Annotated in this window: 52 protein-coding genes and 5 pseudogenes (2 of these 57 only partly in view); 36 read left to right on the top strand and 21 right to left on the bottom strand. The window is 70.5% G+C overall.

Annotated features, from left to right (window positions below; genetic code table 11):
• Positions 1-1,345: the 5' portion of an aminopeptidase N gene (pepN, locus tag ACQEV8_RS15025; protein ID WP_432960357.1), read on the bottom strand. The gene continues 1,232 nt to the left of window position 1, outside the view; only the first 1,345 of its 2,577 coding nucleotides appear in the window; it begins with the start codon at positions 1,343-1,345; the stop codon falls past the left edge of the window.
• Positions 1,346-1,482: 137 nt separating this feature from the next.
• Here pepN and ACQEV8_RS15020 point away from each other — a divergent pair, with 137 nt between their 5' ends.
• A complete protein-coding gene (locus tag ACQEV8_RS15020; protein ID WP_432960354.1) occupies positions 1,483-2,121 on the top strand; it encodes a mycothiol-dependent nitroreductase Rv2466c family protein in 639 nt (212 codons plus the stop codon).
• Positions 2,122-2,124: 3 nt separating this feature from the next.
• On the opposite strand, the gene ACQEV8_RS15015 is transcribed toward ACQEV8_RS15020, so the two are convergent.
• The 12 genes and pseudogenes from ACQEV8_RS15015 to ACQEV8_RS14960 all read right to left on the bottom strand — a co-directional run bounded on the left by ACQEV8_RS15015 (position 2,125) and on the right by ACQEV8_RS14960 (position 11,997).
• On the bottom strand, positions 2,125-2,352 hold the full coding sequence (locus tag ACQEV8_RS15015; protein ID WP_432960352.1) for a hypothetical protein: 228 nt from the start codon (positions 2,350-2,352) through the stop codon (positions 2,125-2,127).
• Positions 2,352-3,383 carry a glycerophosphodiester phosphodiesterase family protein gene (locus tag ACQEV8_RS15010; protein WP_432960349.1) on the bottom strand — a complete coding sequence of 344 codons (1,032 nt, stop codon included), beginning with the start codon at positions 3,381-3,383 and terminating at the stop codon, positions 2,352-2,354. The genes ACQEV8_RS15015 and ACQEV8_RS15010 overlap by 1 nt, the downstream gene beginning before the upstream one ends.
• Positions 3,384-3,412: 29 nt before the next feature.
• Positions 3,413-4,836, bottom strand: a pseudogene (locus tag ACQEV8_RS15005) (FGGY family carbohydrate kinase).
• A gap of 19 nt (positions 4,837-4,855) precedes the next feature.
• Positions 4,856-5,887 (bottom strand): 2-hydroxyacid dehydrogenase, encoded by a 1,032-nt coding sequence (locus tag ACQEV8_RS15000; protein ID WP_432960347.1) that lies wholly within the window; start codon positions 5,885-5,887, stop codon positions 4,856-4,858.
• Positions 5,884-6,987 carry an ABC transporter ATP-binding protein gene (locus ACQEV8_RS14995; RefSeq protein WP_432960345.1) on the bottom strand — a complete coding sequence of 368 codons (1,104 nt, stop codon included), beginning with the start codon at positions 6,985-6,987 and terminating at the stop codon, positions 5,884-5,886. Before ACQEV8_RS14995 ends, ACQEV8_RS15000 begins: the two co-directional genes overlap by 4 nt.
• Positions 6,956-7,789, bottom strand: coding sequence for a DeoR/GlpR family DNA-binding transcription regulator (locus tag ACQEV8_RS14990; protein ID WP_432960343.1), 834 nt, complete (start codon positions 7,787-7,789; stop codon positions 6,956-6,958). Before ACQEV8_RS14990 ends, ACQEV8_RS14995 begins: the two co-directional genes overlap by 32 nt.
• A 10-nt stretch (positions 7,790-7,799) precedes the next feature.
• Positions 7,800-8,642 (bottom strand): ABC transporter ATP-binding protein, encoded by an 843-nt coding sequence (locus ACQEV8_RS14985; protein WP_432960341.1) that lies wholly within the window; start codon positions 8,640-8,642, stop codon positions 7,800-7,802.
• A pseudogene (locus tag ACQEV8_RS14980) lies at positions 8,642-8,872 on the bottom strand (ATP-binding cassette domain-containing protein); the annotation flags it as partial. The gene ACQEV8_RS14985 and the pseudogene ACQEV8_RS14980, both read right to left, overlap by 1 nt.
• On the bottom strand, positions 8,869-9,693 hold the full coding sequence (locus tag ACQEV8_RS14975) for a carbohydrate ABC transporter permease (RefSeq protein ID WP_382826790.1): 825 nt from the start codon (positions 9,691-9,693) through the stop codon (positions 8,869-8,871). The gene ACQEV8_RS14975 and the pseudogene ACQEV8_RS14980, both read right to left, overlap by 4 nt.
• On the bottom strand, positions 9,690-10,568 hold the full coding sequence (locus tag ACQEV8_RS14970; protein WP_432960338.1) for a carbohydrate ABC transporter permease: 879 nt from the start codon (positions 10,566-10,568) through the stop codon (positions 9,690-9,692). The genes ACQEV8_RS14975 and ACQEV8_RS14970 overlap by 4 nt, the downstream gene beginning before the upstream one ends.
• Positions 10,569-10,576: 8 nt before the next feature.
• On the bottom strand, positions 10,577-10,921 hold the full coding sequence (locus tag ACQEV8_RS14965) for a hypothetical protein (protein ID WP_432960336.1): 345 nt from the start codon (positions 10,919-10,921) through the stop codon (positions 10,577-10,579).
• Entirely contained in the window at positions 10,918-11,997 is a 1,080-nt protein-coding gene (locus ACQEV8_RS14960; RefSeq protein ID WP_432960334.1) for an ABC transporter substrate-binding protein, read from the bottom strand. Before ACQEV8_RS14960 ends, ACQEV8_RS14965 begins: the two co-directional genes overlap by 4 nt.
• Positions 11,998-12,145: 148 nt before the next feature.
• Between ACQEV8_RS14960 and ACQEV8_RS14955 the strand changes: the two are divergent.
• The 3 genes and pseudogenes from ACQEV8_RS14955 (at position 12,146) to ACQEV8_RS14945 (ending at position 15,026) form a co-directional block, all read left to right on the top strand.
• Positions 12,146-13,614: pseudogene (locus tag ACQEV8_RS14955) on the top strand (FGGY-family carbohydrate kinase).
• Positions 13,611-14,237, top strand: coding sequence for a histidine phosphatase family protein (locus ACQEV8_RS14950; protein ID WP_432960332.1), 627 nt, complete (start codon positions 13,611-13,613; stop codon positions 14,235-14,237). The pseudogene ACQEV8_RS14955 and the gene ACQEV8_RS14950 overlap by 4 nt, the downstream one beginning before the upstream one ends.
• 12 nt (positions 14,238-14,249) lie before the next feature.
• Positions 14,250-15,026: an SAM-dependent methyltransferase gene (locus tag ACQEV8_RS14945; protein ID WP_432960330.1), complete on the top strand. Its 777-nt coding sequence runs from the start codon at positions 14,250-14,252 to the stop codon at positions 15,024-15,026.
• A gap of 341 nt (positions 15,027-15,367) precedes the next feature.
• On the opposite strand, the gene ACQEV8_RS14940 is transcribed toward ACQEV8_RS14945, so the two are convergent.
• On the bottom strand, positions 15,368-16,747 hold the full coding sequence (locus ACQEV8_RS14940; protein WP_432960328.1) for an amino acid permease: 1,380 nt from the start codon (positions 16,745-16,747) through the stop codon (positions 15,368-15,370).
• Positions 16,748-17,150: 403 nt separating this feature from the next.
• Here ACQEV8_RS14940 and ACQEV8_RS14935 point away from each other — a divergent pair, with 403 nt between their 5' ends.
• Positions 17,151-17,729: a biotin transporter BioY gene (locus ACQEV8_RS14935; RefSeq protein WP_432960326.1), complete on the top strand. Its 579-nt coding sequence runs from the start codon at positions 17,151-17,153 to the stop codon at positions 17,727-17,729.
• 83 nt (positions 17,730-17,812) lie between these two features.
• Here ACQEV8_RS14935 and ACQEV8_RS14930 read toward each other — a convergent pair.
• Positions 17,813-18,573 (bottom strand): annotated as a pseudogene (locus tag ACQEV8_RS14930) (hypothetical protein).
• Between the two features lie 241 nt (positions 18,574-18,814).
• Here ACQEV8_RS14930 and ACQEV8_RS14925 point away from each other — a divergent pair.
• Positions 18,815-20,617, top strand: coding sequence for a protein kinase domain-containing protein (locus tag ACQEV8_RS14925; protein ID WP_432960324.1), 1,803 nt, complete (start codon positions 18,815-18,817; stop codon positions 20,615-20,617).
• Between the two features lie 152 nt (positions 20,618-20,769).
• Here the strand turns inward: ACQEV8_RS14925 and ACQEV8_RS14920 are convergent, their stop codons facing one another.
• On the bottom strand, positions 20,770-22,257 hold the full coding sequence (locus ACQEV8_RS14920; RefSeq protein WP_432960322.1) for an amino acid permease: 1,488 nt from the start codon (positions 22,255-22,257) through the stop codon (positions 20,770-20,772).
• Positions 22,258-22,536: 279 nt separating this feature from the next.
• On the opposite strand from ACQEV8_RS14920, the gene ACQEV8_RS14915 reads away from it, so the two are divergent.
• Complete coding sequence (locus ACQEV8_RS14915) at positions 22,537-23,034, top strand: ribose-5-phosphate isomerase (RefSeq protein ID WP_432960320.1); 498 nt, start codon at positions 22,537-22,539, stop codon at positions 23,032-23,034.
• A gap of 715 nt (positions 23,035-23,749) precedes the next feature.
• Positions 23,750-24,562, top strand: coding sequence for an Fpg/Nei family DNA glycosylase (locus tag ACQEV8_RS14910; protein WP_432960318.1), 813 nt, complete (start codon positions 23,750-23,752; stop codon positions 24,560-24,562).
• Between the two features lie 19 nt (positions 24,563-24,581).
• Here the strand turns inward: ACQEV8_RS14910 and ACQEV8_RS14905 are convergent, their stop codons facing one another.
• Positions 24,582-25,844 carry a GNAT family N-acetyltransferase gene (locus ACQEV8_RS14905; RefSeq protein ID WP_432960316.1) on the bottom strand — a complete coding sequence of 421 codons (1,263 nt, stop codon included), beginning with the start codon at positions 25,842-25,844 and terminating at the stop codon, positions 24,582-24,584.
• Positions 25,845-25,994: 150 nt separating this feature from the next.
• Between ACQEV8_RS14905 and ACQEV8_RS14900 the strand changes: the two genes are divergently transcribed.
• The 14 genes from ACQEV8_RS14900 to ACQEV8_RS14835 all read left to right on the top strand — a co-directional run bounded on the left by ACQEV8_RS14900 (position 25,995) and on the right by ACQEV8_RS14835 (position 43,383).
• Positions 25,995-27,173, top strand: a complete 1,179-nt coding sequence (locus tag ACQEV8_RS14900) for a PP2C family protein-serine/threonine phosphatase (protein ID WP_432960314.1) — start codon at positions 25,995-25,997, stop codon at positions 27,171-27,173.
• 168 nt (positions 27,174-27,341) lie between these two features.
• Entirely contained in the window at positions 27,342-27,668 is a 327-nt protein-coding gene (locus ACQEV8_RS14895; RefSeq protein ID WP_432960312.1) for a hypothetical protein, read from the top strand.
• A 59-nt stretch (positions 27,669-27,727) separates the two neighbouring features.
• Complete coding sequence (locus ACQEV8_RS14890) at positions 27,728-28,042, top strand: pore-forming ESAT-6 family protein (RefSeq protein ID WP_432960310.1); 315 nt, start codon at positions 27,728-27,730, stop codon at positions 28,040-28,042.
• 66 nt (positions 28,043-28,108) lie between these two features.
• A complete protein-coding gene (locus tag ACQEV8_RS14885; protein ID WP_432960308.1) occupies positions 28,109-28,498 on the top strand; it encodes a DUF6507 family protein in 390 nt (129 codons plus the stop codon).
• Entirely contained in the window at positions 28,495-31,095 is a 2,601-nt protein-coding gene (locus ACQEV8_RS14880) for an ADP-ribosyltransferase (protein ID WP_432960306.1), read from the top strand. Before ACQEV8_RS14885 ends, ACQEV8_RS14880 begins: the two co-directional genes overlap by 4 nt.
• Before the next feature lie 131 nt (positions 31,096-31,226).
• A complete protein-coding gene (locus ACQEV8_RS14875; protein ID WP_432960304.1) occupies positions 31,227-31,634 on the top strand; it encodes a hypothetical protein in 408 nt (135 codons plus the stop codon).
• 174 nt (positions 31,635-31,808) lie between these two features.
• Positions 31,809-31,934 (top strand): hypothetical protein, encoded by a 126-nt coding sequence (locus ACQEV8_RS14870; protein WP_432960302.1) that lies wholly within the window; start codon positions 31,809-31,811, stop codon positions 31,932-31,934.
• Between the two features lie 53 nt (positions 31,935-31,987).
• Positions 31,988-34,018: a DUF6508 domain-containing protein gene (locus tag ACQEV8_RS14865; RefSeq protein WP_432960300.1), complete on the top strand. Its 2,031-nt coding sequence runs from the start codon at positions 31,988-31,990 to the stop codon at positions 34,016-34,018.
• Positions 34,019-34,102: 84 nt separating this feature from the next.
• Positions 34,103-34,558 (top strand): HD domain-containing protein, encoded by a 456-nt coding sequence (locus tag ACQEV8_RS14860; protein ID WP_432960298.1) that lies wholly within the window; start codon positions 34,103-34,105, stop codon positions 34,556-34,558.
• 29 nt (positions 34,559-34,587) lie between these two features.
• Entirely contained in the window at positions 34,588-34,899 is a 312-nt protein-coding gene (locus ACQEV8_RS14855) for a hypothetical protein (protein WP_432960296.1), read from the top strand.
• A 94-nt stretch (positions 34,900-34,993) separates the two neighbouring features.
• Complete coding sequence (gene eccD, locus ACQEV8_RS14850) at positions 34,994-36,331, top strand: type VII secretion integral membrane protein EccD (RefSeq protein WP_432972700.1); 1,338 nt, start codon at positions 34,994-34,996, stop codon at positions 36,329-36,331.
• Positions 36,332-36,409: 78 nt separating this feature from the next.
• Positions 36,410-37,930, top strand: coding sequence for an AAA family ATPase (locus ACQEV8_RS14845; RefSeq protein WP_432960294.1), 1,521 nt, complete (start codon positions 36,410-36,412; stop codon positions 37,928-37,930).
• Positions 37,931-37,982: 52 nt separating this feature from the next.
• Positions 37,983-41,957 carry a type VII secretion protein EccCa gene (gene eccCa / locus ACQEV8_RS14840; protein ID WP_432960292.1) on the top strand — a complete coding sequence of 1,325 codons (3,975 nt, stop codon included), beginning with the start codon at positions 37,983-37,985 and terminating at the stop codon, positions 41,955-41,957.
• Between the two features lie 4 nt (positions 41,958-41,961).
• The gene (locus ACQEV8_RS14835) at positions 41,962-43,383 is read left to right on the top strand and encodes a DUF6177 family protein (RefSeq protein WP_432960290.1); all 1,422 of its coding nucleotides are present in this window, start codon (positions 41,962-41,964) and stop codon (positions 43,381-43,383) included.
• Between the two features lie 94 nt (positions 43,384-43,477).
• Here ACQEV8_RS14835 and ACQEV8_RS14830 read toward each other — a convergent pair whose 3' ends face one another.
• Positions 43,478-44,587, bottom strand: coding sequence for an acyltransferase family protein (locus tag ACQEV8_RS14830; protein ID WP_432960288.1), 1,110 nt, complete (start codon positions 44,585-44,587; stop codon positions 43,478-43,480).
• Positions 44,588-45,281: 694 nt separating this feature from the next.
• On the opposite strand from ACQEV8_RS14830, the gene ACQEV8_RS14825 reads away from it, so the two are divergent.
• From ACQEV8_RS14825 to ACQEV8_RS14815, 3 genes and pseudogenes are all read left to right on the top strand, one after another.
• On the top strand, positions 45,282-45,476 hold the full coding sequence (locus tag ACQEV8_RS14825) for a hypothetical protein (RefSeq protein ID WP_142163958.1): 195 nt from the start codon (positions 45,282-45,284) through the stop codon (positions 45,474-45,476).
• A gap of 101 nt (positions 45,477-45,577) precedes the next feature.
• Positions 45,578-46,309: pseudogene (locus ACQEV8_RS14820) on the top strand (serine/threonine-protein kinase); the annotation flags it as partial.
• A gap of 248 nt (positions 46,310-46,557) precedes the next feature.
• A complete protein-coding gene (locus tag ACQEV8_RS14815) occupies positions 46,558-47,826 on the top strand; it encodes a PQQ-binding-like beta-propeller repeat protein (RefSeq protein ID WP_432960285.1) in 1,269 nt (422 codons plus the stop codon).
• Between the two features lie 540 nt (positions 47,827-48,366).
• Here the strand turns inward: ACQEV8_RS14815 and ACQEV8_RS14810 are convergent.
• The gene (locus ACQEV8_RS14810) at positions 48,367-48,897 is read right to left on the bottom strand and encodes a hypothetical protein (protein ID WP_432960283.1); all 531 of its coding nucleotides are present in this window, start codon (positions 48,895-48,897) and stop codon (positions 48,367-48,369) included.
• A gap of 601 nt (positions 48,898-49,498) precedes the next feature.
• Between ACQEV8_RS14810 and ACQEV8_RS14805 the strand changes: the two genes are divergently transcribed.
• Complete coding sequence (locus ACQEV8_RS14805) at positions 49,499-50,059, top strand: HD domain-containing protein (protein ID WP_432960281.1); 561 nt, start codon at positions 49,499-49,501, stop codon at positions 50,057-50,059.
• On the opposite strand, the gene ACQEV8_RS14800 is transcribed toward ACQEV8_RS14805, so the two are convergent.
• Positions 50,047-50,517 (bottom strand): NUDIX hydrolase, encoded by a 471-nt coding sequence (locus tag ACQEV8_RS14800; protein ID WP_432960279.1) that lies wholly within the window; start codon positions 50,515-50,517, stop codon positions 50,047-50,049. The genes ACQEV8_RS14805 and ACQEV8_RS14800 overlap by 13 nt on opposite strands.
• Before the next feature lie 92 nt (positions 50,518-50,609).
• Positions 50,610-51,341, bottom strand: a complete 732-nt coding sequence (locus tag ACQEV8_RS14795; RefSeq protein WP_432960277.1) for an XRE family transcriptional regulator — start codon at positions 51,339-51,341, stop codon at positions 50,610-50,612.
• Between the two features lie 160 nt (positions 51,342-51,501).
• Between ACQEV8_RS14795 and ACQEV8_RS14790 the strand changes: the two genes are divergently transcribed.
• The 10 genes from ACQEV8_RS14790 to ACQEV8_RS14745 all read left to right on the top strand — a co-directional run.
• The gene (locus ACQEV8_RS14790; protein ID WP_261681690.1) at positions 51,502-51,855 is read left to right on the top strand and encodes a hypothetical protein; all 354 of its coding nucleotides are present in this window, start codon (positions 51,502-51,504) and stop codon (positions 51,853-51,855) included.
• Between the two features lie 2 nt (positions 51,856-51,857).
• On the top strand, positions 51,858-53,213 hold the full coding sequence (locus tag ACQEV8_RS14785; RefSeq protein WP_432960275.1) for an FtsK/SpoIIIE domain-containing protein: 1,356 nt from the start codon (positions 51,858-51,860) through the stop codon (positions 53,211-53,213).
• Positions 53,214-53,295: 82 nt separating this feature from the next.
• Positions 53,296-53,961 carry a DUF2637 domain-containing protein gene (locus ACQEV8_RS14780; protein WP_432960273.1) on the top strand — a complete coding sequence of 222 codons (666 nt, stop codon included), beginning with the start codon at positions 53,296-53,298 and terminating at the stop codon, positions 53,959-53,961.
• Between the two features lie 19 nt (positions 53,962-53,980).
• Positions 53,981-54,175, top strand: coding sequence for a hypothetical protein (locus tag ACQEV8_RS14775; protein ID WP_432960271.1), 195 nt, complete (start codon positions 53,981-53,983; stop codon positions 54,173-54,175).
• Position 54,176: 1 nt separating this feature from the next.
• Entirely contained in the window at positions 54,177-54,368 is a 192-nt protein-coding gene (locus ACQEV8_RS14770) for a mobile element transfer protein (RefSeq protein ID WP_031108984.1), read from the top strand.
• Between the two features lie 13 nt (positions 54,369-54,381).
• Complete coding sequence (locus ACQEV8_RS14765; protein WP_432960268.1) at positions 54,382-54,537, top strand: hypothetical protein; 156 nt, start codon at positions 54,382-54,384, stop codon at positions 54,535-54,537.
• 24 nt (positions 54,538-54,561) lie between these two features.
• The gene (locus ACQEV8_RS14760) at positions 54,562-54,879 is read left to right on the top strand and encodes a SpdD-like protein (RefSeq protein WP_432960266.1); all 318 of its coding nucleotides are present in this window, start codon (positions 54,562-54,564) and stop codon (positions 54,877-54,879) included.
• An 88-nt stretch (positions 54,880-54,967) separates the two neighbouring features.
• Entirely contained in the window at positions 54,968-55,153 is a 186-nt protein-coding gene (locus ACQEV8_RS14755) for a hypothetical protein (RefSeq protein ID WP_432960264.1), read from the top strand.
• Positions 55,146-56,528, top strand: coding sequence for a replication initiator protein RepSA (repSA, locus tag ACQEV8_RS14750; RefSeq protein ID WP_432960262.1), 1,383 nt, complete (start codon positions 55,146-55,148; stop codon positions 56,526-56,528). Before ACQEV8_RS14755 ends, repSA begins: the two co-directional genes overlap by 8 nt.
• Positions 56,521-56,684, top strand: partial view of an excisionase family DNA-binding protein gene (locus tag ACQEV8_RS14745; RefSeq protein WP_432960260.1) — the 5' portion only. Its footprint extends 49 nt past the window's final position; only the first 164 of its 213 coding nucleotides appear in the window; the start codon lies at positions 56,521-56,523; its stop codon lies beyond the right edge, outside the window. Before repSA ends, ACQEV8_RS14745 begins: the two co-directional genes overlap by 8 nt.

Here is a 56,684-nt window from a genome sequence, read left to right as displayed (position 1 = left end):
CCCACGCGCTCATGTCCCGGCCGCTGGTCTCCTCCAGCACCGACAGCAGATCGCCCAGGCGCGTGTTGCCGTACGCGTTCCGCTTGAAGTAGCGCCGGGCGCCCTCCAGGAACGCCTCCTGCCCGACGTACGCCACGAGCTGCTTCAGCACCGAGGCGCCCTTGGCGTACGTGATGCCGTCGAAGTTCAGCTTGGCGTCCTGCAGATCGCGGATGTCCGCCGTGACCGGGTGTGTGGAGGGCAGCTGGTCGGCGCGGTAGGCCCACGCCTTGCGGCGGTTGGCGAAGGTGACCCAGCCGTTGACGAAACGGGTCGCGCCGACGAGCGAGAACGCGCCCATGAAGTCGGCGAAGGACTCCTTCAGCCACAGGTCGTCCCACCACTCCATGGTGACCAGGTCGCCGAACCACATGTGCGCCATCTCGTGCAGGACGACATTGGCCCGGCCCTCGTAGGACGCCTGCGTCACCTTCCCGCGGAAGATGAACTCCTCCCGGAACGTCACCAGACCCGGGTTCTCCATCGCGCCCAGGTTGTACTCGGGCACGAACGCCTGGTCGTACTTCCCGAACGGGTACGGGTAGTCGAAGTGGTCGTGGAAGAAGTCCAGGCCCTGCTTGGTGACCAGGAAGACGTCGTCGGAGTCGAAGTGGGGCGCGAGGCCCTTGCGGCACAGCGCGCCGAGGGGGATCTCCAGCGTCGTACCGTCCGCGAACGTACGGGAGTAGCTGTCCGTCACATAGTGGTACGGGCCCGCCACCACACACGTGATGTACGTCGAGATCGGCTTGGTCTCGGCGAACCGCCAGACCTCGTCGCCGAGTTCGCCGACGCCGTTGCTCCACACCGTCCAGCCCTCCGGCGCCCGCACCTCGAAGCGGAACGGGGCCTTGAGGTCGGGCTGCTCGAAGTTCGCGAAGACCCGGCGGGAGTCGGCCGGCTCGTACTGCGTGTACAGGTACACCTCGCCGTCCTGGGGGTCGACGAAGCGGTGCAGGCCCTCGCCGGTGCGGGAATAGGCGCACTGGGCGTCCACGACCAGCTCGTTGTCGGCGGCCAGGTCCTCCAGGGTGATCCGGGAGCCGTCGAAGACCTCACCGGGGTCCAGATCACGGCCGTTGAGTGAGACGGCCGTCACACTCGGCGCGATCAGGTCGGCGAAGCTGCTCGCCCCGGGCTCGTTGCAGCGGAAGCGCAGGGTGGTCACCGAGCGGAAGGTGCGGGGCCCGGCGCCGTCGTCCTCACCGACGGCGGACCGCAGGTCGAGGGACACCTCGTACCCGTCGACGCTCAGCAGGGCGGCCCGCTCCCGGGCCTCGTCGCGGGACAGATTCTCACCGGGCACGGTCGGCACTCCTCGTATGTCGTGGGGTACGGCTGAACAGCACCGATCCTGCCACGTGCCCCTGACGCCGGGGGCCGGGAATGACCGGAGCGAGCACGGGCGTTCCCGGAGGAAACGGTTTCCTCCTGAGGAGAGACATGTCGGACAAGACCCCCGTCGACTTCTGGTTCGACCCGCTGTGCCCCTGGGCATGGATGACCTCCCGCTGGGTGCTGGAGGTGGAGAAGGTCAGGGACATCGAGGTGCGCTGGCACGTCATGAGCCTCGCCGTCCTCAACGAGGACAAGCTCGACGACCTGCCCGCGGAGTACCGCGAGCTGCTGGAGACCAAGGCGTGGGGTCCCGTCCGGGTCGTCATAGCCGCCCAGCAGGAGCACGGCGCCGGGGTGCTCGGCGACTTCTACACCGCGCTCGGCACCCGCATCCACAACCAGGGCGGGGGCCCCGGCAAGGAGATCGTCGCCGCCGCCCTGGAGGACGCCGGCCTGCCCGCGTCCCTCATCGAGCACTGGGACTCCACGCCCTACGAGGCCGAGCTGCGCGCCTCCCACAAGGAGGGCATCGAGAAGGTCGGCCAGGAGGTCGGCACCCCGGTCATCGCCGTGCCCGGCTCCGACGGCGAGCAGATCGCCTTCTTCGGCCCGGTCGTCACCCCCACGCCGCTGGGTGACGAGGCCGGCCGCCTCTGGGACGGCACCCTCGCGGTGGCCTCGGTCCCCGGCTTCTACGAGATCAAGCGCACGCGCACCAAGGGTCCGGACTTCTCCAACCTGTAGGGCTCACTCGGCGGGGACGGCCTGGATCTTGAGTTCCTCCGGGAGCAGGCCGTCCTCGCCGCGATTGAGGTAGCGCTGGTACCACCGGCAGCCGACAGCGGTGCAGCGCCAGTAGTCGTCCACGAAGTGACCGTCCCCCTTCTTCGCCCGGACGGCCGCCCGCTCGGCAGGGTTGAACATCCGGAACTCCTGCATCGTGCCGCAGGTCCGGCACGCCCGGCTCACCGTCATCAGCCCCTCCTCGCCATCACCGCCAGGTCCGGGAAGTCGGTCACGACCGCGTCGACCCCCATGCGGTAGTACAGCGCGTATTCGGCGAACGCGTCCCCGAAATCGTTCGCTCCGCTCCCGCGCCGGAACTCCGCCGGCAGGAACTGGTTCTCCGCGCGGAAGGTGTACGGGCCCACGCGCAGCCCCGCCGCATGGGCGTCCGCCAGGAGAGACGTGCCGACGAGCGACGACTTGTCCGGCCCGATCCAGTCCGCGTACTCCGCGATCTCCGCCAGGCCCGCCGGCGTCATCATCTCCTTGTAGGTTCTCCCGGGCAGGTCGTACGGACCGCCCGTCGTCCCCAGCGCCTGCCACAGCGGCACACCCAGGCCCGTCATGCGCTTGAGGCTCGTCGGTTCGAAGGACTGCACGACGCACTCGCGCCGCCCGAGCCGGTGGCGGCGGATCGCGGCCGCCAGCTTCGGCTCCAACGGCAGCCCGATGGACCGGAAGTACGTCGGGTGCTTGGTCTCCGGGAAGACGGCGATGGTCCGGCCGTGGGTCCGCGACAGCCGCCGCGCCAGCTCCACGACCTCCTGGAAGGTCATCACCTCCTCACGGCCGTCGAAGACCGTGTTGCGGTTGCGGACCTGCGGCAGCCGTTCCACCGCCCGCAGCGTCTTCAGCTCGGCGAGGGTGAGGTCCTCCGTGAACCATCCCGTCACGGCACGGCCGTCGACCGTCTTCGTCGTACGGCGGTCCGCGAACTCGGGGCGGCCCGCCACGTCGGTCGTCTGGGAGATCTCGTTCTCGTGCCGGACGACGAGCACATGGTCCTTCGTCGGCACCAGGTCCGGTTCGATCCAGTCCGCGCCCGCCCGCACGGCGTACGTGTACGAGGCGGCCGTGTGCTCGGGGCGCCAGCCGGCCGCTCCCCGGTGACCGATGACCACCGGGCGCCGCCCCTCGGCAGGGGCCGCTTGCGCGGGTACGGCCGCGACCGCCGGCGTGGCGGCGGCCGCGAGCAGGAGAGATCGGCGTCTCAGATGCATTCAAGTCCCTCTCGTCCTAAGGGTGTTGTTCAGTTCCTTGCGCGGGTCCGTGCCTCGGCGAGCCGGTCCAGATGCTCCTCGTAACCCCGCGTGTAGAACGTGGCCCGCCCCGGATCCGGCTCGACGACCTCCGTCGGCCGCGTCCACACCTCCGCCTCCAGCGGCACCCCGTACCGCTCGGCGGCCGCCAGGACCGCGCCCCGCGCGCCCACCTCGCCCTCGACGACCCGCAGCGGACGCCCGAGCACATCGGCGAGCAGCCGCATCCAGGCGGGGCTGCGGGTGCCGCCGCCGCAGACGGCCAGGCTCCCGTCGAGGCCCGCCGCCTGAAGGCAGTGCCGGGCCGCGTATCCGATGCCCTCGCAGGTCGCGCGGACCAGATCCCCCGGGTCGACTCCAGGGAGACACCGAGGAGTTCGGCGCGCAGCCGCGGCTCCACGAAGGGGGCGCGTTCACCGGAGGGCGCGAAGTACGGCAGCACCCGGACGCCGTTCGCGCCCGGCGGGGTCTCGGCCAGCAGGCCGTCCACCTCGTCGTGCCGCACCCCCGTCGTCGACAGCACCCAGTCCAGCGCCGCCGTGCCGACCATCGCGGGCATGGCGCGCAGCCAGTGACCGGGCCGGTCCGTGGAGATGTACAGGCCCGCCGGCTCGCCGCTCAGGTCCAGTTCGGTCGTGGCGACCAGACTGGCCAGACAGGTCCCGACGATCAGCAGACCGTCGCCCGGGGACGTCACCCCGGCGCCCAGCGCGCAGGCCGGCAGATCGTAGGGGCCGTTCGCGATCCGGGTCCCGGACGGCAGGCCCTCGCCGAGCGCCTCGGCCGTCGCCACCGGGTCGCTCACCGGGGCGAGCAGACCCCGGCGGTGGGTCAGCCCCAGCAGCTCGACCACCCGGTTGTCGTACGTGCGGGTCCGAGGGTCCAGGAAGGGCATCGAGGCGTCCGAGACATCCGTCGTCGGACCGGCCCCCGTCAGCCGCTGGAACACCATGTCCTTGCAGTACAGGGCGGCCTTCGCGGCATCCAGCGCCTTCGGTTCGTTGCCGTCCAGCCAGGCCAGCAGCGGCCCCGGGCACCCGGGGAACATCGCGCTCCCGGTCCGCCGGAACACCGACTCGAACGTGCCGTCCGCCAGCCACCTGTCGACCAGTTCGTGCGCCCGGCCGTCCATCCAGGAGGCCGCAGGGCGCACCGGCCGCCCCTCGCCGTCGACCAGCCACACCCCGTCGCCCTGCCCGGTGAGCCCGGCCAGCTCGACCGGTTCCGCCACGGCGGAGGTCAGCGCGCCGAGCACCTCGACGACCGCCCCGTACACCTCCTCCATGTCCTGCTCGACGACCCCGCCCCGCAGCGTCAGCCCCACCGGCCGTGACTCCACGGCCAGTTGACGCCCTGCCGAGTCGAAGGCCGCCGCCTTGACCATGGACGTGCCCACATCGATACCGACGTACATGCGGCTCTCCTCCCGGTCCTCAGGTCAGGCAGTGCGCGAGCGGCTCCCCGCGCACCCAGCGGCCCACCTCTTCGGCGGCGATCCGCGCGGCCTTCTCCGCCACCGCGCGCGACGCCCCGCCCAGATGCGGGGTCAGCACGACCCGGTCGCCCAGCCCCAGCAACCGGGACTGAGCCGGCAGGGGCTCCCGTTCGTAGGTGTCGAGCGCCGCCGCAGACAGCCGCCCGCTCTCCAGCGCGTCGCACAGCGCGCCCTCGTCCAGCAGCGGGCCCCGGGCCACGTTCACCACCACCGCGCCGGGCGGCAGCAGCCCCAGCTCCCGGGCGCCGATCAGCCCCCGGGTCTCCGGGGTGAGCCGGGCGTGCAGGGTGATCACCTGGGAGTCGCGCAGCAGGCCGTCGAGGGAGTTCACGCGCAGTCCGTGGATCTCCCCGTGCACATACGGGTCGTACACCATCACCCGCGCCCCGAACGCGCACAGCACCCGCGCGACCCGGCTCCCGACGGCCCCGTATCCGACCAGCCCGACGGGCAGGTCCTCCAGCTCCAGACCGCTCCGCTCGTAGGTGTAGTACGTCGCGCCCTCCCAGCTGCCCTGCCGGGCCAGCGGGTCATGGGCCTGCGGGATGCGGCGCAGGGCGGCCAGCATCATCCCCACGGTGAACTCGGCGGTGGCGGCGGCGTTGCGGCCCGGCGCGAAGCACACCCGCACGTCCCGGTTCTTGGCCGCGTCCAGATTGACGTTGACCGGCCCACCCCGGCACACCACGACCAGCCTCAGATCCGGGCAGGCGGCGAGCACCCGCTCGGTGACCGGACCCATCTGCGTGACCAGGACCTGAGCCCCGGCCAGCGCCTCGATCAGTTCGTCCTCGGCGTCACTGGCCTCGTGCACCTCGGCGACCGGCCCGAACGGCTCCAGCGGCCAGCCGAGTCTCACTTCCTTGACGTCCGCTCGCTCCACCTCGTGCTCCACCGCCCGCGTGATCAGCGACGGCAGAACGAAGTGGTCACCGGCGGCCACGACCCGCACGTTCTCTTCGGAGGTCATCGCAGTGCGTCTCCCGTCTCGGCGTCGAAGACATGGGTGTGCTGGGGATCGGCGGCGACCCGGACCCGCTCGTCGTGGGCGAGCCGTACCTCGGGGTCGGTGAGGACGACCAGATGCCGTTCGACGCCCTCGAGGGCGAGGGTCGCGAGGCCCGACTCCAGGAGCGGTTCGTGCGCGACGACTCGGGCGGGCAGGCCGCCTTCGGCGGTGAGCGAGACGTCCTCGGGGCGGATCCCGACGACCACCTCCCGGCCTTCCGCCACGGAAACGGGCTCGGGCAGCGCGATGCGCACCGAGCCGGAGAGACGGGCGTGCCCGTCCCCGGTGGCGATGCCGGGCAGCAGGGTGATCGCGGGCTCGCCGACGAAGTCCGCGACGAACACGTTGGCCGGGCTGTCGTAGATCTCGTAGGGCGTGCCGAGCTGCTGGATCACGCCGTCCTTCATCACGGCGATCCGGTCGGCGAGCGAGAGGGCCTCCTCCTGGTCGTGGGTGACCAGGATCGTGGTGTGGCCCAGGTCCTTCTGGATGCGCTTGAGTTCACGGCGGGTGGTGTCGCGCTGGGCCGCGTCCAGATGGGACAGCGGCTCGTCGAGGAGCAGCACGTCCGGTTCGCGGATCAGGGCCCGGGCCAGGGAGACCCGCTGCTTCTGGCCGCTGGACAGCCCGGCCGGGCGGGCACCGAGGAGGTCGGTCAGGCCCACCCGCTCGGCGATCTCCTTCACCTTGCGGTCGACGTCCCCCCTGGAACCGCGGGCGGCCTTCTTGCGCGCCTTGAGCCCGAACGCCAGGTTCTCCGCGACCGACAGCGGCGGATACAGCGCGTAGTTCTCGAACGCGACCCCGATGTTCCGCTGCTGAGCGGGCCGTTCGACGACTGACGCCCCGCCGACCAGGATGTCCCCGCCGGTCACCGACTCAAGACCGGCGATCATCCGCAGGGTCGTCGACTTGCCGCACCCCGACGGCCCGAGCAGCCCGAGCAGTTCCCCGGAGCGGAGGTTCAGGTCGATCCCGCGAACGGCATCCACCGAGGGCCGCCCCCGCGACTGATACGTCTTACGGAGTTCACGTAGCTCCAGTCCCGTTCCGCTCGCCATGGCCGCCCTTCGTCGCGCAAACCTCGTAACGGACCTTGTGCTCGTCCAGATCCCGCAGTGCCTCCGGCGACGCCCCGTCGTCCACCAGGAGCGTGTCGAAGCGGGACAGGGGGACGACCCGGTGCAGGGCGACCCGGCCGAGCTTGGTGTGGTCGATCAGCAGGACGTTGCGTGCCGCCGCGTCGAGCATCGCCCGCTTCACGGACACGATGTGCTGCTCCTGGTGGTAGGCGTAACCCCCGTGCACGGCCGACGTCGACGCGAAGCACACGTCCACGCGCAGCTGCTCGACCGCCTCCACGCAGGACACCCCGAGGAAGGAGGAGTGCAGCGGGTCGTAGTCGCCGCCGAGCGCCATCAGGTGGATGCCCCGCTGGTCGGACAGGAGGTTGATCGCCTCCAGGAAGTTGGTGACGACCGTCAGCGGCGTGACCTCGCCCGTGCGCAGCCGCCTGGCTATCTCCAGCGTGGACGTGGAGTCGTCCAGCAGGATCGCCATGCCGGGCTCCACCATCCGCAGCGCGTGCTCGGCGACGGCGGCCTTCTCGGCCCGCATGGTCTTCAGCCGGTACTGCACGTTCGACTCGAAGACCCCCGACGGCTGCGCCGTCACCCCGCCCCGGGACTTCCGTACGATGCCCTGCCGTTCGAGCTCGTCGAGGTCGCGGTGGATGGTCATCAGGCTCACCTTGAATCGCTCGGCCAGCTCGGCCGCCGTCGCCGAGCCGTCGGCCAGCACCTGCTCGGCCATGGCGGCCTGCCGCGCCGCGGGCCCCTGCTGTCCACCACTGCTGCTGCTCATGACTGTGTCTCTATCCGTCGTCCCGGTCGCTCCGGCCGGTCGGCCTCGAACAGCAGCAGGTTCTCAGGCCGGACCGCGAGCCGTACGGGATCGTCCGCCCGAAGGCGTGCCGCGTCGGCCCGGGGGCCACGAGCGACACCCGCTGCTCCCCGGTGCCGAGCCGGACGGTGACCTCGACGGACCGCCCGAGCACCTCGGTGACGTACACGGACCCGGTGAGTTCGTGACCCTCGCCGCGCAGGGCGATGTCCCGGGGCCGCAGACCGACGAGGACGTCCGTGCCGGGCGAGGCCTGTGCCCGGACCGGCAGCTCCACCCCGCCGTCCGCCCGTACCCCGCTCTCCGTCACCACCGCGGGCAGCAGATTGATCCGGGGCCGCCCGAAGGCCCGCGCGACCTCCGTGTCGTACGGCTGGTACCAGATCTCCTCCCGGGTGCCCGTCTGCACGATCCGCCCCTGCCGGATGACCCCGATCCGGTCGCCGAGCGCCAGTGCCTCGACGGAGTCGTGTGTGACGTACAGCGTGGTGGTGTGCTGCACGGCCCCGATGGCCTTCAGCTCGGCCCGCATCTGCTGGCGCAGCTTCGCGTCCAGGTGGGACAGCGGCTCGTCGAGGAGGAAGGCCCGGGCCGGCCGTACCAGCACCCGCCCGAGAGCGACCCGCTGCCGCTGGCCGTTGGACAACTGGCCCACGGGCCGCTCCAGCAGGGCGGAGATGCCGAGCAGCTCGGCGACCGCGCCGATCCGCTGCCGTGCCTCATCGGCGGGCAGCCGGTGCCGGGGGAGCGCAGGGGCGAGGCCAGGTTGTCGTAGGCCGAGCGGTGCGGGTAGAGCGCGTAGCTCTCGAAGCACATGGCCACGCCCCGGTCGTACGGCTCCACGCCCCGCATGTCCTTGCCGTCGAGGACGACCGTGCCGGAGTCGGGCGGTTCGAGGCCGGCGATGGTCTTGAGGGTCGTCGTCTTGCCGGCCCCCGACGGGCCCAGCAGACAGAAGAACTCGCCTTCCCTGACCTCCAGTTCGAGCTCGTCGAGCGCGACGGTCTTCCCGTACGCCTTGCGTATCCCGCTCAGCCGGATCAAGACTTCACCGCCCCGAACGACAGGCCCCGCACCAGATACCGCTGGATCGTCAGCGCCAGCAGCAGCGGCGGTACGACGGACACCAGCGCGGCCGCGGCCGTCAGGTTGTACTTGGGCCGGTCCCCGCCCAGGAAGGACAGCGCGCCCACGGTCACCGTCTGGGCCTCGTTGGAGGTGAGGATCAGCGGGAAGACGAAGTTGTTCCAGGCGAAGATGAAGGCCAGCAGCGACACGGCCGCGATGCCCGGTTTGACCAGCGGCAGGGCGACGCGGAAGAACGCCTGTTTGCGGGTGTAGCCGTCCAGCAGCGCTGCCTGCTCCAGCTCCGGTGTCAGATCGGCGAAGTAGGACCGCATGATCCACACGATCAGCGGCAGTGTGACCAGTTGCAGCACCCACACCATGCCGACGTACGTGTCGAAGAGACCGAGCTTCTGGTAGAGCACGAACAGCGGGATGATCACGGTGAGTTCGGGTGCGAACCGGAACGACAGCAGTGTGAACATCAGGTTCTCGGAGCCCTTGAAGCGCCACCGCGCCGAGGCGTACGCCGCCGGCAGGCCGACCACCAGCGACAGCGCGACCGCCCCCACGGACACCACCAGGCTGTTGACGAAGAACCGCACGAACGGGATGCCCTCGCTGTCGCCGAGGACCGTCCGGTAGCCGTCGAGGGTGGGGGAGAAGGAGAAGTAGGTGGAGAAGAGCTGGTCGGTGGGTTTCAGGGAGAGGATCACCATCCAGGCGATCGGGAACAGCGCGAAGACGAAGTAGAGGATCAGGGCGGTGTCGCACAACCACCCCACCAGGCGTTTCCTCATGTGGTCACCTCCGCGGCCTTCCGCTGGATCTTCCCCAGGTGCTTCACCAGCACCATCGCGGCCAGATACACCACGGCCCACAGCACGATCGTGTAGCTGATCCCGAAGGAGTACCGCTGGAAACGGATGGCTTCGAGATACGCCCGGATCTGGAGCACCACCGTCGAGTCACCCGGTCCGCCCTCCGTCAGGGCGTAGATGATGTCGAAGACCTTCAGCGAGTCCATGAACCGGAAGATCACCGCGACCAGGACGTACGGCCACAGCATCGGCAGCGTCAGCCGCCGGAAGGTGTACCACCATCCCGCGCCGTCCACGGCCGCCGCCTCGAACGGGGAGGTGGGCAGCGACCGCAGACCGGCGAGGGCGAGGATCGCCACGAACGGGGTGTACACCCACACGTCCACGGCGATCGACGACAGCAGCGCGCCCGTCGGGGTGTCGGTCCACTGCACCCCGCCGAGACCGAAGGGCCTCAGCAGGTAGTTGACCACCCCGACCGACGGCTGGAGCATCAGCTTCCAGATGATCGCCGCGATCACCGGGGCGATCATCAGCGGCAGGATCAGGATCTTCTCCAGGACCCGGCCCAGCAGGGTCGAGCGGTGCAGCAGCAGGGCGACGGCCACCCCGAGCACGGTCTCGACGAAGGCCGCCCCGACCGCGTACAGCACCGTCACCCACGCCGAGTTCCAGAACGCCTCCTGCGTGAAGACGGTCGAGTAGTTCTCGAACCGCACCATGTCCGGCTGCGGTTTGCTCGCCGAGAAGTCGAACAGCGTGTAGTACAGCCCGAGCCCGAATGGATAGAGGATTCCGCAGGTCAGTAGCAGGGCGGGCACGATCAGGAGGTACGGCCGCAGGGCCAGGCGCATGCGACCCCTCACCCCACCTTGTCGGCGAGGTCGTCCGCCAGCCCGTCCAGGACGGACTTCGCGCCCTGGCCCCCGTAGATCTCCTGGAGGGCCGCCGCCCAGCTGGTCGTCGCGTCGAAGAACTGCGCCTGCGGAGTGAACTGGATCTTCGTCTGGTCGACGACGGTCTCGAAGGTCTCCAGGAAGCCCGGCAGATGCCGCATCTTGTCCTTGTACGCGGCGTCGTCGGCGACCGACTTGCGCACCGGGTCGATGTGGTTGTGCGTGATCGCGCTCTTGCGCAGGTGCTCCTTGCCGGTCGCCCACTGCAGGAACAGCCAACTGGCGCTCTTCTTCTTGCTCTTGGCGTTCATGCCGAGCGACCAGATCCACATGTTGGTGGCCAGCGACCCGTCCGGCCCCTTCGGCCCGGGTGGAAGGCGATCTTCCCGGAGGCGGGGCTGGCGCCCTTCACCGCCTGGAAGTAGGCGGCCGTGTCGGCGTCGAACAGCATCCCGGCCTTCTTCGCGCCCAGGTCGCTGGAGCACTGGTACCACGTGTACGAAGTCCAGGACGGCGGCCCGCCCCGCTTGACCATCCGCGCCCAGTCCTCGGTGAAGGCGACGGCCTCGGGGCTGTTCATGGCGGGGGTGAGCTTCCCGCCGTCGACCGTGAAGTCCTTCAGCCCGTTGCGGGCGTACATCGTCATGAAGCCGGGGTGGATGGTGGCCCAGCTCCGGGACCCGCGTACGGCGATCCCGTACATGCCGTCGTAGCCCGCGCCCGGCGCCTTGCGCTTGATGGTCGCGGCGAGTTCGGTCAGCTCGTCGAAGGACTCGGCGGGCTTCACTCCGAGCTTCCTGAACACCTCGGTGTTGTAGGCGACGACGTTCGTCTCCCAGCCCCACGGCAGCGCGTACTGCCCGCCCTGGCCGAGCGGCGCGCCCGCCTTCAGCGACCACTGGTCGGCCTGGAGCAGGTTCGGGAAGAAGTCCCCCTGGTCCCACTCGGCTCCGGTCGCCGAGGAGTTGCGCATCCAGGGACCGAGGTCCTCCAGCCAGTTCGGCGGGCCGTACTGCCACACCATGTACGCGCCGAGCATGAACACGTCGTAGGAGGCACGTCCGCTGGACAGGTCCACGGTGAGCTTGTCGAAGTAGTTGTCCTCGGGGAAGACGTCGTACTCGACCTTGATGCCGGTCTTCTCGGTGAAGGACTTCAGGTCGGCGATCAGGGCGTCCGTGTACGGGTGCTTGTTGAGGAGCGCCTTGACGGTGGTGCCCTTCTCGCGCTTCCAGTCGAAGGAACCGGTGATGTCGTCCGCGGCGGACCCGTCGCTCTTGCTGTCGTTCCCGCCGAAACCGGAGCCGCAGGCCGTGAGCAGCGGGGCCGCCGCTGCCCCGGCGGCGAGTGCGAGGAAGCGCCGGCGGTCGTGCGCGTGCGTGTCCATCCGTACCTCCACGTGGAGCCTGGTTAACACGTCGAGTCGACTCGTTAACAGAGGGTGGAACGGCTGAAGTTGGGCGTCAATCCCTCGCGCACGGGAAAATCTCAGGGCAGAGTGTGAAGTTCACGGATTCATATGTGCGGGAGGCCGTATGACGGACGAGCATGAGGCCTGGCTGGGGATCGACCTGGGCACGCAGAGCGTCCGCGTGCTGCTCGTCACCGCCGACGGCACGGTCCTCGGCAGCGGCTCGGCCCCCTGGCCGGGCGGCGGGACGGGGTGCGGCACGAGCAGGACCCGGAGCACTGGTGGCAGGCGCTGTGCGCGGCGTCCCGGGCGGCACTCGGCTCCGCCCCGCCGGACCTGCCGGTCGGCGGACTCGCGGTGTGCGGCACATCCGGCACGGTCCTGCTCACGGACGGCTCTGGCCGGTCGGTGAGCCCCGCGCTGATGTACGACGACGGACGCGCGGCGGCGGAGGCGTCCCGGGCCCGGGACGCGGGGCTCGCGGTGCAGGACACCTGGGCGCTGCCGAAGGCGCTGTGGCTGGTGGGGGAGTACGGCCCCGGCCTGCGCCTCGCCCACCAGCCCGACCTGATCGTCACCCGCCTCACCGGCGAACCGCCCCCGGCCGACTCCAGCCACGCCCTCAAGACGGGCTACGACCTCCACCGGGAGGCCTGGCCGGAGGCCGCTCTGGCCCAACTGGGGATCCCAGGCCGTCTGTTGCCCGACGTCGTACGCCCCGGCACCCGCCTCGGCGAGGTCGGCGCGCAGGCCGCCGACGCCACCGGCATTCCCGCCGGCACCCCGGTGCTCGCCGGCATGACCGACGGCTGCGCGGCCCAGATCGCCTCGGGAGCGCTGCGGCCCGGCTCCTGGAACTCGGTCCTCGGCACCACGCTCGTGCTCAAGGGAGCCTCCCGGGACCCGGTCCGGGACCCCACCGGCGTGGTCTACAACCACCGCGCCCCCGACGGCACCTGGCTGCCCGGCGGGGCGTCGAGCGTGGGCGCCGGGGCACTCGCGGCACACTTCCCGGGGGCCGACCCGGCGGCCATGGACGAACGGGCGGCGGCCTTCGAACCGTCCCGTGCGATCGCCTACCCGCTGGTGTCGACGGGGGAGCGGTTCCCCTTCCGGGCGCCCAGGGCCACCGGGTTCGTCCTCGGCGAGCCCGCGGACGACGCCGAGCTGTGGGCCGCGCTGCTCCAGGGCGTGGGCTTCGCCGAACGCCTCTGCCTGGACTACCTCCACCACCTCGGCGCCCCCCTCGACGGCCCGCTCACCTTCACCGGCGGCGGCGCCCGCAGCCCCTACTGGAACCAGCTCCGCACCGACATCCTCGGCCGCCCGGCCCGCGTCCCGGAGCAGACGGAACCCGCCCTGGGAATGGCGGCGCTGGCCGCGTACGGGGTGTCGGGAGCCGGAACCCTCGCCGACGTCGCCGAACGCATGGTCCGCGTCCGTACGGTGCTCGAACCCCGCGCCGAGCGCACGGCCAGCTTCTCGGAGCCGTACGCTCACCTCGTCGACGCACTGGAGGAACGCGGCTGGCTGCCCGCCCCCGTCGCCGCACACACCCGTACCCGCCCGCACCTCCACCCCGGAAAGCCATGACCACCACGACTCTTCTGCTGGCCCGGCACGGGCAGACCGTCTGGCACGCCGAGAACCGGTACGCAGGTGTCAGTGACATCGACCTCACCGACACCGGCCGCGCCCAGGCCGAGGCCCTCGGCCGGTGGGCCGCCGCCCACCCCGTCGACGCGATCTGGACGTCCCCGCTGTCCCGTGCGGTCGCCACCGCCGAGCCTGCCTGCCGCGCCCTGGGCCTCACCCCGGAGGTCGAACCGGCCCTGCGTGAATGCGACTTCGGCGTGGTCGAGGGCCGTACGCTCGCCGAGTTCGAGGCGGAGGACCCGGAGTGGGTCGCGGCCTACCGTGCCGACCCGGTGGCCCACTCCTTCCCCGGCGCCGAGGATCCGCTGGCGGCAGCGGCCCGGGCGACCCGTGCCCTGCGGGACATCGCCGCCGCCCACCCCGGCGGGCGTGTCCTGGTCGTCGCCCACAACACCCTGCTGCGGCTGGTGCTGTGCACGCTGCTGTCCGTCCCGCCCCGGGAGTACCGCAGAGTGCTCCCGCGGTTGCGGAACGCGGCGCTCAGCGAACTGCGGATGAACTCCGACGGTTCCGCCGCACTCCTCTCACTCAATGTGCCCTGCGAGGCTGATGTGCCGTAGCACTATGGGCACATGACGCAGATCGACACCTCGGTGCCGCACTCGGCCCGGATCTGGAACTACTGGCTGGGCGGCAAGGACAACTACCCGGTGGACGAGGCGGCCGGTGACGCCTACACCGCCGTGTTCCCCGGCATCGTCACCATCGCCCGCGGCAGCCGCGCCTTCCTCGGCCGCACCATCCGCCACCTCGTCCAGGAGGCGGGCGTACGGCAGTTCCTCGACGTCGGCACCGGCCTGCCGACCGTCGACAACACCCACGAGGTCGCCCAGCGCCTGGCCCCCGAGTCGCGTGTCGTCTACGTCGACAACGACCCCCTGGTCCTCGCGCACGCCCGCGCCCTGCTCACCTCCACGCCCGAGGGCGCGACGGCGTACGAGCCCATCGACCTCTACGAGCCGGAGGCCATCGTCGAGGCCGCCGGCAAGACACTCGACCTCACCCGCCCCACCGCTCTCATTCTCAGCGGCATCCTGGGCCACGTGGCCGACTACGACGAGGCCCGCGACCTCGTCCGCCGCCTCCTGGCCCCGCTGCCCTCCGGCAGCTTCCTCTCCCTCAACGAGGGCTCCCGCGGCACCGACCCGGCGTACGAGCAGGCCCAGGACGCCTACAACGAGACCGGCGCGGTCCCCTACTTCCTGCGGCCGGCCGAGCGGATCGAGGCCTTCTTCGAGGGCCTGGAGCTGGTGGAACCGGGCGTGGTCTCGGTACCGCTGTGGCACCCCGAGCCGGGCGCGTCCACCGAACCGATCGGCCAGCACGGCGGCCTGGGCCGCAAGCCGTAGCCCCACACGGTCCCGCACGGGAAACCCCCGCGAGTCACGTCCTCGCGGGGGCTTCCTTCAATCCGCCTGCCAGGTGAAGGGTGAGAAGACGATCACGAGGCAGGACGCTTCACACGACCTCAGGGAGCCGGCGGCAGCACGTCCGCGCGGGCCTTGGCGGCCTGGCCTGCATTGCCCTGGTGGTCGTAGACCTGCTCCACGATCAGTCCTCCGGCGCCCTTATTGCAAGATGGTTGCAACTGCACGCTAGCAGCAAGACGGCGGCTGTGGGTGCCCAGGGCACAGAAAAGGCCCCCGCTCGTGTCGCGGGGGCCTTCACCAAGGGAATCCTGCTGCCTGGGCTACCGCCTGGGGCGCGCCTTCTGCCACGCGTACCCGACTGCCGCCAGCACCAGCGTCATCGCACCCGTCGAGTACAACTGCACCCGTGTGTCCGGTTCCCGGGCCATCAGGACGAAGACCGCGGCCATGCCGGCCAGCGCGACCCACGTCAGCCACGGGAACGCCCACATCCGTACGACCAGCTTCTCCGGCGTCTCACGCTCCAGGCGGCGGCGCAGCCGCAGCTGCGAGACGGCGATGAAGATCCAGACGACCAGGATGACCGCGCCGATCATGTTCAGCAGCCAGGCGAAGACGTCGTCGGGTCGCCAGTAGCTCAGCAGCACGCACAGGAACCCGAAGACGGAGGACGCCAGTACGGCGATCCGCGGCACCCCGCCCGAGACCCTGCCCAGCACCTTCGGGCCCTGGCCGCGCTCCACCAGGGAGTAGCCGATGCGCGAGGCGCCGTAGACGTTGGCGTTCATGGCGGAGAGCAGGGCCACCAGCACGACCACGTTCATCAGCTGCCCGGCGCCGGGGATGCCCAGCTGGTCCAGGGCGGCGACGTAGGGGCCGTTCTCGACGACCTCCTTGGAGTCCCACGGCACCAGGGTGACGATGACGGCCATCGAGCCGACGTAGAACAGCGCGATGCGCCACATCGCCGTACGCACCGCGCTCGCCACGCCCTTGACGGGATTCTCCGACTCGGCCGCCGCGATGGTGACCGTCTCCAGGCCGCCGTAGGCGAAGACCGAGGCGAGCAGGCCGATGACCAGGCCCTCACCGCCGTTCGGCATGAAGTCGGTGAGGTGGCTCGCGCCCGGCGAGTCCGTGCCGGGCAGGACACCGGCGATCGCCAGGACGCCCAGCACCAGGAACAAGGTGATCGCGCCGACCTTCAGCGCGGCGAACCAGAACTCGAACTCGCCGAAGTTCTTCACGGCCGCGAGGTTCGTGCCGCAGAAGACCACCATGAACAGCGCGACCCACGCCCACTCCGGAGTGCCGGGCAGCCAGCCGCTGACGATCTTCGCGGCCCCGATGCCCTCCAGGCCGACGGCCGTACAGAGGAGCACCCAGAACGCCCACCCGACGGTGAACCCGGCCCAGGGGCCGAACGCCCGCTCCGCGTGCGCCGAGAACGAACCCGACGAGGGATGAGCGGCCGACATCTCGCCGAGCATCCGCATCACCAGCATCACGAGGAGACCGGAGAGGGCGTAGGCGACCACGATCGACGGACCGGCCGCGGCGATGCCCGCACCGGAGCCGACGAACAGACCGGCGCCGATCACCCCGCCGAGGGCGATCATCGACAGATGGCGCTGCTTCAGGCCATGGGAGAGGGAGGCGTCGTCCGTGCTGGGCGGCGTCCCGGTGGTGGTGCTGGGCATGGGCGCGGCTCGTCCAATGCGTGAGAGGCGTGAGAGGGCAAAAACGCCGCCAGTCTGTGCGGTCCTCGCGCCCGGGAGGGAGAGTTGTCCAGCATGCGGACGCCTGGAACGCGTGCCGTGAGGCCCCGGGAACGGAGTGTGGACGCCCGTCGCGGAAGCCGTCGGCATCCACCCTGGAGGGCATTTGGCGAAACCCTACAGTCCGCTTCGCCGCCGAGTCGGTGACCGAAGCCTCGCTGCCTCAGTGACCGGCATCACGTCGCGCTCGGTGTAGTGCCCACCCTTTGTCCGAAGTCGACCAACCGCACGTTCGCGCCTTTGTCGAGCGCTGACGGTGATCAGGGCGGGGGCGCTGGGATAGCGTCACCGTGTCCCGACCGACCCTCACCCTCGCGGAGTCCCCATGAGCACCGCTGCCGTCCCCGCCCCCACCGGACAGGTCCTCGCGGACCTGCTCCCCTCCTCTCGTGTCCGGGACGCGGCCCTCGTGCTCGGCGGCGCCGCGCTCACCGGCCTCGCCGCCCAGATCTCGGTGCCCGTGCCGGGCTCCCCGGTGCCGGTGACCGGCCAGACCTTCGCCGCGCTGCTCGTCGGCACGTCCCTCGGTGCCGGCCGCGGCCTCCTCGCGCTCGCGCTGTACGCCGTGGCGGGCGTCGCGGGCGTGCCGTGGTTCGCGCAGGGCACCTCGGGTGTCGCCCCCTCCTTCGGCTACATCCTCGGCATGATCCTCGCCGCCACCGTCGTGGGTGCCCTGGCCCGCCGCGGTGCCGACCGCTCGATGCTGCGTATGGCGGGCGCGATGCTGGTGGGCGAGGCGATCATCTACGCCATCGGCGTGCCCTACCTGGCCCTGGCCACCGGCATGTCCGCCACCGCCGCGATCGCGGCCGGCCTCACGCCGTTCCTGATCGGCGACGCGCTGAAGGCGGCGCTGGCGATGGGGGCGCTGCCGACGGCCTGGAAGTTCGCGAACAAGCGCTGAACTCCTAGACGGTGCCGAGAGGCCCGCCGGGTATACCGCCCCGGCGGGCCTCTCGTGCGTACTCAGGGCCGGCGAAGGCTGATTCAGCCCTCCCGCACCCCTGGCCGCCGCCGCTGTGACCACCACATTCCGGCCGCGCCCACCGCGAGCAGCGCGGCACCGGCCGCGCCCAGCGGCAGCAGATCACGTGCCTGACCGGTCTCCGCCAGTTCCTTGCCGCCGGGAGACTCCTTGCCGCCGGGGGACTCCTTGTCACCCGGGGACACCGGCTTGTTGTCGGTGCCGAGCAGCAGGGGCGTGGCCGGGGCGTCCGGCGACGGGTTGGTCGTGCCGAACGGCACCGGGCCCTGCTGCCAGAACGTCTTCTTTCCGTCGCCGGTCTGGACGGGCAGACAGATCTTTCCGGCCTTGCCCAGGTCGTATGTCGCGTCGACGGCGTACGACTTCGACTTACCGGCCTCGAGATTGTCGAGGGGGCAGGCGAAACCGCTGTTCGAACCCTCCGGAAGGCTGTTCTCGGGTATCGCGGAACAGCCCTCGACGTTCTTGACCACAAGCCCGTCGAATCCCACGACCAGCAGCCTGATCTTTCCGCTGCTCTTGCTTCCCTCGTTCTTCACGGTGGCGGTAATCGCCGTCTTTTTCGAACCGTTGTCGACCGAGATCTTCTCGGGCAGCAGCGTGGTGAGCTTCACCCCCGCCGGTGCCGCGTCAACTGCCTTTCCCCCTTGCCGCTCGCGGGCCCTCCGTCCTCCGCCCCGGCGGTGCCGGAAAGGATCAGCACCGCCGAAAATGATGCCGCGACCAGCGGCCCCACGACCACGGTCGTACGACGAGAACTCATGTTCGCCCCCCTTGTGTCCCCCTGGGCTGCGCCTGAATTCGCAGCACTGAAAGAGGTACCACAAGATTTCACCGCACTATCCTGGTACGGCGCGAAGTGTGACCGTTGTGTTTCACTGGAGATGGTCGCGGCGTCGTGGAGGGGGTGCAGCGGATTGCCGGGGAATGCGAATATCGGCGGTGTTCCAGGGATATTGGTGACGGGGCGCTATCGGTTGGTCGAAAGTATCGGCCAGGGGGGAATGGGGCGGGTGTGGCGAGCCACCGACGAAATACTCGACCGCCCGGTCGCCGTCAAGGAAATGCGGATCGACGGTCTCGACGCGGAGGACGACAGGACGCGCCGCGAACGCACCCTGCGCGAAGCCAGGGCCACCGCCCGCATCGACCACCCCAACGTCGTACGGGTCTACGACGTGGTCGACGAGGGCGAACGCCTGTGGATCGTCATGGAGTTGGTCGCCGGCCGCTCCCTCGAACGCATCCTCGCGGAGGACGGCCCCCTGAGCCCCTCCGAGACGGCCCGGATCGGCCTCGGCCTGGTCGCGGCACTACGGCAGGTGCACGCGCGGGGCGTCCTGCACCGGGACATCAAGCCCGGGAACGTCCTCGTGGAGAACGCGGCTCGTCCGGCCGGACCGGCCGGACCGGCCGGACCGGCCGGACCAGCCGGAGCAGGACGCCGCGACGGCACGGTCTCCGGCCAGAGCCCGGGCCCTCGCTCCCACGAACGGCGCGTCGTCCTCACGGACTTCGGCATCGCCGCGATCCAGGACGCCAAGGCACTCACGATGGTCGGGATGCTGGTCGGCTCGCCCGACTACATGGCCCCCGAGCGCATCTCCGGCCGCCCCCAGGGCCCGCCCTCCGACAACTGGTCCCTCGGCGCGACCCTCTGCGCGGCCCTGGGCGGCCGCTCCCCCTTCGCCCGCGACACCACGCTGGCCACTCTGCACGCGGTCCTCTACGAGGAGCCCGAACTCCCCGCCGCCTCGGGCCCGTTGCGCGACATCCTGACGGCCCTCCTGCAAAAGGAACCGTCGACCCGACCCGGCCTGGAGGACCTGGAAACAGCCCTGGAGGCGGTGGCGTTCCCGGTTCCCACGCCGACGGTGTCGCCCCCGCCCCTCACCGCCCCCACCCCACAGCAAGCACCCACCCCCACCCACGCACAAGCCACACCCCAGGACTCCCACCGGCCCGCCCCCGTCCCGGACGCGACACCACTCGAACCCCCCGACCACCACCCCACGGCCGGCACCGCCCTCCGCCCGGCCCCCGTCTCCCTCACTCACGCACAGGCGGCCGCGGTTACCGAGTGCCGCACCCACCCCACGCCGCCACCCTCCCCGATGCCGCCGGGCGAACTCCCCGGCCCCGCGGTCCCGGCCGTGTCCCGCCCCCGCGCGGGTCACCGCCGTACGATGCTCGCCGCCGCGGCGGCCACGGTCGCGACGGCCGGTGCCGTCGTAGGAATCATCCTGGCGACGTCGTCCGGCTCACCGGGCGGCGACGACACCCGCGCAGGCTCCTCGACCTCCGCACCCCCCGCCACCGGCACCGCCCCGGCACCCAAGAACCCACCCACCCCCACCGTCGAGGGCACCTCGCGGCCGCAGAGCCTGCCGCCGGGCACGCGCCGGGAGGCCGGCGGTTTCGCCTGGGCGACACCGGAGGGCTGGCGGCGGGACGTGAAGACGGGCGCGGAGGTGCACTACACGTCCCCGGACGGCGCCCAGGAACTGGTCGGCAAGTCCGCCCTGGCCCGTGGCGACCTCCTGGAGACCTGGCAGACCTCGGAGCGCAACGCCCATCAGGGCCAGGACTACCGCAAGATCCGCCTGGAGGAGACGACGTTCCGTGAGCACCCGGCGGTGGTCTGGGAGTACACCTTCACGCTGGAGGGCGTCCGCTGGCACGCCCGTCTGCTCGGCTTCAACGTCGGCGGAAAGTCGTACCAGATCAATACCTGGTACCAGTCGGGGATCGAGGAGGAGGCCCTGAGCACGTACGAGAAGGTCAAGGACAGCTTCACGGTGCTGTAGGGGACTGCGGGGCCTGCGAGGAAGGCCTGCGGGGCACGAAGGCCTGCAGGGACATGAAGGCCTGCGGGGACACGAAAAGGCCTGCGGCGCGTGTCTCGCAAGGGAGAACACGCACCGCAGGCCCCACAGCAGGAAGGGCGAGCGCCCGCCGGTCAGCCGGCCGAGACCTCGTCCCGGCCCTGGTCCGGAACCTGGACCTGAGCGGCGTCTGCACCCCGCCGGCCCGCACCCCTGTGCTTCACGAAGGCGATGACGAGCACCACGGCCGCGACGAGCAGCGACAGCAGGATGGTCTGGCGCCCGTCGTGCTCGGTGTCGGTGAGCATGTAGCCGAGGATGAAGACGATCAGCGCGGCCGTCGCCCAGGTCAGATACGGGTACAGCCACATCTTGACCACGAGCTTCTCCGGCGCCTCCGCCTGGATGATCTTCCGCATCCGCAGCTGGGAGAAGCAGATCACCAGCCACACGAACAGGGCGACCGCGCCACTGGAGTTCACGAGGAAGAGGAAGACGGAGTCCGGGAACTTGTAGTTGAAGAAGACGGCGACGAAGCCGAACGCGACGGAGGCGAGGATCGCCGTCCGCGGCACGCCGTTGCCGGTCGTGCGGGCGAAGGCCTTCGGCGCGTCACCGCGCTGGCCGAGCGAGAAGGCCATGCGGGAGGCGGTGTAGAGACCCGAGTTGAGACAGGACAGCACCGAGGTCAGCACGATGAAGTTCATGATCTGACCGGCGTGCGGAATGCCCAGGGAGTTGAGCGCGGCGACGTAGGAGCCGTCGTCGGTGATGGACTTGCTGTCCCACGGCAGCAGGGCCACCACGACGAAGATCGAACCGAGGTAGAAGACGCCGACTCGCCAGATGATGCTGTTGGTGGCCTTGGTGACGGCCTGCTGCGGGTTCTCGGACTCACCGGCGGCCAGGGTGGCGATCTCGCTGCCCATGAAGGAGAAGACCACGAGCAGCACACCGGTGAGGATCGCGCCGGCGCCATGGGGCAGGAAGCCGCCGTGCTGGGTGAGGTTGCTCAACCCGGCCTGCTCACTGTCCACGCCGGGCAGCACCCCGAAGACGGCGAGCCCACCGATGACGATGAACGCGGCGATCGCGACGACCTTGATCCCCGCGAACCAGAACTCGAACTCGCCGTACGACCCCACCGAGACCAGGTTGGTCGCGGTGAGTACCAGCATCACGATCAGCGCCCAGGCCCACTGCGGCACGGCCGGGATCCAGCCCTCCAGGATCACGGCACCGGCGGTCGCCTCGACCGCGAGCACCACGACCCAGAAGAACCAGTACAGCCAGCCGATGGAGAAACCGGCCCAGGGGCCGAGCGCCCGGTCGGCGTGCGCGGAGAAGGAACCCGAGGTCGGGTTGGCGGCCGACATCTCACCGAGCATCCGCATCACCAGCACCACGAGCGTGCCGACGAGGGCGTACGACAGGAGAATGCCGGGGCCTGCGGTGGCGATACCGGTGCTGGACCCCACGAAGAGCCCGGCCCCGATGACGCCACCGATGGCGATCATCGACAGATGGCGGTTCTTGAGCCCGGCCTGCAGCCCGGAGCTGCCGGGTTCTCCGGGCCCTCCGGGGTCGTTTCCGGTCGTCTTCAGTGTCGGCTGCGAGGTCATGGAACGGATTTCCTTTGCGCCGGGGAGCTGTTCTTCCGTACGGAGCCGCACCAGCCGTACGAACGGGGTGTGTCGCGGCATGACGGTGTACGGGACGTCGTACGAGCGGGTGTACGAGCCGGTCCAGTGAATCTGAGGCGAACGTTTTCGAGAACCTTTGAATCCAGATTGTTACTTGAGGTTTTCCTGAGGTTCCGTAATGCGGCTCACATTCGCCTCACGTTTTCATGAGCGCCACCCCGCGCGCTTTCCCCGAAACACCCGTGTCACACTCATCCCATGCGCGTGTACCTCGGCTCGGACCATGCCGGCTACGAACTCAAGAACCACCTCGTCGACTGGCTGAAGGCGGCGGGTCACGACCCCGTCGACTGTGGCCCGCACATCTACGACGCCCAGGACGACTACCCGCCCTTCTGCCTCCGCGCAGCGGAGCGCACGGCCGCGGACCCCGACGCGCTCGGCGTCGTCATCGGCGGTTCCGGCAACGGCGAGCAGATCGCCGCGAACAAGGTCAAGGGCGTCCGTGCGGCCCTCGCCTGGAGCGAGGAGACGGCGGCCCTCGGCCGCCAGCACAACAACGCCAACGTCGTCGCCGTGGGCGCGCGCATGCACTCGCAGGACGAGGCGACGGCCTTCATCGAGACGTTCCTCGCGACTCCGTTCTCCGGTGACGAGCGTCACATCCGTCGAATCGACATGCTCGACGAGTACGAGACGACCGGCGCCCTCCCCCCGATCCCGCCGCACCACCCCCAGCAGGGCCCGGACGCCTGACCTGCTGAGCCCGACCGTGTGAGCCGAAGGTCGCCCTCGCGGCGTTAGCGCGCGAGGGCGCAGGTTCCAGCGCGCTCCAACTCGAGCCCAGCGCCCGCCCCGCGCCTTCGCCCGAGCCCCACGGCTCCCCCCCGACCCCGCCCCCGACCCGGGCACGGCTCAAGCCAGCTGAGGGCCGAGTCGAGTCGGCCCGCAGCTCCAGTGACGAGTCGGACACGGGCTCAGTGCCCGAGCTGGACCACAGTCCTGAGGGCCCGAGCTCGACCACAGTCCTAGGGCCCGAGCCTGACCAGGGCCCAGGGCTCGAGCCTGACCAGGGCCCAGGGCTCGAGCCTGACCCCAGGCCCAGGGCCCGAGCCTGACCCCAGGCCCGGAGCCCGAGCCCGACCATAAGCCCAGGGCCCGAGCCCGACCTCTGGCCTACCCCAGGGCCAGGGCCCGACCACAAGCCCAGGGCCCGAGCCCGACGCGGGGGTCCAGGGGCGCAGCCCCTAATGGGGTGCAGGGGTGGAGCCCCGCGAGGGGTGCAGGGGACGCAGTCCCCGCCGGGGTCCGGGGCGGAGCCCCGATGCCTTTCGACGTCAACCTCTTGACGAACTGGTTCGGGTGGGCGGGTGGGCAAGCTCCGTCCGGGGCGGAGCCCCGAGGCCCGGCCTCTTGACCGACCGAGTCGGGCGGGCGGGTGGGCAAAGGCAACGACCACAGGGAGACCCCCGTGCCAGAAGGCCACACCATCCACCGCCTGGCCCAGGACTACGCCGCCGCCTTCCTCGGCACAAGCCCCAACACCACCAGCCCCCAGGGCAAGTTCACCGACGCCGCCACCCTCCTCACCGGCACGGAACTCACCCACACGGAAGCCCATGGCAAACACCTCTTCCTCGGCTTCCGCGACACCGACTGGATCCACATCCACCTCGGCCTCTTCGGCAAGGTCACCTTCGGCCCGGCCCCCGCACCCCCACCCACCGACACCGTCCGCCTCCGCCTCGCGAACGACACCGCGTACGTAGACCTCCGCGGTCCCACCACCTGCGCCCTGATCACACCCCCGGAGAAGCAGGCGATACACGACCGCCTCGGCCCCGACCCCCTCCGCGACGACGCCGACCCGGACACCGCGTACCGCCGTATCGCCCGCAGCCGTACCACGATCGCCGCCCTCCTCATGGACCAGAAGATCATCGCGGGCGTGGGAAACGTCTACCGCGCGGAGGTCCTCTTCCGGCACCGCATCGACCCGTACCGCCCCGGCAAGGACCTCACCCCGTCCGAGTGGCACACGATCTGGACCGACCTGGTCGAGCTCATGCACGACGGCGTCCGCGACAACCGCATCGACACCGTCCGCCCGGAACACACCCCGGAGGCGATGGGCCGCCCACCCCGAGTGGACGACCACGGCGGCGAGGTGTACGTCTACCGCAGGGCCAACCAGCCCTGCCACCTCTGCGGCGACGACATCCGCACCGCCGACCTGGCCGCCCGCAACCTCTTCTGGTGCCCCACCTGCCAAGGCCGCCCCTGACGAACCGGACCCCCGGGCCTCAGAAGCCGTACGGCAACCACGGCTCCACACCGCGCGCCCCGAATCCCAGCGAGGCCTCAGCCAAGGCTCCCCGCCGTACCTCCCGCACCCGCCCCGCCGCCCCCAACGAGGCCAGCGACACACCCCCGAGATACGCGGAACTCAACTCCCGTACGGACAGAGCGACATCCGCCGCATCCGCCGTACGCTCACAGGACGCCCCCTTCGCGTCCCCGCTGAGCCGCCAACGCCCGGCGTTCCAGGGACAGAACGCGTCCTCCACCTCGAACACCACATCCACCGGCGCCTGATACGTCCGCGCCTCCAGCGCGGCCCCCAGCTCCACCGGCCGTAGGTACAGCGAATCCCCCACCCGAGGCCGGCACCGCCGGATGTCGGACACCCAGTGCCGCCACGCGTCGTCCACGGGCCGCCCCCGCCCCCGCACCACCAGCGACGACGTCAGGTCGATCCCGAACAGGAACCGCCACAGCGCCGCGTCCGCCGCGGGGTCCAGCGCGGCCGAGTCCTCCAGGATCACCGCGCCCTCGGGCCCGGCCGCCTCCCAGCTCGGCTTGACGCGATACCGCGCGTACCCGACCGTCTCGCCGTCCCGCTCGGCGACGACGCACTGCAATGGCGACGCCCCCTCCCGATCGCCCTCCGGATCGAGCAGCGGAAGCCGCTCCCACCCGGGCTGCCGGGCCAGCATCCCGGCCCGCGACGGAACCAGCCGCGCGTACACCGCCTCGCACGCGTCGAGGACATCGCCCGGAACGGCGTACCGCACGCGCACGTCGTCCGTCCCCGTCGGCAGGGACGTGAGCCGCACCCGGGTCGTGTCGATCTCGGCGTTCAACTGGAAGGTGGCGCACCCGTACCCGAACCGGCCGTAGATCGCCGGCTCGGACGCCGTGAGCACGGCCAGCGGCTCACCCCAGGCCCGGACGTCGTCCAGCTGCCGCCGCATCATCGACGTCAGAACGCCGCGCCGGCGATGCGTCGCCGCGACGCTGACCATGGTGACGCCCGCGGCCGGCACCGAGGCGCCGCCGGGCACCGTGAGCCGGAAGCTGAACGCTCCGGCCGTCCCCACACACTCGTCCCCGTCCCAGGCACCGAGTGAACGGTCGAGCTCGGTCAGCGAGTTCCACAACTCCCGTTCCTCGGCGGACTCCGGAACCCCGCCGAAGCCCCGGATCAGGGTGTCGTACCACTCGTCCCAATCGTCCCGCCGCAGTACCCGCAGGTCGGTCGCGTAGCCGCTCGCGTCAGTCGCCATGGCCCATGCCTACCAGGGCATTACGGGACGAGCGAGAGAATTTCCCTTGAGCCGGGACGGGCCGGCTCACTGTGAAGTCGACCCTCGGACGGGGGACAAGTCGGACCTCCCGTGCCAAGGGGCTGGTCCGATGGATAGGGTCCCGAACTAATGGCATCAGGACGAGAGCGGCGCGCGGAAGCCGACACGTTCACGGCCCGGTTGAAGAAGCAGTGGCACCGGGCCCGCGTCGGCGTGCGCCGAGCCGCCGTGGACTACTTCCGCGGCGACGGCTCGGACTGGATCGCCCTGGCCGGTCTGCTCCTGACCGTCCCGCTCATCGCGGCGGCGACACTGGCGAACTCGGTGTGGTTCTCACCGGCCGCGCTCGTCCTGCCCGTCGTCGTGGGCGGGCTGCTGCTGCGCCCGGCCAGCCTCCTCGGCCTGTACGCGGCGGCGGCCACGGCGCTGATCGTGGAGTCGGTGCAACTGGGCCCGTACACGGAGGGGCCCTCCAGGGTCACTCCGGGCATCGTGCTCGTGGTCGCGGCCTGCGGTTTCTTCGGGCTGCTGCTGGCCCAGTTCCGCAGCCGCGTCGGTGTGCCCTGGCGGCGCGGCGGCACCATGCTCTTCGACCTTCGTGAACGCATCCGGGTGCAGAGCCAGCTGCCCGACCTGCCGGGCGGCTGGCACCAGGAGATGGCGCTGCGCCCTGCGGGCGGCCAGTCCTTCTCGGGCGACTTCGTGGTGGCGGCCCGCACCAACGGCGGCCGTACGCTCGAGGTCGTCCTCACCGACGTCTCCGGCAAGGGCATGGACGCCGGCTCCCGCGCGCTGCTCCTGTCCGGCGCGTTCGGCGGCCTGCTGGGCTCCCTCCCGCCGCACGCCTTCCTCCCCGCCGCCAACGGCTATCTGCTCCGCCAGGACTGGGACGAGGGCTTCGCCACCTCCATCCACCTGGTCCTCGACCTGGACTCCGGCGACTACGAGCTCTACTCCGCCGGCCATCCGCCGGGCCTCCAGCTCAGCGCCGGCACCGGCCGCTGGGAGGAGAAGGCCGCCGAGGGCCCCCTCCTCGGCGTCTACGACGGCGCCCAGTTCGACCCCGTCAAGGGCTCGCTGCGCCCGGGCGACGTACTGATGCTCTTCACGGACGGCCTGGTGGAGACCTCCGACCGTGACATCGTCGAGGGCATCGACCGCCTCACCGGCGAGGCCGACCGTTACGTCGCCGGCGGCTTCCACGGCGCCGCCTGGCACCTCATCGAAGCAGTGGCCAAGGACGTCAACGACGACCGGGCCCTCCTGTTGATCTGCCGAGACGGCGTGACGGCGGCGTCCGGCCGCTGACCCACGGCACCGCCAGGCCAAGACCTGGTCATGGTTCCGTGCTGCTTCTGTGAGCGAATCGGACCTGGATTGCATTGGCAACTGTCGTGTTGATAGAGATTGCAGAGAGACTTGAGGTGGCTTTGAGGGCTGCCGTTGGGGCCCATACGGGGGAGGCGAGCCAGCAGGATGAAGTTCGACATGGGTGCGCAGACGCTGTCGTCGTTGCAACGTGACACACGTGGTTCGACGGATGACCTGGGTGGTCTGGTCCGGCAGCTGGTGGCGGCGGCGCAGCCGCTGGAGGGCAAGTTCAATGGTTCTGGTCGTACGACGTTCGACCAGTTCAAGACGCGGGCGGACCGGATCGCCTCGGACCTGAACTCGTCGTTGTCGGCGATTCTGGGCGGTCAGTCCGGCATGGACTCGGCGTTCTCCTCGGGTGACCAGGAACAGGGCGACAACGCCCGTCAGCAGATGTCGGCGGCGAACTTCGACGCCGCGCGCTTCCGCTGACCTGTCTGTTCCTTCTGTACTTGGCTCTGGCTGTTCGGTTCTTCGGGGAGTGGTGTGTGATGGCAGGCGCGGGTTCGGATCGTCGGTCGTACGACCTGGGTGCGTCGACGGACGCGCAGTCCAACATCCAGGTGGTGATCGGCCGTCTGGAGTCGTTGATCGCTCAGCGTGACAAGCAGGTGAAGGCCGCGATGGCGGACTTCACCGCGGACGGCGTCGCGGATGAGTACCACGGCAAGGAAAAGCGGTGGAACAACGCCTCGCAAGAGGTGAAGAACATCATTCACCTGCTGAAGACGACGCTGGAGAAGAACGACGGAACGGCGCAGTCGACGATTCAGCGGGCGAAGGCGGCCGTGGACAACATCGGCTGAAGTCGCCGCTGGTGGTCCTGTCTGGTTTCTGTTCGGTGTGGCGGTAGTGGTGTGTGACGGGGGTTTGTGGTGCCCGGCTGGGATTTGAAGCCGCAGGGTATTTCTCATGTGCTGACGACGACGGGTGATGCCGCGTCGAAACTGGAGAAGTACGCGAAGGCCTTCGGGGAGCATCTGACCTCGGCGGCGTCCAGCGCGGGCACGGTTTCCGCCGAGGGCGGCGGTGAGGGCGGCGAAAAGGCGCAGGGCGGTCTGGTGGCTCTCGCGTTGTCGCAGTTCGCGGAGCATGCGACGAAGGATCTGAAGTTCGTCGCGGCGCGGGCGGGCAAGTCACTGCAGGGCGCGGTAGATGCGACCACGGCATACCTGAACGGCGACGAGGAGATGGCGGCGGAGGCGCAGCGCAACACGCTGAAGGCGCCGCCGGTGGATCTGCCGGGAGTCGGTAAGAAGTGATTCAGCCGGAGAAGATCCCGCAGTTCACGGGGAACTTGGAGCAGCTGGAGACGGATTACGCGGATCTGAAGAAGGACGCGGGGCACATCCGGGACACCGGTGGTGACGTCCACTCCCGCTTCCAAGGACTGTCGGCGTATTACCACGCTCCGGAGGCGGAGCGGTTGTTCGCTACGACGAAGCCGGTCAAGGAGAAGGCGGACGGGTTCGCCGATGACCTGGAGACGGTTTCGGGTGCGTTGTCGTCGTATGCCACGGAGGTCCGGCCGCTGGCGGCGAAGCTGAAGCGGTTGAAGGCGGATGCCGCGGCCTTCGTCTCGTCGGTGAAGGACGACGACGAGTGGGAGTACGACGAGGACAAGGTCGACGAGCACAATCAGCTGCGCGATGACATCACCGCCACGGTGGCGGCGTTCTGGGCGGCGGAGCGGACCTGCCACAACAAGATCACCGCTCTGTGGGGCGGGACGCAGATGGTGGCCGGGGACGGTTCGAAGAAGAAGAACCAGTACGGCTTCAACGCCGGGGACATGAAGGACGCGAAGCTTCCCTGGGGTGACCCGGTGGAGGAGAAGCACCACTGGTACGAGGTCGGCCACTGGGTGAAGTCCTTCGTGTGGGACGGCCTGATCGTGGACGGTGTGTGGGGCACGATCAAGGGCCTGGGCACGCTGGTGGGCTTCGGTGGCTGGGACGCGATGGGTCAGGCGTGGAAGGGCCTGGCGCAGCTCGCGACGGGCCTGGTGATCACGTCGATCCCCGGGGCGAACGCCTACTTCTGGACGGCGTCGGACAAGGACATGCCGTCCTGGCTGCGTGATTCGCGTACGGCGATGAAGGAGACGGGCAAGGCGCTGGTGGCGTGGGACGAGTGGGGCAAGAACCCCGCTCGTGCGGCGGGGGCGGTCACCTTCAACGTGGTGACGACGGTGTTCACCGGTGGTGCGGGTGGCGCGGCGGCGGGTGCGGGCAAGGCCGGCGCGGTCGCCAAGGCCCTGTCGGTGGCGGGCAAGGCCGGCCGGGTCATCGACCCGATGACCTACATCGCCAAGGGCGCGGGTGCGGGCCTGTCGAAGATCGGCGACATCACCAAGGGCCTGAGGGGCGTCGGCAACATCGACATCCCCACCCTCCCCGACGGCTCGGTCCACCTCCCCGACGGCCACCAGCTCAGCCCCAACGGCGACCTGATGGCCCCCAACGGCACGATCGACCCCACCCCCGCTCCCCACGGCACCACCCCGACCCTCCCCGCCCACTGGACGACCCAGGGCGCTCCCACCCCGTCCTACGCGGCCGCAGCCGCCCCCACCCTCGACAACGCGGCCACCGCGGGCCACTACAACGCGCCCCCCACGGCTCCCACGCACGCGCCGGGCGCCCCCTTCGACCCGACGCAGGCTCCCTCCTCGTACGACCACGCGCCGTCGCAGGGCTCGCACAGCCAGGCGCCGCAGCCCGGCACGTACGGCCACGCGCCGTCACCGGGCACATACGACCACGCCCAGGCCCCGTCTCCGGGCGGGTACGGCCCGGCCCCCTCCGGTTACGACACGGCCCCGGCCACCGCCCCGCACACCGGCGCCGCCCCCGGCACCGCGGAGCCCTGGTACAGCCAGCCCGTGGGCGCCAACTCCGTGCACGACATACCCCCGGCCCCGCACCCGGGCGGTCCCGGCGTACCCGGCAGCGGCGCTCACCCCTGGTATCACCAGGCCTCCAACCCGGCACACGACCTCGCGAACCCGCCCCACCCCGGCGGCTACGACGTCCCCGGCGCCGGTCACACGGACGACGCCGCACATGGCACGGGCCACGGCGACGACGCCTCGCACGGAACCGGGCACGGGGACGACGCCCCCGCTCACGCGGACGACGCGGCACACACCGGCGATCACGGGGGTCTCCCCGACGGCGTTGCGGACGCCGCCGCCCACGGCCCGGACGCCCCCGCCACCCCGGCGCACCAGGGCGCGGATGTGCCGGGCAGCGGGGCCGGGGAGCCGTTCGAATACAAGCCGCACATGTCGGCGGACGACTTCGACCGCTTGGCCACCGACGCGGAGCGGCATGCGGTAGCCACGGCGGAGCTGGAGCGGGGGACCAATCCCTACCCCAGCACCAGCAACAAGGCGGGCAAGGAATACGGCGACGCGTACTGGAACGACTTCCTGGACAACCTCGACCCCAAGGCCAAGGACGCGCTGGAGAGGTACAGCAGCTTCTACTTCAAGCACATCAACGGCCAGCTGCGGGCGACCCACGTGCCGCTGGAGCCCCCGGTCCAGAACCTGGTCGACAACATGGACCGGGTCATGAGCAGCAAAACCGTGCCGGAAGACGTCATGGTTGTCCGAGGCAGCGGCTACGACCACCTCCTCGACGACGTGGACTCGTTGTCCGACCTTGCGGACACGACCGTCAAGGACGAAGGATTCACCTCCACGTCGCTCGGCAAGACCGCGGCGTTCGACCACGAGCCGATGATCATGCACCTACGGGTACCGAAGGGCACACCAGCACTCTGGATCGACCCCATCTCCTTGAACAGGGGGAGCGGGAACTGTTGCTCGCTCGCGGTACGGAGGTCAAGGTGACCCGCGTCTTCCAGGACGCGGCCGGCAAGTGGCAACTCTACGGAGAGGTCTTGCCGAGGCGGCCGTAGCAGACTGCCCTCGGCGAGCGTGGGGCAGGGCCGTTATCGCGAATCAGGCGGACACAGAGAAACATGGACTTCATGAGCAGCGAACAACCATCGCCCTCGCGTTTCGAGGAAGACTGGCAATTCAAGCAGGTGGCGGGCCCGGCGAAGTACAGCCGTCATACCGATGGCCCGGTCACGTATCTCCGTGTTGCCGATCGCGCTGGCACCGTCATCGGGTACGTGTGGGCGAACGACAAGGACGGTGCGGCTGGCTTTGTGGTGCCGCCGGGGCTTTCGCCCGACGCCGTCAACGCCGGTGCCAGGTGGGGGCGGGCTCTGCGTGACGGCAAGGCCCGGGAGCTCGCCCCGACGGACCTGCTCGCGGAGCTGGCGCAAGGCGCGAACGACAGCGAGGTGAGCCACGTCGTTCCGGGCTCCCTCACCGAGGCACCGACGCTTGCCGCACTGAAGGAACGAGCATCCGTTGGCTGAGTACCGGCCTGTCCCTCCGAGTTTTGCCGAGGGAACAGTCCTCGGCTACGTATGGGCCGGGGACCAGGACGATGCCGCTGCCTGAGAACTGCGGCAGGCCGTCGGCCCCGGGCCTTCGCGGAAGGGCGGGATCTGGAGCACGCGAGGCTTCAGGGGGCCAAGGGGCGGGTCTTCTTGCCGTCCCAGGCATTCGCGGAGTTGCCGGCCAGGTCGGAAGGCCACCTGGGCCGGGCCCTGCCCGAATCCGTGGCGGACGCCCCGAACGCCACAGTGGTGAAGTCCCTCGCTGAGAAGGACTGAATCATCAACAACGAATTCGCAGCAGTACCGACTCGCGACGGGAAGAGCGCAGCGTGATCAGCGGTCAGCCGGACAACTCTCGCTTCGAGGAAGACTTCCAGTTCAAACTGGTGGCAGGTCCGGCGAGGTACAGCATCCGCACCGATGGACCGGTCGCGTACCTGAGTGTCGCAGACCGTACCGGCACCGTCATCGGTTACCTGTGGGCCAATGACGAGGACGATGCGGCAGGCTGGGTGGTGCCGCCGGGGCTTTCGCCCGACGCCGTCAATGCCGGTGGACGATGGGTGCGGGCTCTGCGTGACGGCAAGGCCCGCCGAGTCGCCCCCACCGCCTTCCTCGCCGAACTGGCACGCGGCGCGAACGACTGCGAGCTGAGCCACGTCGTGCCCGGTTCGCTCACCGAGGCACCGTCGCTCGCCGCACTCAGGGAGGTGACCTCCGGCAGCGAACACCAGCCGGTCCTCTCACGGTTCGACGACGACATGATGTTCAGGGAGAAGCCCGGCGGCCCGGTCGATTACATGAACTGGACCGACAAGCCGGTGCGGTACTTCACCGTGGTCGACAAGGAGGACGGCTCTGTCCTCGGATACCTGTGGGCCGGTGACGAGGACGATGCCGCGGGTTATGAACCACGGAAGGCGGGCGGCCCCCGGGCGGCGAACACAGGTATGCCCTGGATCACGCGGCTGCGCGAGGGGAAGGCACGGGGCCTGCCCCCGACCCAGACACTGGCCGAGCTGTACGACGACCCCGAGCCGGGCGGCAGGAGCCACCCCCTGCCGGACTCCATCGCCGACGCCCCCGACGCCGCCGCCGTCGAGGCCCTCGCCACGGGCGACCCGCGAACCGAGGGCCGACCGGCACCCGAGGCGGACCCACAAGACCGCGTGACCACCCCCGTGCACTACATCACCGTCACCGCCCCCGACGGCGAAGTGATCGGATACGCCTGGGTGACGGTCGGCGCCGACGACGTCGACTGGGTCGTACGGAAGGCCGGCGGCCTCAGCGCCATTGCGGCCGGCACGCAGTGGTACGACCGGATCCGCGCGGCCCTTGAACGCGGCCTCACTCCCCTCGGGGTCCTCAACCTGCTCAGCCGCGAACCCGGCGTCGGGCCCGTCACCGAGGCTCCCGACGCCGCGGCGGTCCAGGAACTCGCCCGCATCGTCACCCTGGCCGACGACCGGCGCCTGCTCGCCCAGCTCGACCGTGGCAACGCGCAGGCCTGGCTGGAACTCGCCGATGCCTTCGACTCACTCACGGGCGAGGACCGGGACGTGCGGTGGGACGGGGGATGGAAGTCGCCGAGCGGTGCCAACCACGTGGCGGTCCCCCTCTACAGCGAGCCGCTGTGCCGAGCTGTCCGCGCCCTGGAAGACGTCGGCGCCGTGACTCCCGAGCACCGGTGGATGGGCAACCCGATGCCCCAGGTGCCGTCGGACGGGCGGCTGCCCCCGGCCGACGCCGTGCGGGCCGCGACCGCGATCGTGCGCGGGGAGAGGGTCTGCGACGGCATGATCGCCGACGCCCTGAAGACCGGCCTCCTGGACGCCGTGGCCACGTCGCTCCGCGACTGGTACGCCGACCCGCACGCTGTCGCCGACCTCGGCCACACCCCTCCCGCCCGGCCGCAGAACACACTCACCCCGCACCCGGAGACCCCCCACCCGCAAACCCCCACCCTCTCCATGTGCAGGTTCTGCGGAGGTTCCCCCGCCGCAGACGTCACCTTCCGCGCTCACCGCGGCCTCCTCGTCCTCATGGGATTCCGGAAGACGGACGGCCCGATGTGCATGACCTGCGGGCTGGCCGTGTACCGCGCGCTGACCACCCACACCCTCGCCTGGGGCTGGTGGAGCCCCTTCTCCCTCTTCGTCTTCGCGCCGTTGACGCTGGTCCGCAACGCCCTGGCCGTGCGCGAGGTGAAGCGGCTCCCCGCGCCGGGGCCGGGCACGCTCGGCCCCCGCTACGACCCCGGCGTGCCCGTGCGGCGACGGCCCCGTGCGTACGTCGCGCTCGTCCCCGTGCTGTGGGTGCTCTTCATGATCGTGGCAGGGCTGTCCGGAGGTATGTGAAGAAGCCCCGGTGACGGCCGCACGCCGGTTGTGCGGGCGGTGCGTTCGTGTCCTATGTTGCGGAAGCGAAGCTAGGGGGACCGCATGCCGCAGGAGATGAGTCTCGCCCAGGTCGAGGCCGCCGCTCGCGCCGCGCACGCCGGGCAGACCGACAAGGCAGGACGGCCGTACGCCGAGCATCTGTCGGCCGTCGCCGGAGGCGTTCGCGCCCGGGGCGGAGGCGACGAGCTGGTGGCCGCCGCCTGGCTGCACGACGCGCTGGAGGACGGCGCCCTCAGCGAGGAGTGGCTCGACGCGGCCGCCCTCACGCAGCAGACCAAGGTCGTCGTACGAGCCATGACCAAGCGGCCGGACGAGGAGCCGGAGGCGTATGCCCGCCGGCTCCTGGCCACCCCGGGCGCCCGGCTGGTCAAGGCGGCCGACCTCGCGCACAACTCCGACCCCCACCGCCTCGCCGCACTCGACGAGCACACCGCCCGGCGTCTCACGCAGAAGTACGCCGCCATGCGGAAGCACCTCGGTCTGGCCCCCGACGACTGACCACGCACCAACGAAGCACAGGACACTGAATGGCACGGGACTACGACAGCCAGCTGCTGGAGTCGGTGGCGGTGCGCCGGCGCCGGATGCGCGACGCACTGCTGTTCGGCGCGCAGCGCGCACGGCGGACGGCGGACGAGCGGTTCACCAAGATGTTCGCGGGCATCGCGATCGCCGCCGTGCTGTGCGCCGGATGTATCGGATGGTCCTTCCTCCAGACCACGCTGGCGAAGCAGAAGGCGGAGGAGAAGAAGCAGCAACAGCAGCAGGGACAGCTGTACAGCCCGGCGCCCAGCGCCTCCGCGAGCGGTGCCGACGACAAGGGTGCGGAGAAGCGGTGAACAGCGTGTGTGTGGTCGGCGTGACCGGATCGGAGCCCGGCCGTGGCCGAAACAACGCGGTGATAGGTTCCGGCGCGTGGTGAGCGCAGCAACGATGTCCCGGACCCAGCTGAGCCGGGTCACCCTGATCGGCGAGCGACGACGGGCCGACCTGGTACTGCCGTCGGATACACCGATCGGTCAACTGCTCCCCGACATACTGCAGCTGCTGGACGACCGGGCCGCCACCCGGCCGACCACCCGGCAGCTGATCACCTCCGACGGCTCGGCCCTTCCGCATGACGCGACGCTGTCGTCGGCCGAGGTGCCCGACGGCGCCGTGCTCCGCCTCGTGCGGGCCCATGCCGCGCCGCCGGCGCCGGTCGTGCACGACGTCACCGACCAGGTCGCGGACGATCTCGACCTGCGGACCTGGCGCTGGCGCCCGGCCGCCCGCCGCCTCAGCGCCGGCGTGGCCACCGTGGTGTTCGCCGTGGCCGCGGCCGTCCTCGCCCGGCAGGAGTTCTCCCTGGAGTCCCTCACCACGGGACTCGTGGTCGTCACCCTGCTGTTCCTCGTCGCCGGTGCGGCCATCGCCAGGATCGGCGACGGCAACCAGGGCCTGGCCACCGCACTGCTGCTGGCCTCCGGCGGGCTCGGCCTGCTCACTGCCTGGACCGCCGCCGACGCCTATGACTGGGGTGGAACGGCCCGGCTGGCCGGGGTCGCCGCCGCGCTGGTGATCACCCTCGTGCTGCTGTCCTTCTGCTCACCGCTGGGCAGAGGCGGGCTGATCGGAGCCGGGGCGATCGTGGTCGTCGCCCTGGTGTGGGAGGCCGTCGCCCTCCTCCAGGACCGGTCCGACCGGATCGGCGCCGTGATGGCCGTCTTCTCCATCATCCTGCTCGGGCTGCTGCCCCGCTTCGCGCTGATGGCCTCCGGACTCACCTCGCTGGACGACAAGCGCTCCACGGGGACGTCCGTGAGCCGCCACCAGGTCGCCAACGCCCTCGCCGCCACCCACCGCGGACTCGCCCTCGCCACCATCGTCACCGCGGCGTCGGCCGCCCTCGGCGGCTGGATGCTGACCACCGCGAAGGAGCCGACGGTCTGGACGGTCGGCCTCGCCTCGTTCGTCGCCGTCGTGCTGCTGTCCCGGGCCCGGGCCTTCCCTCTGGTCGCCGAGGTCGTGGCGCTGTTCGCGGCAGCGGCCTTCCTCGTCGTACGCCTCGCGATGCTGTGGCTGGACCACGCCGGGGGCGCCGGAGCGCTGGTGCTGCTGGGTGCCGCGGCACTGCTGCCGCTGCTGGTTCTCGGCATTGAACCGCCCGATCACGTACGGGTCCGGCTGCGCAGGTTCGCCGACCTGATCGAGTCCCTCGGCGTGATAGGGCTCTTCCCGCTCGCCATCGGGGCGTTCGGCATCTACGGGCAGCTGCTCAACAAGTTCTGAGGCTGCGAAGACCAGACGCCCCCCTGCTGTCGCTCCCGCGGAACGGCAAGGCGGGGTGTGGCAGGAGAGAAGGGCGACATGCCGAGCGGGGAAAACTGGCAGAACGACGTGCTGCGCGACCTGAGGGGCGGCACGCCTCAGCAGCGTGCCGCGCACCAGGGCGGGCAGTCACCGCAGGCGTCCCAGCAGGCGCAAGCCGCCGAGCACGCGCAGGAGGGCGCCGCCGGCCCGTACCCCCAGGGGCAGGGGCCGGCACCGGCCTACGGCTACCCGCAGCAATACCAGCAGCCCACCTCCTCGGGCGAGCAGCACGCGCAACAGCCGGTGCACGCCGAGCAGTTCGCCGCGCAACAGCAGTTCGCCGCTCAGCAGCAGTTCGCCGCGCAACAGCAGGGCTACACGCAGCAGGGCCAGCAGCCATACCCCGACCACGCGTCGTACCCCGACCACACGTACGCCCACCACGCCCACGCGCAGCAGCAGGCCCAGGCGCAGCAGCAGACCTACCCCGAGCAGCAGGCCCAAGCCGAGCAGTACGCCGCCCAGCAGCAGGCCTACGCCGCCCAGCAGCAGGCCCCCGCCGGCCAGACGCAGCCACAGTCCGCCCAGCAGAACCACCACCAGCCGCAGCAGTACACGGAGCCGGCCCCCGCCCCGCGGGCCCGCACCTCACGCTCCGCCCCCGACAGCCGGCCGGTCGTCGACCAGAAGCTCCTCGGTGTGGACAAGGGGCCCCGGCGCGGGGAGCCGTTCGCCGCCCGCGCCCTGCGTGCCGTACGCCGCACCGTCGCGTCCTCGGCGTCCCGGGAGGTCGCCGAGACCACCGCCACCGCCGAGACACTGCAGCAGCCCGTCACCACCGGCCGGCAGATCGCGGTGACCTCCATCCGCGGCGGCTCGGGCAAGACGACGGTCGCCGCGCTGCTCACGGCCACCTACGCTCACTACCGCCAGGACCCGGTCCTCGCCGTCGAGGCGGATCCGGCACTCGGCTCGCTGCCCCTCAGGCTCGGCGCGGAGAACCTGCGCTGGACCACCGGCGATCTCGCCGATGTCGTCGAGCCGCAGATGACGCTCCTCGACATCACCGGATACCTGGTGCAGCTCCCCGAGAACGCCTGGCTGTTGCCCGGCAGCCACGGGCAGGTCGGGGCCATGCTCGACACCAGGGGATACGAGCGGATCATGGTGGCGATGCGCCGCTACTTCGGCGTCACCGTGGCCGACTGCGAGACGCTGCCCGCCGAGGTCGCCCGCACAGCCCTGTCCGCCGCTCAGGCCCGCATCCTGACGGTGCCCGCGACGCTCGAGGGAGTCGCGAGCACGCACGCGGTCCTGGAGTGGATGCGCGGCCTGCCCAGGGACATCACCACCTCCACCGTCGTGGTGCTCACCGAAACGGTGCCGCACGCCGGAATCGACCTGGAGAAGGCCGCCGGGCAGCTGAAGGCGACCGGGGCGAGCGTGCGGGTCCTGCCCTACGACCGGCATCTGGCCGCCGGCGGCACCATCCGCACCGAGCTGCTCGCGCGGGACACCCGGGAGGCCGCCGCCCGGCTGGCAGCGGAGGCCTTCCAGCTCTCCCACAGGCGCCGCTGAAGTCTCCCGCGCACGAAGGGGACCCGAGGACTCAGAGGACTAGGCAACAACGATGAGCACCCGACTGATCCACCGGCCGGCCCGCACCACACGGCCTCCGGCAGCCCCTGAGGCGCGCACCATCGAGGCACCGCCCAACCTGCCGGACGGCAAAACGGGCTCGATAGCGACCGCGCTGCTGCCCGTCGCGGGTGTGATGTCCTCCGTCGTGATGATGACGGTCGTGCGCAACAGCCAGTTCGCGGGGCTGGGCGCGATCATCCTGGTCGTCACCCTTCTCGGCTCCCTCGTCATGGTCTTCTCCCAGCGCGGAAAGGCCCAGCGCACGCGCCGGACCCAACGTGAGGCCTACCTCTCCTACCTGGAGGACCTGCGAGAGGAGCTGTCGAAGGAGGAGCGGGAGCGGCGGGAGACCACCCAGCTGCTCAGCCCCCCGCCGGACGCGCTCTACGACATCGTGCGCGACCCGGCCCGTTTGTGGGAGCGGCGCCGTACGGATCCGGACTTCCTGCGGGTACGCGTCGGCACCGGCGAGATGCCGGTGCGCGATCTGAGGGTGGCGCCGCCGGGATCCTCCGTGCTCACCCCGCCCGACGAGTTCATGCTGAACGAGGCATCCGCCCTCGTCGCCCGCTTCGGGAACGGGACCGAACTCCCCCTCACCGTCCCGCTCGACCGCGTCGGCAACATCACCGTCATCGGCACCCGCGAGGACACCCTCCGGGTCGCCCGCGCGCTCATCGCACAGGCCGCCGCGACCCACGCGCCCGACGACGTGGCCATGGCGCTGGCCGTGCCCGGCGACCGGATGGCCGACTGGGAATGGGCCAAGTGGCTGCCGCACCTGCTCGACGGCGAGCAGTTCGACGGCCCTGTCGCCGCTCGCCGGTTCGCGCCGTCCCTGCCGCAGCTGGCCCGGCAGATCGGCGGCGAACTACGCCGCCGCGCCTCCTACGCGGCCGAGGTCCGTCGTGGCCTGTCCGACAAGGACGCCCTGGCCATGAGCTCCCGGCTGCTCGTCGTGGCCGACGCGCACGGCGACGACGCCGTGGACCTGCCGCGCCCCGACGACGCGGTCGGACTGCGCGACATGAGCGTCACCGTGCTGCACCTGCTCGACCAGCGCGTGCAGGAGCCCGGCAGCGTCGGTGTCCGCATCACGGTCGACGGCGAGCGCGTCGTCATCGAGGACCTGCGCCAGAAGGAGCCGATCAGCGCGCACGGCACGGTCGACGAGATCGGAGTCCCCTTCGCCGAGGGACTCGCCCGGATGCTCGCCCCGTTGCGACTGTCCGCGGAGTCCATGGTCGACGCACCGCTCACCGGCCCGGTCGACTTCGCTGAACTGCTCGGCATCGACGACGTCGCCGGACTCGACCTCAGCCGCCTGTGGGCGCCGCGCGGTGAACGGGCCTTCCTGCGGGTGCCGATCGGCGTGAGCGACGCCAAGGAACCGGTGCTCCTCGACCTGAAGGAATCCTCCGAACTGGGCATGGGACCGCACGGCCTGTGCGTCGGCGCCACGGGTTCCGGAAAGTCCGAGCTGCTGCGCACCCTGGTCCTCGCCCTGGTCGCCACCCACCCGCCCGAGGATTTGGCCATGGTCCTCGTCGACTACAAGGGCGGCGCCACCTTCGCCCCGTTCGCGAACCTGCCGCACGTCTCCGGCGTCATCACCAACCTGGAGAACCAGGCCGGGTTGGTCGAACGCGTCCACGCGTCCCTCGCGGGCGAGGTCAAGCGCCGTCAGCAGGTGCTGAAGAACGCGGGCAACGTCGCCGACATCGGCCACTACGCCGCGCTGCGCGCCGAGCGGCGTCCCGACCTCGAGCCGCTGCCGCACCTGTTCGTCGTGATCGACGAGTTCGGCGAACTCCTCACCGCCAAGCCGGACTTCATCGACCTCTTCCTCTCCATCGGCCGTATCGGCCGGTCCATCGGCGTCCACCTGCTGCTGTCCAGCCAGCGCATCGAGGCCGGCAAGCTGAAGGGACTGGAGACCTATCTGTCGTACCGGCTGGGCCTGCGCACCTTCTCCCCGGACGAGTCCCGTACCGTCCTGGACACCACGGACGCCTTCCACCTGCCCCCGCTGCCCGGCTTCGGCTATCTCAAGGTCGACACCAGCCACTACGAGCGGTTCAAGGCCGGCTATGTCTCCGGCGCCTACCGGGGCCCCGTCCGCCGCGAGACCGAGGACACCGGGCCGCTCGTCCTGGAGTACGAGGCCTACAACACGCTCGGCCAGGCGGACACCGCGTCGCCCGAGGAGCCGCAGATGCGGCGCCGGGAGACCGGCCCCACCGAGATGGGCGTGATGATCGACCAGCTGGAGCGCTCCGGGTCGAGCCCGGTCCGCCAGATCTGGCTTCCCCCGCTGCCCGCCGCGGTCCCGCTCGACAAGGTCGCCGGTGCCGTCGAGGTGGGTCCGCGCGGCATGCAGTTCGCCCAGCGCCGCGGTCCGCTCCAGGTGCCGCTGGGCGTCCTCGACGACCCGACCAGGCAGTGGCAGGGCCAGTGGCACCTGGACCTCACGCTCGCCGGCGGCCACGCCGCGTTCATCGGCGGTCCCCAGTCCGGCAAGACCACCCTGCTGCGTACGCTCGCGCTCTCCCTGGCCCTGACCCACACCCCGCAGGAGGTGGGCGTCTACGGCCTCGACCTGGTCGGCGGCGGGCTGCAGGCCCTGTCCGGGCTGCCGCACGTCGGCGGGATCGCGGGCCGCGCGGACCGGGAGCGTGCCGCCCGCACCATCGACTCGGTGCGTGCCATGCTCGACCAGCGCGAGGAACTCTTCCGCGTCCACAACATCGACTCGCTCGAGCAACTGCGCACCCTGCGTGCGGCGGGCCGGCTGCCCGAACTGGCCAGCACCGAGATCGTGCTGCTCATCGACGGCTTCGGCGCGCTGCGCGACGACTTCGAGGACCTCGACGACCCGGTCGCCGACATCCTCAAGCGGGGCAGCGGCTACGGCATCCACGTCGTCGCCGGCATGCTGCGCTGGAACGACGTGCGGATCGCCACCCAGTCCCAGTTCGGCACCCGCGTGGAACTGCGCCTGAACGACCCGGGCGAGTCCAGCATCGACCGCAAGCTCGGCGAGACCCTCTCGCCCGAGGAGAAGGGCCGCGTCCTCCTCGACCGCAAGCTCTTCGCCCAGGTCGCCCTGCCCCGCACCGACGGCCTCGCCGACACCGCCGACCTCGGCGCTGTCCTGGAGACCACCGCCCGCACGATCCGCGCCACCTGGACCGGCGAGGTCGCCCAGCCCGTTCGTGTGCTGCCGCACGTGCTGGAGGCGCGCCAACTGCCCGGCCCGGCCGCCGAACCGCGCCGCGTCCCGATCGGCCTGGACCAGACACAGCTTGCCCCTGTCCTGCTCGACCTCTTCCACCGAGATCAGCATCTGCTGATCATGGGCGACAGCGAGTGCGGCAAGACCAATCTGCTCAAGGTGATCGCCCGGAGCCTGATCGAGCGCCACGGCGAGCACGAACTGGTCTTCGGCGTCTTCGACCCGCGCCGCGGCCTGCGCGGCGTCATCCCGGAGGAGTACCGGGGCGGCTATGCCTACAACACCAAGCTGTGCGCCGGCCTCGCCGCGGGTATCGCCTCCGAACTGGAGAAGCGGCTGCCCGACGAGTCCGCCGACCCCGCCGACCTGGAACCGGGCAGCTTCTCCGGCCCGCGGATCGTGATCCTCGTCGACGACTACGACGTCCTCACCACCGCGGGGCAGCAGCCTCTGGCGCCCTTCGTGCCGTACATCCCGTCGGCCGTCGACATCGGACTGCACTTCGTCCTCACCCGCCGGGTCGCGGGGGCCTCCCGGGGCATGTACGAGCCGTTGCTGCAGGGGCTGCACGAGTCCGGCGCCGCGGCGCTGGTGATGGCGGGGGACCGCGGCGAGGGGCAGCTCTTCTCCGGCGTGTACGCCAGTCACCAGCCGCCCGGCCGCGGCGTGCTGGTCCGCAGGGGCGAACCGAGTCGGCTCATCCAGACCGTCTACGAGGGGACGAGGTAAACGCGTGACGAAGGACGTCATCGCCCTCACGAAGAAGATGCCCGACCCGCTCAGTGTCCTCGCGGGCCTGCTCTCCGGCGGCCCGGACCTGCTGGTGGGTACCGAGGGTGAAGGGGCAGTCGTACAGCTCTGCGACCCGCAGGGCCGGCCGCTCGTCTCCGTCGAGGCGCCGCTGCTCGTGCAGGTCAGGGGAGAGGCCGAGCGGCTGCTCGGGGCGCGTGAGCCCGAGGTGCCGTACTGGTGGACCGAGGCCCGTGCCACGACCGGGGTCAAGGAGGCCGAGGAGCTCGCCGGAACGTTCGCCGCCCGCATCGCCGCGCTGGTCGGTGGCACGGCCTGGCCGCCGCAGACCGCGTGGTCGCTGGCCGTGGTCAAGACGGACGGGATGACGGTGGCGCCGGCTCCGGCCGCCGCCCAGCCCGCCGTGGACGTGCTCACCGACAAGGTCGCCGTCGTCATCCAGGACCGCCCTATGGTCGCGATGACGGCCTGGCTGTCGGATGCCTTCCGTGCCGTCGCGAACGCCGGCCTCGGCCTGCAGATCGTCACCCCGGCGGGCACCCGCCTCTCCCCGGCGGTCCGGGGCAGCCTGCCGGGCTGGCCCTCCCGCTGGGTGGTGCAGGACGAGCAGGACGGCTACTACGACGGTCTGACCGGAGCGGTCCTGCGGTGGAGCAACGGCCTGTTCGTGACGGTCGATTCGCCGGAGGCCACCCCCGAGGACCCGCGCACACCCATCGCCTCGTCCTTTCAGCAGGGCACCGATGACACAGGTGAGCGCCAGCTGGCGATCTCCTTCCGCGCGGTCCACCCGGCCGACGACCGGCTCGTTCTCGGCGGTGCCGTGGAAGCCGTCTGGCAGGAGGTCACCGGTGAGCCGCCGGCCGGCTGGGGCACCGAGGAGCCCGCCAACCTCCCGTGGTCCCTGCGGCAGTTGACCGATGTGGCCCATGAGCGAGCACCCGAGCCGACCTGGCTGGTGGTCGTCGGCACCCCGGAACGTCCCGGTCTCGCGACGGTTCGCATCACCCGGACGCAGGCCGGTGTCGAAGAGGACGTCACGATGGTCTTCGGCTACGGACCGGGCGAGCAGGTCCCGACGGACTCCGTGGTCGCCGCTGCGGAGGCCCTGGCCACCCGGCACGATCTGCAGTCCATGCTGGTCCAGGTCCGCCGGGCCCGCCGGGACCTGTCCGTCCCGCCCCGCTTCGAAGGCCCCGGCGTGCCCTACGCCTTCGTCCTGGGTGCCGAGGAGGTCCGCGAGATGCCGGGCGACCGGGCCCGCCGCACCCCGCTTGCCGAGGCCCCACGGGAGCTCGGCCCGAAAACCCGTCCGGCGCTGTACTACGCGTTTCCGGGCAACCCGTCCGACCTGTCGGGCTGGCAGGACTTCGAGCGCTTGATGAGACACCTGAAGGGCAGCTAGTTCTCCGCCCCGCCGACGCCGCGACGACGTCGGCAAGCAGACGGCCCCGCACTCTCCGATGAGTGCGGGGCCGTCGTCACGTGGACAGGTGGGGTCAGCCCACGGCCACCTTCTCGCGTTCCCGCCGCTCGGCGCCCTGGCGCCCGCGGGCGACCTCGGCCGCGTCCCGCTTGAAGGCCCACTCCATCTTCGGCTCCATCGCGAACCGGAACATGCGCTGCACCGGCTTGGTGCACAGTGCCGTCACCACGGCGGCCGCGAGGACGGTCACGGTGATCTGCCCGGCCGGCTGGTGGAACCAACTCGTCTCGAACCAGCCCTGGTAGTCGCCGGCCTTCACGAGGAAGCCGTGCAGCAGGTAGCCGTAGAGCGTGCCCGCACCCAGCGCGGTGAACCACATGTGGCGGCGCGGCACCCAGGCGAAGAAGCAGGCGGTCAGCACCAGCGAGCAGCCGAACATCGCGAGCACCATGACCGGGCCGGCCCACCACGGCGCGCCCAGTTCCTGCGCGGCGTCACGGTGGTAGAACCACGCGGTGTTCATGTGCGGCACGGCCCACCAGCTGAAGGCGAGCGCTGCGGCGAACATGGGCACCGCGGCGATCCGCACCGAACGGCGGCGCACCATCTGGAAGTGCTCGGGCTTCATCACCAGGCCCAGCACGAAGAACGGGAGGAACTGCAGGACTCGCTGCAGGTCCAGGTCGTCGCCGATCGACGGGGTGACGGTCGCCAGCATCGCGAGTCCGAGCGCGAGCGGCAGCGGCCAGCGCACCATGTTCCAGATGGGGGTGGTCAGCCGCCAGATGAACAGCGCGACCAGGAACCAGGTCAGGTACCACGGGTCGAGGAGGCTGATGTCCTGACCCGGGTCGTCGTCGATCCACCGCTTGAAGAGCGGGTAGGCCGTCTCGAAGATGACGTACGGCACGGCCACGCCCGTGATCAGGCGCTTGAGCCGGTCGGGCCGCATGTCGAAACTGCGCGAGAAGTAGCCGGAGATGATGATGAACGCCGGCATGTGGAACGCGTAGACGACCTGGTACGCCGCCTCGAGTATCCGGCTGTCGCCCTTGAGTGGCTCCCAGGCGTGGCCCATGGCCACCAGCACGATCGCGAGGTACTTCGCGTTGTCGAAGAACGCGTCGCGCTGCTTGCCGTTCTGCTTCTTCTGGGGGCTCTGCGGCGAGCGCGGGCTCGGCACTCCGCCTGCCGGCGACTGTGCCGGGGGAAGTGGCGCCTTGCGGTCGCCGTTCGGTCGCAGCGAGTTCGTCACAGACCCTCCCACCAGGAACTCGGGGAGACGATCCGGGACCTCGCTGCGCTTGCGGGGGACGAGGCAGCGTGGAACATCTGAGGCACCCTAGCCCTCCCTGCGGCTATTCGTAAAACGCCGGACGTCATTCCTGGCTATTCGCTGTGGGTACCCCGGATTTCGGGTAGTTGACGTCACTGTCGACGTGATGACCAACACATCTTCGGCGTCGAGTTGCGCCCGTCACAGGTGCCCTGCTTGTCAGGATACTTCCGGACTAAGCAGTGCATAAGACCAGCAGGCGACTCCAGTGGAATGTCCGCTTCAGTGCTCTTCGGAAGCCTCTCCGCAGGGTTGTTGAGGAGCCTTGGGCAGCAATTCGAATTAGCTGCGAACGCGTTGTGTGGAGACGGAAACGATCCAGCTCAATTCCCTGTGCGGGTGGCGCATCGAATTGCCGTACGACTCCTTGCCGTCGGGCCCCTCCCGCACGCGACGTACACAGGCCCGGACGACACGGGTGCGGTCGATGCGTCACCGGCCGCATAGCCCGGCCGCGTTGGTGGCACGATGGTTCTGGCGGGGGTGTGCCGAGGCGCGCCCCCGGGCCGGGAGAGCGGACCGACCAAGGGTGTGATCAGTTGTGGCCATTTCACTGTCTGTGGTGCTGCTGTTGGCGATCATCCTTGTGGTGTTGCTGAGAGGGGGATCCATCAAGGCGGGCCCAGCGATCGTGGCGATCCTCTTCGGCTTCTTCCTCGCCTCGACCGGCATGGCCCCGTCCATCCAGCGCTTCCTCAACTCGATAGCGGAGACGGTCAACTCCATCAGCTTCTGACCGGCCCGGGAGCACCCTCCCGGGCCGGTGCCACGGGCCGGAGGGGCGTGCGGTTACTCTCCTCCCGACGGGACGGTGCGTGACGGGGGGAACGTACGGGGATGGCGCTGCGCGATTCTGACCCCGCGGAGGTGGGCGGCTACCGCATCGAGGACCGCCTCGGCTCCGGCGGCATGGGTGTCGTCTACCTGGCCCGCTCGGCCTCCGGCCGGCGCCTCGCCGTCAAGGTGGTGCACGGCCAGTACGCCGACGACGACGAGTTCCGCGCCCGATTCCGCCGCGAGGTGGCCGCGGCCCGACAGGTCAGCGGCGCCTTCACGGCCCCGGTCGTGGACGCGGACGCCGACGCGTCGCGCCCCTGGATGGCCACGCTCTACATACCGGGAGCGGACCTCGGCACCCACGTCCGCGAGCACGGCCCGCTCTCCGTGCCCCGGCTGCGTGAACTCGCCGCCGGCCTCGCCGAGGCGCTGCGCGACATCCACCGCGCCGGAGTCGTCCACCGCGATCTGAAGCCGGCCAACGTGATGCTCGCCGAGGACGGCCCCCGCGTCATCGACTTCGGCATCTCCCGCGCCGCCGAGTTCGCCGCCGCCGACGTCCTCACCCAGACCGGCCGCGTCATGGGCACCCCGCCCTTCATGTCGCCGGAGCAGTTCTCCTCCCCGCAGGATGTCGGCCCGGCCGCCGACATCTTCTCCCTCGGCTCGGTCCTCGCCTACGCCGCCACCCGCCGCGGCCCCTTCGACAGCCCGAGCCCCTACGAGACGGCCGTCCGGGTCGTCGAGGGCGAACCGGCCCTCGACGGCGTACCGGACGAACTGCTCCCCTTCGTGCGCCTCTGTCTGGAGAAGCACCCCAAGTCCCGCGTGACCGCCGACGAACTCCTGACCCTGCTGCGCGACGGAGGCCCGGCCGTCCCGCCCCGGCTGCCGAGGAATCGATCCCTCTTCCGTCCCGGAGCGTCCCCGCGGCCTCGCCGCAGCGTGACACCCCGCTCGCCGACCCGCCGCCCGAGCCCGCCGCGCCGCGCGGCGGCCGCAGACGCCGCTACCTCCTCACCGCGGCGGCCGGGACGGCCGTGGCCGCCGTCCTCGCCGCCACCACCGTGGTCCTCAGCGACGCCCTCTCCCGCGACAGCGACCCCGGCCCCTCTGTCGCCGCCCCCAGTGACCTCCCCGACGGCTGGAAGTCCTGGGCGACCGCCGCGAAGGCCCCCAAGGGCAGCGAGCGCCTCCTCGGCGGCGCCGGCAGCGCTCTCGCGGGCTGCGCCGCCGTCGCCACCTCCCTCGTGTGCGCCGGCTCCGGCCTCATGGCGACCCGCTTCGATCTCGCCGACGGCCGCACCACCTGGGGCCGGTCCGTCGACCCCACACCCGACGGCTCCTCCAGCAGCAGCCAGGGCGCGCTCATCGGCACCACCGGCAGTCACGTCTACGCCTATGAGGCGGAGGAGGGGGAGACGACGGCCGGCCCCCGGTTCAGCTACACGGCGTACGCCCTGGCCGCCGACACCGGCAAGGAGCTCTGGCGGACCGAAACGGGCACCGGCGAGTCGGCGTCCGTCCCCGACAGCACGCAGGACGCCGCCACGGCTGTCCCCGAGGGTGTCGTCACCTTCTACGGCCCCGCGGGCGAGTACTACGCCCTGCTCGACGCCGAGACCGGCGACGTCCGCTGGAAACGCCCGAAGCCGGACGGACCCAAGGCCCCGGCCGACTGCCTGCTGCGCTCGGCGGCCGACCGTGCCTATCTCGTCTGCGCGATCGGCCTGTCGGAGAACGGAGCCTCCCGCACCACCGTCTCCCAGATCGACCCGGCCACCGGAAAGGCGCGCTGGACCGTCGAGGCCAAGGGCACCCAGTACTTGCTCGGCCAGCACGACGGACGCCTGGTCCTCGCGGACACCTTCGCCGCGGACCGCGGCCTGACCCTGATCGACGTCTCCTCGCGCGTGCTCACCGTGCGCCGCCTCGCCCAGCCCCGGCCCGAGGACGCGCAGGCGTACCTGGTCCGCGGCACGGTCTACTTCACACGGGACAGCGGCGGCGTCCGCGCCGTCTCGCCGAGCACCGGCCGGACGCTGTGGGAATCCAATTCCACCGTGGAGAAGCCGGGGCCGCCGACCGCCTCCGCCACCCATGTGTACCTCGCGTCCCCGAGCGGCCGCCTGGCCGCCCTGGACACGAGCAGCGGCGCTGTCGACGCCACCCGGGACGGCCGCGACGACGGCGGCAGAACCGACAGCATGCTCGTCACCTCGGGCGCCCCGCTCGTCCTCGTCGGCGACGCCCTGTACGTCCCGTACGGCATCCGCTCCGTCTACACGGTGGACGTACGCGCCCTCTGAGACCTCTGAGACCCCTGAAACACCGGTGACCTTGAACACCGGCTGAACACCGGCGAAAACACCTCGGGCCCGGTTCCGAAGAACCGGGCCCGAGCCGATCAGAGCGGGCGACGGGAATCGAACCCGCGTAGCTAGTTTGGAAGATCGCGTATCAGGACGCGCTATGACCTGGCGAAACGCTGACCTGCGTGTTTCTGGTCTAGTTGCCGCGACTCCCCGTTGTTCCCCGAGCGGTACTCCCTTATCGGGCACGCAGGGGGCACGTGTGGCTCTCTGCGGCGTTCTCGGTCGCCCCGCGCCTCCCAGCCCGCCCCGAGCCCTGCTCGGCTCTCACGCAGTGCTCTGAGCCGTCTCGTACAAGCTTTGGGGTCTGGCCTCATCCTGATCAGGTCGATCATGGCGGCTCTGCGATGTCGGTCAACTGCTCCTGTGCCTTGGCTGGTCGTTCGCTGAGGCCCGGCACCAACTGCTGCTGTTCGTGCCTGTTGGTGTCAGCCGCTGATGTCAGGCGCCGAGGTGGCCTTGACAAGCTGCCGGACTTCACCCGCTGCCCAATATGGCAGATCCCGGCCGACCACTGAGGACCTGTCTAGCTGTAGCTACGAAGCGCTCGGATGCCTGGTCGAAGGCGTCAGTCGCCTCGCTGATTGCGTCACGATCAGTCGAGTGGTCTGCGAACGATTCGAGGAACATCTCCTCCAGCCGAAGACAGCGGTCAGTGATCATCGATTGAGCACGGAGCATAGGGTCAGGCCCCAGCAAGGCAACAGCGCTGCCAGCCTCTTGAACTCGCCGCGCGCACTCGTTGACCTCGCTCAACTGGCTCTCACGCCAGTGATCAATGAACAACGCAGTGGTGAGGGTTTGCACCGCTCGTCTGAAGTTCTGCGCTTCGCTGAGCAGACTGCCGTAAGACTGTTGCTGCTGCTCCCTCAGCCAGTGTGCGTGATCGGCCTCTGCTTGGTCCTCTACTACTTGCCGACTTGCGGCTGCCGCCGTCTGCGCACCGATCTTCGCGCCTCGAACAGCCGCCATGCCTCCTGCCAACGCACCGCCGAGAGCTCCGATCATCCCTGCCACTCCAGCTATCACGGCTGCTGCTCCCTGATCCATAAGGAAGCCTCTACCACGTCATGAAGGTCGGCGGTATGGCTCGGGGCAAGTGATCGCGGCCAAGCATGTTCCCTGCCGCCTTTCCCCACCACCGTCCCCAGCTTCCATCCCGTCCGCCGTCGACCCACACACCGTGGAGCGGGCGTGGTTCATGGCGTCCAGGTGGAGCGCGCCACTGTACGAACGACCTGGACGCCATGGGCCGCGTCTGCTCGGCTCTGCCTGGGTCGATGGTGGACGGGATGGGAGCACCCCGCGCACGCCACTACGGACCCGCAGTCGGGAACGGCGCCCCCTCCATCCCGGTGCCGGCCGATCCCCCGCCGGAGGCATCATCTTGTGCCCGCGGGTGACGTCCCTCCTTGCCCGCTGCACGTAGCGCGCCGCCGGGCGCGGCCAGCCGGGGCGCAGACAGGAGGCAGGCCGCGCCGCAGAGGCGGCGCGCGCCCGCGCCGTGCGCGGGCCTTGATGAAGTAGGGAAAGTCTTACCGCGTCATGATCCCTGGGGTCGCCGGTCCGGGGCTGTCGGCTGCTTGCCCACTGGGTTACCGTGCGATCTATGTCCTCTGCTCTAGACACGCCTCAAGGAGCGGCCGAGCTGGCCGAGTCGCTGTTGCCTCCCCTCGGGAATCGCTGGCTGCACACTCAGGCCGTAGCGGCTCGTGCTCGCGAAGCGTCGGCGGCAGTGTCCGAGGGTGACCGCGATCTGCTCGTCGCTGCCGCGTGGCTGCATGACATCGGTTACGCCCCCGAACTGCGGGACACGGGCTTTCATCCGCTCGACGGTGCGCGGCATCTGGAGACGCTCGGTGCGCCCTCCCGGCTCGTGCGCTTGGTCGCTCATCACTCCGGCGCCGTGTACGAGGCCGAGCAGCGTGGCCTGACCGCCGAGCTGGCGGCGTACGACCGAGAGGACTCCCCGGTCCTGGACGCGCTGATCTACGCGGACATGACGACCGGCCCGGCCGGTCAGTCCTTCGTCTTCGACAGCCGCATTGATGAGATCTTGGAGCGCTACGAGCCGGGTAGCGAGGTGCACAACGCGATCAGCAAGGCGCGGCCGTACCTCGGCGCCGCTGTCGGGCGGACGCTCGCTCGCCTAGGTGATCAACCGACGTAGGGCCCAGGGCGGTCAGCCAGGCCGTGATCGATCCGCATTCGCATCGACGGATGGATGTTCAGGCTGTCCAGCCGACTGGGATGCACGAACGCCACTTCCTTGCTCTCACTGCTCGTGCGCAGCTCGCCGCCGACGATGGTTGCTCGGAAGCAGATCGAGAACTGTTGGCGGACCTCGCCGTCGTCGTACGCCATGACGTGAGCCGGGTTGGTGTAGGTGCCGACCAGGCCCGTCACCTCGACGTCGAACCCGGTCTCTTCCTTGGTCTCCCGCACAGCCGCATCGGGTGCCGACTCGCCGACGTCGACCCCGCCGCCGGGCAGGGCCCATAGGTCGTTGTCCGTCTTGTGGATCAGCAGTACTTCCCCAGCGTCGTTGAGGGCCACCGCGGTTACGGACGGCACGATGCTGTTCGCCTTCGGCGCGTTCGGATCGTTGAAGTAGTCGACTCGGGCCATGACTCCAGCGTCGCACGCTCATCGTCGGCCGGAGACCACGTGCCGGTTCCGCCGGCACCCGCAGCCCCGGTCTTCAACGTGTCGGTGCCTACCTACGCGGGCCGCCCGCGTTCCCAGGTGTAGTCGAAGCTGCGCATGTAGTGCCGGAACGTGCGGGCGCCCGGGATGTAGCGGAAGTGCAGCACGGGGTTCTGCCCGGCGGGTGCTCCGAGTACGTGCGGGTTCACCAGGACGTCATCATCGAACCGGTAGATCGAGTTGTAGAGGATCGTGTCGTGCAACCGGACTTCGACGCCGGGCGTCGTCATCGCCGGTTCGAGGTAGCGCCGCGTGATCCGGGCACGTGCAGCCAGGTCACTCCCTATGCCTTCCTCTTCACCGCGCTGGCGGACCATCTCCGAGTCGGGATCGCCAAGCAGAACGCGAACTTGGGCCCCGGCCTTAGCCTTCTCCGCCAGCTGGTCCGGCAGGTCCGGGTGGTTGTCGAAGAGGAACAGCCCTGCGTACACGAGGATGTCCACCTGGTCCTTCGCCCTTTCGATCAGAGAGGACCACAGCGCTGCCGGAACCGCGCCCCGGTGGGGGTAGTACGTGATCAGCTCGGACGTGCTGGCGGACTCGGCCTGCTTCTCGACGGTCGGCCACAGGTAGACCTCATCGGCGCCGAGGAAGCTCGCGGCCTTCCAGCGGTGTCCCCGGTGCGGCGTGCGGTTGGTCGTGATCCAGCGCTCCACGCTCTTGGGGTCGACCCCGACGTGCTGAGCCAGGGACTGGATGGTCTCGCCCTTCGCTGAAATCGCCGCGCGCAGACGCTCGTTCGCCATGGCTGCCCTCTCGTAGGACTTCTCGGGGACGTTTTGACGATAACTCAGACGTCCCTAAACGTCCATACGGACCGTGATACGTCCACTGCCTCTCGCGGTCTCCTGATCTCACCGGCGCTTCCGTCGGTTCGAACACCCCTCCAGATTCAGGAGACAGACCATGCGTCAGATTCCCGTCGACACCGCCAACGCGACCGTCATGGTGGCGAAGGCTCCGCAGCCCAAGGTCAAGGACCGCCGTACCGGTGAGATCGCCCTCGACAAGGACGGCGTGACCCTGATGACCGTGGAGGTCATGTTCTCCACGCCGGACGAGGTGGAGATCCTCAAGCTGACCGTTCCGCAGCCCGGCGTCTCCGAGGACCTGACCATGGGTACCCCGGTCGCCCTGACGGGCCTGGTCGCCTCGGCGTGGGAGAACGAATTCAACGGGCAGAAGCGCCACGGGATCGCGTTCCGTGCGGTCGCCGTGACCTCCCTGGCCGCCGCTGACACGAAGTCCAAGGCGGCCTGACCATGACCTGGTTCACGGTCGCGCTGGTGCTGGTCGTCGCCACTGCGGGTCTCCTGCGGTGGCGGCGCCCCGCCTGGTACTGGCTGACCTTCGGCGTCATCCTCGCCACGCTGCGGGTCCTGGTCCGCTACGCCTCGGTCATGGACGCCTGCGGCCTGACGGTCCCGCCCTCCCGCTGGCGCCTGGCCCTGGCCCGGGTGGCCAACCGGCCAGTTCCTGAGTCCCGCCCGCCGCGCATCCTGGTACTGCGCCCGACTCGGACCGGTCTGGTCCTCCGGCTCAAGCTCCGGCCCGGCCAGGACGCATTCGACGTGGCGGCCTCCACGGACCGGCTGCGCCACTCCTTCGGGATGTACGGAGTGACCTCCCGCGAAATCCGCTCCGGCGTCGTTGAGGTGCGGATGACCGGCTACGACGTGCTCAAGCAGGTCCAGATGCCTGCCAAGACCGACACGCGTCCGATGCGGGTTCCGGTCGCGCTGCGGGAGGACGGCTCGGTGCACTACCGCGACTACCGCGCCGTCCCGCACGGCCTGACCCTCGGGGCGACGGAGTCCGGCAAGTCCGTCTACCAGCGCAACCTGGTGGCTGGACTCGCCCCGATGGACGTCGCCCTGGTCGGTATCGACTGCAAACAGGGGGTGGAGCTGTTCCCGCTGGCACGCCGGTTCTCCGCTCTGGCCGACAACCCGGACGCTGCACTGGAGCTGCTGGAAGCGCTGGTTGAGCACATGGGGGAGGTCTACCAGCTGATCCGGGCAGAGCAGCGCATCAGTGTCGCGGTGCCGGATGCGGAGATCGCCGCCGACATCTGGGACCTGCGCAAGGACCTGAGGCCGGTGCCGGTCGTGGTCCTGGTCGACGAGGTTGCCGAACTCGCCCTGTTCGCCAGCAAGGAGGAGGAGAAGCGCCGGGACCGGATCATTACCGCGCTGGTCCGTCTCGCCCAGCTCGGCCGCGCGGCCGGCATCTACCTGGAGATCTGCGGGCAGCGTTTCGGGTCCGAACTCGGCAAGGGCATCACCATGCTGCGAGCCCAGCTCACCGGCCGCACCGCCCACCGCGTCAACGACGAAACGAGCGCCAACATGGCTTTCGGCGACATCTCCCCGGACGCCGTCCTGGCCGCCATCCAGATACCCGCCGAGACACGCGGCATCGCGATCGCCGGTGACTCGACCGGTGGCTGGCACCGTATCCGCGCCCCGCACACCTCGCTGCGGCAGGCCGTGAACACCTGCAACAGGTACGCCGACCGCACCCCCGACGTGCCCGCCCTGGCCGCCTACCGCCCCGCGGTTGGCTCACTGCCCTCGGCCCGGGTGCCGCTGTCCAAGACAGCCCCCGCCACCGCCTGACCCTCCCTGTCCCACCGGTCGGCGCGACCGCTTCGCGCCAGGTCCCTACCCCCGCCATGCCTCACGACAGGAAGGAACCGTGATGACCCGCCCCGCTCTCCGCGTCGACGCCGTCCTGGTCCAGGCCGTCATCGCCGGGGCGCTGTCCTTCGCCCACCTGCACGACCTTGCCGCCGCTGCCGGACAGGACGGCTGGAAAGCCTGGGCCTACCCGATCAGCGTCGACCTGCTCCTGGTCGCCTCCTGGCGACGGCTGCGCTCGGACGGCCCGTCCCGGCTGGCCTGGTGCTGGTTCGTCATCGCCTTGGTCGCCTCCCTCGGCGCCAACGTCGCTACCGCCGGACTCCTCGACCTCGACCACGTCCCGGCCTGGCTGCGCATCCTCGTCGCCGCCTGGCCCGCACTGGCCTTCATGGGCGGAACGCTCCTCGCCCACTCCGCCACAGACCGGGTGCCGGATCCGCCGGCACCCTCAGCCCCGGTGACCGATCCGGAACCCGAGCCGGTTACCGAGACCGAACCAGATCCTGTGCCTGAGCTGGTTCCGGCGGTCGACGACACCCCCGCCCTTCCCGCCGCCGAGCCCGCCCCGGCTGTGCCGGTCCCGGCCGCGCTGGTCGACCACGCCCGGAAGGTCGCCGACGACCACCGCTCCCGCACCGGTACGCCGATCGACACCGACACCCTGCGCGCCCGCCTCGGCGTCCCGCCCCAGCTGGCCGACGCCATCGCCGCCCAACTCGCCTGACCTCGACGGGAGACACGCCATGACCAACGACCCGGCCGACCTGACCGCCGCCGACCACCTCGACGCCGCCCGCGAGATGACCGCCGCGAACCGGCCCCTCCTCGCGCACCTGCTCGCCGAGGAAGCCGCCCGCCGCACCGCCGACCCGGCCACCGCCGCCGGTATCCGCGCCGCCTTCCCCGACCCCGCCCTGACCCGCAAGGAGACCGACTGACATGCCCGCCCGCGACCACTTCCACTCCGTGATGCGCATCGGCCCGGTGCAGATCGGCACCCACCGCGACCGCCACGGCCAGACCAAGTACGCCGCCGTGTGCACCGCCGACCGCTGCGGCTGGTCCTCCGACTACTCCAGCCAGTCCGCCGCCCAGCTCGCCGCCCGCACCCACCGCTGCCGCGTCCGCTAGGAGGCCCTCCGCCATGGAAGTACCGCTCTGGCTTGCCCTGCTCGTCGTCGGCTACCTCGGCGTCAAGCTCATCCGCCCGCCCGCCTGGCTCATCGCCGTCCTGCTGCTCGGCGGCTTCCTCCTCGCCGACAGCGTCCTGACCCCCGCCATCGACACCGTCGTCAAGTAACCGCCCCGGAAGGGAGAACCACCGATGTTCCGCCCGAAGGTCCCCACCATGCCCACGCCGACCGGCCAGGTCACGCCGCCTGTCGTGGTCGAGTCGACCACCGTCGTCCCGGCCGGTCAGGTCTCACCGCCCGCCCCGGTGTCCCCGACCTCGTCCCGGCCCACGGTGCAGCTCACCCCCGGCACCGCACTCGCCCTCGTCGGTGGCGGCACCGCCGTGGTCCTGGTCGTCGGCGCCGTCCTGGTCTCCATGCTCCTGGCCGTCGCCATCACCGGCGTCTCGGTCGCCGTCTGCGCCGTTGTCCTGCGCTCGCTGCTCGCCTCGGAGATGAAGCGGCGCTGACCGGCCCCCGGAGCGGCCTCAACCGCCAAGTCTCGTCCGCTCCGGGCGCCGTCCCTGTCCGATCTCGCAACCGGAAGGAATCCCCAGCATGACCGACCGCACCGCACCCGCGCCCCGCATCTGCCCGAACTGCGACGGCCACGCCTCCGCCGCCATCACCACCGGCGGCCGCGACCGACACGGCCACCTGCGCACCATCGCCGTCGACTGCCGGGCCTGCCACGGCCTGGGCACCGTCCAGCCCCGCCCCGTTCGGGAGGGCGCCCGTGCCTGACACGTTGCTCGACCCGACCACCCTCGGCGACCTGCTGAGGGTGGCTTCGGCCTCCGACTTCGACCGCTGGCACGAGCAGATTCGCCGCACTGGCGGCTGCGCCGACCCCATCCACCTGACCGGCTGGACCCTCGCCAAGGACAGGACGACCGGCGAGACCCTGCACCGGTACAGCACCGAGAGCGAGCCGGGCGGACGTCTCCGCGTCGCATGCGGTAACCGCCGTGCCTCCCGCTGCCCGTCCTGCGCCTGGACCTACGCGGGCGACACCTACCACCTGATCCGGGCGGGCCTGGCCGGAGACGACCGACGCGACATCCCCGCCAGCGTCCGCGACCACCCGCGCGTCTTCGCCACCCTCACCGCTCCGTCGTTCGGCCCGGTTCACAACCGGCCCGACCGAGGTGTCTGCCGCTGCGGTGTCCGCCACGCTGCCGACGATGCCGCGCTCGGAACGGCCCTCGATCCGGCCACGTACGAGTACGCGGGGGCGGTGTTGTTCAACAACCATGCCGGGCAGCTCTGGCAGCGCTTCACCAACCGACTGCGCCGCGAGATCGCTGCCCGCGCCGGCATCACCCAGCGCGAGCTGAAGGAGTGCGCCCGCCTTTCCTACGGCAAGGTCGCCGAGTTCCAGAAGCGGGGCGCCCTGCACTTCCATGCCGTGATCCGCATCGACGGCGCCGACGGACCCGAGACCGCCCCGCCGTCCTGGGCCACGGTCGACCTCCTCGCGGACGCCATTCGCGCCGCTGCCGCGCACTCCTATACGTCCGTCTCCGTCCCGGCCGCCGAGGACCAGCCCACCCGCACCTTCCGCTGGGGCACCCAGCTGGACGTCCGGCCCGTGAAGGCCTTCGGCGATGGCTCCGACATCACCGAACAGGCCGTCGCCTCCTACGTGGCCAAGTACGCCACCAAGGCCGCCGAGAACACCGGCACCCTCGACCGCCGCATAGGCGAACTCTCTGAGCTCGACCGCCACCAGGTCCCGGACCACACCCGCCGCCTCATCGAAGCCTGCAAGCAGCTCGACCCGCTCTACCCGGACCGGCGTCTGTGGGCCTGGGCACACATGCTCGGCTTCCGCGGCCACTTCTCCTCCAAGTCCCGCCGCTACTCCACAACCCTCGGCGCCCTCCGCCAGGCCCGCGCCGACTACCGCGCCGCCCAGGAACACGCCGCCCTCGGCCTGGACGACCGCGAGCCCGACACCGTCCTGGTCCTTGCTGACTGGCAGTACGCCGGACACGGCCACACCCCCGGCGAATCCGCCCTGGCGGCCACCATCGCCCGCGATCTCCAGCTCAACCGCGAAACCGCCCGACAAGCCCTCGCAGACCTGCGCCAGGAAGGACAGCCCGACCATGAATGAGCGATACCTCAGCGTCGACCAGGTCGCCGAGGTCCTCGGCACCACGGTGCGCTTCCCCCGGCGCCTGATAGAAGAGCGCCGCATCACCTACGTGAAGGTGGGCCGTCACGTCCGGATCCCCGAGAGCGCGGTTCGCGAGTTCATCGACGCCAACAC

The organism is Streptomyces sp. CA-179760 (assembly GCF_050937045.1).
In the GTDB taxonomy this organism is placed as follows: domain Bacteria; phylum Actinomycetota; class Actinomycetes; order Streptomycetales; family Streptomycetaceae; genus Streptomyces.
Note: the sequence above shows the minus strand (reverse complement) of the source record. Positions and strands in the feature narration are given on the sequence as shown.

Coding starts and splice junctions, on each gene's coding strand:
- ACQEV8_RS15020 (WP_432960354.1), top strand. CDS start 1,483: ATGTCGGACAAGACCCCCGTCGACTTCTGGTTCGACCCGCTGTGCCCC.
- ACQEV8_RS15015 (WP_432960352.1), bottom strand. CDS start 2,352: ATGACGGTGAGCCGGGCGTGCCGGACCTGCGGCACGATGCAGGAGTTC.
- ACQEV8_RS15010 (WP_432960349.1), bottom strand. CDS start 3,383: ATGCATCTGAGACGCCGATCTCTCCTGCTCGCGGCCGCCGCCACGCCG.
- ACQEV8_RS15000 (WP_432960347.1), bottom strand. CDS start 5,887: ATGACCTCCGAAGAGAACGTGCGGGTCGTGGCCGCCGGTGACCACTTC.
- ACQEV8_RS14995 (WP_432960345.1), bottom strand. CDS start 6,987: ATGGCGAGCGGAACGGGACTGGAGCTACGTGAACTCCGTAAGACGTAT.
- ACQEV8_RS14990 (WP_432960343.1), bottom strand. CDS start 7,789: ATGAGCAGCAGCAGTGGTGGACAGCAGGGGCCCGCGGCGCGGCAGGCC.
- ACQEV8_RS14975 (WP_382826790.1), bottom strand. CDS start 9,693: ATGAGGAAACGCCTGGTGGGGTGGTTGTGCGACACCGCCCTGATCCTC.
- ACQEV8_RS14970 (WP_432960338.1), bottom strand. CDS start 10,568: ATGCGCCTGGCCCTGCGGCCGTACCTCCTGATCGTGCCCGCCCTGCTA.
- ACQEV8_RS14965 (WP_432960336.1), bottom strand. CDS start 10,921: ATGAACGCCAAGAGCAAGAAGAAGAGCGCCAGTTGGCTGTTCCTGCAG.
- ACQEV8_RS14960 (WP_432960334.1), bottom strand. CDS start 11,997: ATGGACACGCACGCGCACGACCGCCGGCGCTTCCTCGCACTCGCCGCC.
- ACQEV8_RS14950 (WP_432960332.1), top strand. CDS start 13,611: ATGACCACCACGACTCTTCTGCTGGCCCGGCACGGGCAGACCGTCTGG.
- ACQEV8_RS14945 (WP_432960330.1), top strand. CDS start 14,250: ATGACGCAGATCGACACCTCGGTGCCGCACTCGGCCCGGATCTGGAAC.
- ACQEV8_RS14940 (WP_432960328.1), bottom strand. CDS start 16,747: ATGCCCAGCACCACCACCGGGACGCCGCCCAGCACGGACGACGCCTCC.
- ACQEV8_RS14935 (WP_432960326.1), top strand. CDS start 17,151: ATGAGCACCGCTGCCGTCCCCGCCCCCACCGGACAGGTCCTCGCGGAC.
- ACQEV8_RS14925 (WP_432960324.1), top strand. CDS start 18,815: ATGGGGCGGGTGTGGCGAGCCACCGACGAAATACTCGACCGCCCGGTC.
- ACQEV8_RS14920 (WP_432960322.1), bottom strand. CDS start 22,257: ATGACCTCGCAGCCGACACTGAAGACGACCGGAAACGACCCCGGAGGG.
- ACQEV8_RS14915 (WP_432960320.1), top strand. CDS start 22,537: ATGCGCGTGTACCTCGGCTCGGACCATGCCGGCTACGAACTCAAGAAC.
- ACQEV8_RS14905 (WP_432960316.1), bottom strand. CDS start 25,844: ATGGCGACTGACGCGAGCGGCTACGCGACCGACCTGCGGGTACTGCGG.
- ACQEV8_RS14900 (WP_432960314.1), top strand. CDS start 25,995: ATGGCATCAGGACGAGAGCGGCGCGCGGAAGCCGACACGTTCACGGCC.
- ACQEV8_RS14895 (WP_432960312.1), top strand. CDS start 27,342: ATGAAGTTCGACATGGGTGCGCAGACGCTGTCGTCGTTGCAACGTGAC.
- ACQEV8_RS14890 (WP_432960310.1), top strand. CDS start 27,728: ATGGCAGGCGCGGGTTCGGATCGTCGGTCGTACGACCTGGGTGCGTCG.
- ACQEV8_RS14875 (WP_432960304.1), top strand. CDS start 31,227: ATGGACTTCATGAGCAGCGAACAACCATCGCCCTCGCGTTTCGAGGAA.
- ACQEV8_RS14860 (WP_432960298.1), top strand. CDS start 34,103: ATGCCGCAGGAGATGAGTCTCGCCCAGGTCGAGGCCGCCGCTCGCGCC.
- ACQEV8_RS14855 (WP_432960296.1), top strand. CDS start 34,588: ATGGCACGGGACTACGACAGCCAGCTGCTGGAGTCGGTGGCGGTGCGC.
- eccD (WP_432972700.1), top strand. CDS start 34,994: ATGTCCCGGACCCAGCTGAGCCGGGTCACCCTGATCGGCGAGCGACGA.
- ACQEV8_RS14845 (WP_432960294.1), top strand. CDS start 36,410: ATGCCGAGCGGGGAAAACTGGCAGAACGACGTGCTGCGCGACCTGAGG.
- eccCa (WP_432960292.1), top strand. CDS start 37,983: ATGAGCACCCGACTGATCCACCGGCCGGCCCGCACCACACGGCCTCCG.
- ACQEV8_RS14810 (WP_432960283.1), bottom strand. CDS start 48,897: ATGATCGGAGCTCTCGGCGGTGCGTTGGCAGGAGGCATGGCGGCTGTT.
- ACQEV8_RS14805 (WP_432960281.1), top strand. CDS start 49,499: ATGTCCTCTGCTCTAGACACGCCTCAAGGAGCGGCCGAGCTGGCCGAG.
- ACQEV8_RS14800 (WP_432960279.1), bottom strand. CDS start 50,517: ATGGCCCGAGTCGACTACTTCAACGATCCGAACGCGCCGAAGGCGAAC.
- ACQEV8_RS14795 (WP_432960277.1), bottom strand. CDS start 51,341: ATGGCGAACGAGCGTCTGCGCGCGGCGATTTCAGCGAAGGGCGAGACC.
- ACQEV8_RS14790 (WP_261681690.1), top strand. CDS start 51,502: ATGCGTCAGATTCCCGTCGACACCGCCAACGCGACCGTCATGGTGGCG.
- ACQEV8_RS14785 (WP_432960275.1), top strand. CDS start 51,858: ATGACCTGGTTCACGGTCGCGCTGGTGCTGGTCGTCGCCACTGCGGGT.
- ACQEV8_RS14780 (WP_432960273.1), top strand. CDS start 53,296: ATGACCCGCCCCGCTCTCCGCGTCGACGCCGTCCTGGTCCAGGCCGTC.
- ACQEV8_RS14775 (WP_432960271.1), top strand. CDS start 53,981: ATGACCAACGACCCGGCCGACCTGACCGCCGCCGACCACCTCGACGCC.
- ACQEV8_RS14770 (WP_031108984.1), top strand. CDS start 54,177: ATGCCCGCCCGCGACCACTTCCACTCCGTGATGCGCATCGGCCCGGTG.
- ACQEV8_RS14765 (WP_432960268.1), top strand. CDS start 54,382: ATGGAAGTACCGCTCTGGCTTGCCCTGCTCGTCGTCGGCTACCTCGGC.
- ACQEV8_RS14760 (WP_432960266.1), top strand. CDS start 54,562: ATGTTCCGCCCGAAGGTCCCCACCATGCCCACGCCGACCGGCCAGGTC.
- ACQEV8_RS14755 (WP_432960264.1), top strand. CDS start 54,968: ATGACCGACCGCACCGCACCCGCGCCCCGCATCTGCCCGAACTGCGAC.